The sequence below is a fragment of the Gammaproteobacteria bacterium genome (assembly GCA_015709635.1).
Lineage (GTDB): Bacteria > Pseudomonadota > Gammaproteobacteria > Burkholderiales > Nitrosomonadaceae > Nitrosomonas.
The window spans coordinates 346,027-403,697 of record CP054180.1 but is presented as its reverse complement, the minus strand read 5'-3'; the positions used below and the strand labels follow the sequence as shown (position 1 = coordinate 403,697).

56 protein-coding genes and 1 pseudogene (1 of these 57 running past the window's edge) are annotated in these 57,671 nt (G+C 50.6%); 15 read left to right on the top strand and 42 right to left on the bottom strand.

What is annotated here, in order from left to right:
- Window positions 1–241 precede the first annotated feature (241 nt).
- From HRU78_01860 to HRU78_01845, 4 genes are all read left to right on the top strand, one after another.
- Window positions 242–808, top strand: coding sequence for an aminodeoxychorismate/anthranilate synthase component II (locus HRU78_01860; protein QOJ22543.1), 567 nt, complete (start codon window positions 242–244; stop codon window positions 806–808).
- A gap of 21 nt (window positions 809–829) precedes the next feature.
- Window positions 830–1,855, top strand: a complete 1,026-nt coding sequence (gene trpD / locus HRU78_01855) for an anthranilate phosphoribosyltransferase (GenBank protein ID QOJ22542.1) — start codon at window positions 830–832, stop codon at window positions 1,853–1,855.
- A gap of 7 nt (window positions 1,856–1,862) precedes the next feature.
- Entirely contained in the window at window positions 1,863–2,723 is an 861-nt protein-coding gene (gene trpC / locus HRU78_01850; GenBank protein QOJ22541.1) for an indole-3-glycerol phosphate synthase TrpC, read from the top strand.
- A gap of 142 nt (window positions 2,724–2,865) precedes the next feature.
- Window positions 2,866–3,732 carry an HDOD domain-containing protein gene (locus tag HRU78_01845; GenBank protein QOJ22540.1) on the top strand — a complete coding sequence of 289 codons (867 nt, stop codon included), beginning with the start codon at window positions 2,866–2,868 and terminating at the stop codon, window positions 3,730–3,732.
- Window positions 3,733–3,759: 27 nt separating this feature from the next.
- Here the strand turns inward: HRU78_01845 and HRU78_01840 are convergent, their stop codons facing one another.
- Complete coding sequence (locus HRU78_01840; protein ID QOJ22539.1) at window positions 3,760–4,182, bottom strand: acyl-CoA thioesterase; 423 nt, start codon at window positions 4,180–4,182, stop codon at window positions 3,760–3,762.
- A 137-nt stretch (window positions 4,183–4,319) separates the two neighbouring features.
- Here HRU78_01840 and HRU78_01835 point away from each other — a divergent pair, with 137 nt between their 5' ends.
- Window positions 4,320–5,150: a ferritin-like domain-containing protein gene (locus tag HRU78_01835; protein ID QOJ22538.1), complete on the top strand. Its 831-nt coding sequence runs from the start codon at window positions 4,320–4,322 to the stop codon at window positions 5,148–5,150.
- Window positions 5,151–5,183: 33 nt separating this feature from the next.
- Here HRU78_01835 and metW read toward each other — a convergent pair whose 3' ends face one another.
- From metW to HRU78_01810, 5 genes are all read right to left on the bottom strand, one after another.
- Window positions 5,184–5,801 carry a methionine biosynthesis protein MetW gene (gene metW / locus HRU78_01830; protein QOJ22537.1) on the bottom strand — a complete coding sequence of 206 codons (618 nt, stop codon included), beginning with the start codon at window positions 5,799–5,801 and terminating at the stop codon, window positions 5,184–5,186.
- 8 nt (window positions 5,802–5,809) lie between these two features.
- Window positions 5,810–6,937: a homoserine O-acetyltransferase gene (locus tag HRU78_01825; GenBank protein ID QOJ22536.1), complete on the bottom strand. Its 1,128-nt coding sequence runs from the start codon at window positions 6,935–6,937 to the stop codon at window positions 5,810–5,812.
- 121 nt (window positions 6,938–7,058) lie between these two features.
- Window positions 7,059–8,786: a phosphoenolpyruvate--protein phosphotransferase gene (gene ptsP / locus HRU78_01820; protein ID QOJ22535.1), complete on the bottom strand. Its 1,728-nt coding sequence runs from the start codon at window positions 8,784–8,786 to the stop codon at window positions 7,059–7,061.
- A complete protein-coding gene (locus tag HRU78_01815) occupies window positions 8,783–9,052 on the bottom strand; it encodes an HPr family phosphocarrier protein (GenBank protein QOJ22534.1) in 270 nt (89 codons plus the stop codon). Before HRU78_01815 ends, ptsP begins: the two co-directional genes overlap by 4 nt.
- On the bottom strand, window positions 9,042–9,446 hold the full coding sequence (locus HRU78_01810) for a PTS fructose transporter subunit IIA (GenBank protein ID QOJ22533.1): 405 nt from the start codon (window positions 9,444–9,446) through the stop codon (window positions 9,042–9,044). The genes HRU78_01815 and HRU78_01810 overlap by 11 nt, the downstream gene beginning before the upstream one ends.
- A gap of 266 nt (window positions 9,447–9,712) precedes the next feature.
- Between HRU78_01810 and HRU78_01805 the strand changes: the two genes are divergently transcribed.
- The 3 genes from HRU78_01805 to HRU78_01795 all read left to right on the top strand — a co-directional run bounded on the left by HRU78_01805 (window position 9,713) and on the right by HRU78_01795 (window position 13,487).
- The gene (locus HRU78_01805; GenBank protein QOJ22532.1) at window positions 9,713–10,918 is read left to right on the top strand and encodes a diguanylate cyclase; all 1,206 of its coding nucleotides are present in this window, start codon (window positions 9,713–9,715) and stop codon (window positions 10,916–10,918) included.
- A 135-nt stretch (window positions 10,919–11,053) separates the two neighbouring features.
- Entirely contained in the window at window positions 11,054–12,562 is a 1,509-nt protein-coding gene (lysS, locus tag HRU78_01800; protein ID QOJ22531.1) for a lysine--tRNA ligase, read from the top strand.
- Between the two features lie 241 nt (window positions 12,563–12,803).
- Window positions 12,804–13,487 (top strand): SAM-dependent methyltransferase, encoded by a 684-nt coding sequence (locus HRU78_01795; protein ID QOJ22530.1) that lies wholly within the window; start codon window positions 12,804–12,806, stop codon window positions 13,485–13,487.
- A gap of 159 nt (window positions 13,488–13,646) precedes the next feature.
- On the opposite strand, the gene HRU78_01790 is transcribed toward HRU78_01795, so the two are convergent.
- From HRU78_01790 to HRU78_01750, 9 genes are all read right to left on the bottom strand, one after another.
- Entirely contained in the window at window positions 13,647–13,901 is a 255-nt protein-coding gene (locus tag HRU78_01790; protein QOJ22529.1) for a helix-turn-helix transcriptional regulator, read from the bottom strand.
- Window positions 13,902–14,027: 126 nt separating this feature from the next.
- A complete protein-coding gene (locus HRU78_01785; protein ID QOJ22528.1) occupies window positions 14,028–15,296 on the bottom strand; it encodes a type II toxin-antitoxin system HipA family toxin in 1,269 nt (422 codons plus the stop codon).
- Complete coding sequence (locus HRU78_01780) at window positions 15,286–15,540, bottom strand: helix-turn-helix transcriptional regulator (protein ID QOJ24868.1); 255 nt, start codon at window positions 15,538–15,540, stop codon at window positions 15,286–15,288. The genes HRU78_01785 and HRU78_01780 overlap by 11 nt, the downstream gene beginning before the upstream one ends.
- Before the next feature lie 141 nt (window positions 15,541–15,681).
- Complete coding sequence (locus tag HRU78_01775; GenBank protein QOJ22527.1) at window positions 15,682–16,344, bottom strand: HAD family hydrolase; 663 nt, start codon at window positions 16,342–16,344, stop codon at window positions 15,682–15,684.
- Complete coding sequence (gene hda / locus HRU78_01770) at window positions 16,341–17,018, bottom strand: DnaA regulatory inactivator Hda (protein QOJ24867.1); 678 nt, start codon at window positions 17,016–17,018, stop codon at window positions 16,341–16,343. The genes HRU78_01775 and hda overlap by 4 nt, the downstream gene beginning before the upstream one ends.
- Window positions 17,019–17,061: 43 nt before the next feature.
- The gene (locus HRU78_01765; GenBank protein QOJ22526.1) at window positions 17,062–18,126 is read right to left on the bottom strand and encodes an AI-2E family transporter; all 1,065 of its coding nucleotides are present in this window, start codon (window positions 18,124–18,126) and stop codon (window positions 17,062–17,064) included.
- An 8-nt stretch (window positions 18,127–18,134) separates the two neighbouring features.
- Window positions 18,135–19,529 (bottom strand): aspartate aminotransferase family protein, encoded by a 1,395-nt coding sequence (locus HRU78_01760; protein QOJ22525.1) that lies wholly within the window; start codon window positions 19,527–19,529, stop codon window positions 18,135–18,137.
- A 392-nt stretch (window positions 19,530–19,921) separates the two neighbouring features.
- Window positions 19,922–20,776, bottom strand: a complete 855-nt coding sequence (locus HRU78_01755) for a cysteine protease (GenBank protein QOJ22524.1) — start codon at window positions 20,774–20,776, stop codon at window positions 19,922–19,924.
- Window positions 20,777–20,803: 27 nt separating this feature from the next.
- Complete coding sequence (locus tag HRU78_01750; GenBank protein QOJ22523.1) at window positions 20,804–20,965, bottom strand: hypothetical protein; 162 nt, start codon at window positions 20,963–20,965, stop codon at window positions 20,804–20,806.
- A 73-nt stretch (window positions 20,966–21,038) separates the two neighbouring features.
- On the opposite strand from HRU78_01750, the gene purM reads away from it, so the two are divergent.
- The 4 genes from purM to HRU78_01730 all read left to right on the top strand — a co-directional run bounded on the left by purM (window position 21,039) and on the right by HRU78_01730 (window position 24,829).
- Entirely contained in the window at window positions 21,039–22,100 is a 1,062-nt protein-coding gene (gene purM, locus HRU78_01745; protein ID QOJ22522.1) for a phosphoribosylformylglycinamidine cyclo-ligase, read from the top strand.
- 24 nt (window positions 22,101–22,124) lie between these two features.
- Window positions 22,125–22,763 carry a phosphoribosylglycinamide formyltransferase gene (locus HRU78_01740; GenBank protein QOJ22521.1) on the top strand — a complete coding sequence of 213 codons (639 nt, stop codon included), beginning with the start codon at window positions 22,125–22,127 and terminating at the stop codon, window positions 22,761–22,763.
- The gene (locus tag HRU78_01735) at window positions 22,760–23,479 is read left to right on the top strand and encodes a DUF3108 domain-containing protein (protein ID QOJ22520.1); all 720 of its coding nucleotides are present in this window, start codon (window positions 22,760–22,762) and stop codon (window positions 23,477–23,479) included. The genes HRU78_01740 and HRU78_01735 overlap by 4 nt, the downstream gene beginning before the upstream one ends.
- 75 nt (window positions 23,480–23,554) lie before the next feature.
- On the top strand, window positions 23,555–24,829 hold the full coding sequence (locus HRU78_01730; protein ID QOJ22519.1) for an RsmB/NOP family class I SAM-dependent RNA methyltransferase: 1,275 nt from the start codon (window positions 23,555–23,557) through the stop codon (window positions 24,827–24,829).
- 8 nt (window positions 24,830–24,837) lie between these two features.
- Here the strand turns inward: HRU78_01730 and HRU78_01725 are convergent, their stop codons facing one another.
- The 23 genes and pseudogenes from HRU78_01725 to fliF form a co-directional block, all read right to left on the bottom strand.
- Complete coding sequence (locus HRU78_01725; GenBank protein QOJ24866.1) at window positions 24,838–25,431, bottom strand: HpnM family protein; 594 nt, start codon at window positions 25,429–25,431, stop codon at window positions 24,838–24,840.
- Window positions 25,432–25,450: 19 nt separating this feature from the next.
- Window positions 25,451–26,578 carry a glycosyltransferase gene (locus HRU78_01720; protein QOJ24865.1) on the bottom strand — a complete coding sequence of 376 codons (1,128 nt, stop codon included), beginning with the start codon at window positions 26,576–26,578 and terminating at the stop codon, window positions 25,451–25,453.
- A 52-nt stretch (window positions 26,579–26,630) separates the two neighbouring features.
- A complete protein-coding gene (gene hpnH / locus HRU78_01715; protein QOJ22518.1) occupies window positions 26,631–27,749 on the bottom strand; it encodes an adenosyl-hopene transferase HpnH in 1,119 nt (372 codons plus the stop codon).
- A 457-nt stretch (window positions 27,750–28,206) separates the two neighbouring features.
- Window positions 28,207–28,731, bottom strand: a complete 525-nt coding sequence (locus HRU78_01710) for a peptidoglycan-binding protein (GenBank protein ID QOJ22517.1) — start codon at window positions 28,729–28,731, stop codon at window positions 28,207–28,209.
- Between the two features lie 334 nt (window positions 28,732–29,065).
- Window positions 29,066–29,722: a hypothetical protein gene (locus tag HRU78_01705; GenBank protein ID QOJ22516.1), complete on the bottom strand. Its 657-nt coding sequence runs from the start codon at window positions 29,720–29,722 to the stop codon at window positions 29,066–29,068.
- 120 nt (window positions 29,723–29,842) lie between these two features.
- Window positions 29,843–31,036, bottom strand: coding sequence for an aminotransferase class I/II-fold pyridoxal phosphate-dependent enzyme (locus HRU78_01700; GenBank protein ID QOJ22515.1), 1,194 nt, complete (start codon window positions 31,034–31,036; stop codon window positions 29,843–29,845).
- Window positions 31,036–31,290, bottom strand: coding sequence for an acyl carrier protein (locus tag HRU78_01695; protein ID QOJ22514.1), 255 nt, complete (start codon window positions 31,288–31,290; stop codon window positions 31,036–31,038). Before HRU78_01695 ends, HRU78_01700 begins: the two co-directional genes overlap by 1 nt.
- Window positions 31,291–31,321: 31 nt before the next feature.
- Entirely contained in the window at window positions 31,322–32,251 is a 930-nt protein-coding gene (locus HRU78_01690; GenBank protein QOJ22513.1) for an NAD(P)-dependent oxidoreductase, read from the bottom strand.
- Window positions 32,241–34,064: a fatty acyl-AMP ligase gene (locus HRU78_01685; protein QOJ22512.1), complete on the bottom strand. Its 1,824-nt coding sequence runs from the start codon at window positions 34,062–34,064 to the stop codon at window positions 32,241–32,243. Before HRU78_01685 ends, HRU78_01690 begins: the two co-directional genes overlap by 11 nt.
- Window positions 34,065–34,544: 480 nt before the next feature.
- Window positions 34,545–36,389 (bottom strand): annotated as a pseudogene (locus HRU78_01680) (hypothetical protein).
- 211 nt (window positions 36,390–36,600) lie between these two features.
- Window positions 36,601–37,398, bottom strand: coding sequence for a flagellar biosynthetic protein FliR (gene fliR, locus HRU78_01675; GenBank protein ID QOJ22511.1), 798 nt, complete (start codon window positions 37,396–37,398; stop codon window positions 36,601–36,603).
- Between the two features lie 67 nt (window positions 37,399–37,465).
- The gene (fliQ, locus tag HRU78_01670; GenBank protein QOJ22510.1) at window positions 37,466–37,738 is read right to left on the bottom strand and encodes a flagellar biosynthesis protein FliQ; all 273 of its coding nucleotides are present in this window, start codon (window positions 37,736–37,738) and stop codon (window positions 37,466–37,468) included.
- Between the two features lie 13 nt (window positions 37,739–37,751).
- Entirely contained in the window at window positions 37,752–38,504 is a 753-nt protein-coding gene (fliP, locus tag HRU78_01665; GenBank protein ID QOJ24864.1) for a flagellar type III secretion system pore protein FliP, read from the bottom strand.
- A gap of 76 nt (window positions 38,505–38,580) precedes the next feature.
- The gene (gene fliO, locus HRU78_01660) at window positions 38,581–39,018 is read right to left on the bottom strand and encodes a flagellar biosynthetic protein FliO (GenBank protein QOJ22509.1); all 438 of its coding nucleotides are present in this window, start codon (window positions 39,016–39,018) and stop codon (window positions 38,581–38,583) included.
- Window positions 39,019–39,026: 8 nt separating this feature from the next.
- Window positions 39,027–39,545: a flagellar motor switch protein FliN gene (fliN, locus tag HRU78_01655; protein QOJ22508.1), complete on the bottom strand. Its 519-nt coding sequence runs from the start codon at window positions 39,543–39,545 to the stop codon at window positions 39,027–39,029.
- 19 nt (window positions 39,546–39,564) lie between these two features.
- Window positions 39,565–40,542 carry a flagellar motor switch protein FliM gene (fliM, locus tag HRU78_01650; protein ID QOJ22507.1) on the bottom strand — a complete coding sequence of 326 codons (978 nt, stop codon included), beginning with the start codon at window positions 40,540–40,542 and terminating at the stop codon, window positions 39,565–39,567.
- Between the two features lie 6 nt (window positions 40,543–40,548).
- Complete coding sequence (gene fliL, locus HRU78_01645) at window positions 40,549–41,037, bottom strand: flagellar basal body-associated protein FliL (GenBank protein QOJ22506.1); 489 nt, start codon at window positions 41,035–41,037, stop codon at window positions 40,549–40,551.
- A gap of 339 nt (window positions 41,038–41,376) precedes the next feature.
- Window positions 41,377–42,636 (bottom strand): flagellar hook-length control protein FliK, encoded by a 1,260-nt coding sequence (locus HRU78_01640; protein ID QOJ22505.1) that lies wholly within the window; start codon window positions 42,634–42,636, stop codon window positions 41,377–41,379.
- A gap of 15 nt (window positions 42,637–42,651) precedes the next feature.
- Complete coding sequence (gene fliJ, locus HRU78_01635) at window positions 42,652–43,095, bottom strand: flagellar export protein FliJ (GenBank protein QOJ22504.1); 444 nt, start codon at window positions 43,093–43,095, stop codon at window positions 42,652–42,654.
- A gap of 5 nt (window positions 43,096–43,100) precedes the next feature.
- Window positions 43,101–44,507, bottom strand: coding sequence for a flagellar protein export ATPase FliI (gene fliI, locus HRU78_01630; protein ID QOJ22503.1), 1,407 nt, complete (start codon window positions 44,505–44,507; stop codon window positions 43,101–43,103).
- A gap of 1 nt (window position 44,508) precedes the next feature.
- Window positions 44,509–45,228 (bottom strand): flagellar assembly protein FliH, encoded by a 720-nt coding sequence (locus HRU78_01625; protein QOJ22502.1) that lies wholly within the window; start codon window positions 45,226–45,228, stop codon window positions 44,509–44,511.
- 66 nt (window positions 45,229–45,294) lie between these two features.
- On the bottom strand, window positions 45,295–46,290 hold the full coding sequence (gene fliG / locus HRU78_01620) for a flagellar motor switch protein FliG (protein ID QOJ22501.1): 996 nt from the start codon (window positions 46,288–46,290) through the stop codon (window positions 45,295–45,297).
- A complete protein-coding gene (gene fliF / locus HRU78_01615) occupies window positions 46,283–47,950 on the bottom strand; it encodes a flagellar M-ring protein FliF (GenBank protein QOJ22500.1) in 1,668 nt (555 codons plus the stop codon). Before fliF ends, fliG begins: the two co-directional genes overlap by 8 nt.
- 310 nt (window positions 47,951–48,260) lie before the next feature.
- On the opposite strand from fliF, the gene HRU78_01610 reads away from it, so the two are divergent.
- The 3 genes from HRU78_01610 to fliE all read left to right on the top strand — a co-directional run bounded on the left by HRU78_01610 (window position 48,261) and on the right by fliE (window position 51,198).
- Window positions 48,261–49,457 carry a PAS domain-containing protein gene (locus tag HRU78_01610; GenBank protein QOJ22499.1) on the top strand — a complete coding sequence of 399 codons (1,197 nt, stop codon included), beginning with the start codon at window positions 48,261–48,263 and terminating at the stop codon, window positions 49,455–49,457.
- The gene (locus HRU78_01605; GenBank protein ID QOJ22498.1) at window positions 49,454–50,776 is read left to right on the top strand and encodes a sigma-54-dependent Fis family transcriptional regulator; all 1,323 of its coding nucleotides are present in this window, start codon (window positions 49,454–49,456) and stop codon (window positions 50,774–50,776) included. The genes HRU78_01610 and HRU78_01605 overlap by 4 nt, the downstream gene beginning before the upstream one ends.
- A gap of 98 nt (window positions 50,777–50,874) precedes the next feature.
- Window positions 50,875–51,198, top strand: coding sequence for a flagellar hook-basal body complex protein FliE (gene fliE / locus HRU78_01600; protein ID QOJ22497.1), 324 nt, complete (start codon window positions 50,875–50,877; stop codon window positions 51,196–51,198).
- Between the two features lie 32 nt (window positions 51,199–51,230).
- On the opposite strand, the gene HRU78_01595 is transcribed toward fliE, so the two are convergent.
- The 4 genes from HRU78_01595 to HRU78_01580 form a co-directional block, all read right to left on the bottom strand.
- Entirely contained in the window at window positions 51,231–53,084 is a 1,854-nt protein-coding gene (locus HRU78_01595; protein ID QOJ22496.1) for an ATP-binding cassette domain-containing protein, read from the bottom strand.
- 511 nt (window positions 53,085–53,595) lie between these two features.
- A complete protein-coding gene (locus HRU78_01590) occupies window positions 53,596–54,669 on the bottom strand; it encodes an HlyD family efflux transporter periplasmic adaptor subunit (protein ID QOJ22495.1) in 1,074 nt (357 codons plus the stop codon).
- Window positions 54,653–56,782, bottom strand: a complete 2,130-nt coding sequence (locus HRU78_01585) for a TolC family protein (protein ID QOJ24863.1) — start codon at window positions 56,780–56,782, stop codon at window positions 54,653–54,655. Before HRU78_01585 ends, HRU78_01590 begins: the two co-directional genes overlap by 17 nt.
- 40 nt (window positions 56,783–56,822) lie before the next feature.
- Window positions 56,823–57,671, bottom strand: partial view of a glycosyltransferase family 2 protein gene (locus HRU78_01580; protein QOJ22494.1) — the 3' portion only. Its footprint extends 477 nt past the window's final position; the window shows 849 of its 1,326 coding nt (coding positions 478–1,326); the start codon falls outside the window, past its right edge; it ends in the stop codon at window positions 56,823–56,825.

The following is a 57,671-nucleotide window of genomic DNA, read 5'->3' as shown; positions in this document are numbered from 1 at the left end:
CTCCCATCATTTCCATGTTTCCATGTTTCCATGTTTCCATGTGGTGAGACAAGGTTGAAAAGCCGGTAATTTTAATGAATTATTAAGGCAATAGCAATTACCTTTCAGATAATTGCGATTCTGTTATTCGCCTCGCGGCCGAGCTGGTAAAATTCACCAGCTGCGCGCAGACATTCATCATTTGCTATAATCTCTCCCGCAATAATTAAACGATAGTAAATACAAACAAAGAGTTAAAACTATGTTGCTGATGATCGACAACTACGATTCCTTCACTTACAACTTGGTGCAATATTTCTCCGAGTTGGGCGAAAGAGTCGTTGTATACCGTAACGATGAAATCACCCTGGATAAAATCGCCCAATTGAATCCCGAGCGAATCGTGATTTCTCCCGGACCCTGCACTCCCAACGAAGCGGGCGTATCGCTGCCGGTTATCAAGCAATTCAGTGAGAATATTCCGGTTCTGGGCGTGTGTCTGGGGCATCAAAGCATTGGGCAAGCATTCGGCGGACGGGTTATTCATGCCAAACAATTGATGCACGGTAAAACATCGCCCATTTTTCATCACAACACCGGCGTTTTCCGCGGCCTGCCCAGTCCGTTCACCGCTACCCGTTATCATTCCCTTGTCGTTGAACGTTCCACGCTGCCGGATTGCCTTGAAATTACCGCATGGACTGAAGACGGCGAAATCATGGGCATCCGCCATAGGACACTGGCAATCGAAGGCATTCAATTTCATCCCGAATCCATTCTGAGCGAGCATGGGCATCAAATGCTCGAGAACTTTCTTTCCCGGCAATAAGCCGGACAAACAAGGGCAATCATGACGCCACAAGAAGCGCTTCATCGCATTACTGCGCATCAGGAAATAATGCATGAGGACATGGTTTCCGTGATGCGTCAGATGATGCAAGGCGATATTTCCCCTGTGCTCATCGCCGCGCTCATTATCGGTCTGCGGGTAAAAAAGGAAACTATCGGAGAAATCGCGGCCGCTGCACAGGTGATGCGCGAATTTGCCGCCCAAGTCGATGTATCCGATAACACTTATCTGGTGGATACTTGCGGCACGGGTGGCGATTCCTTGCACACCTTCAATATCTCAACGGCATCGGCGTTTGTCGCCGCAGCAGCCGGTGCGCGTGTCGCCAAACATGGTGGACGGTCGGTTTCCAGCAAATCGGGCAGCGCGGATGTACTGGAAGCACTGGGCGTTAATCTCAACCAAACACCGCAGCAGGTTGCGCAAAGCATTAATGAAATCGGCGCCGGCTTCATGTTCGCCCCCAATTACCACGCCGCCATGAAACACGCCGCACCGGTGCGGCGCGAACTCGGCATCAAGACCTTATTCAATATTCTCGGTCCGCTGACCAATCCCGCCAGCGCCAAAAGGCAAGTTTTAGGTGTGTTTAATACCGATCTGGTGACAACCCTGGCGCATGTATTGCAGCGCTTGGGCAGTGAGCATGTTTTGATCGTGCACGGCGAAGATGGATTGGATGAAATTACCATCAGCGGAAAAACCAATATCGGCGAATTGAAAAACGGCCAAGTCAACATTTATACCATCAGGCCGGAAGATTTCGGTTTAAAAACATCCTCAATCGATGCCATTCAAGTTGCTGACAGCGCGCATGCCAAAACAATGCTGCTATCGGTATTGGAAAATGCCGCCGGGCCGGCCCGCGATATCGTACTGATGAATGCCGGCGCAGCGATTTATACCGCCGGAATCGCTGACACCTTCGAGCTGGGAGTCAAAGCCGCGCTGCGCGCCATCGAAAGCGGTGCTGCGTTGAAGAAGCTCCATGACCTGGTTGAGTTCACCCACAGAAATTCAATTTAGTATCGCAATGTCCGACATTTTAAAAAAAATCCTTACCGTCAAAAAACAAGAAGTCAGTGCCGCCAAAGCATTGAAACCTTATGATCAATTGCTTAGGGAAGCGCAATCCACACCTCCCGCGCGTGATTTCGCGGCCGCGATCACGGCAAAAATAAACGCAGGGCAATCGGCAGTCATCGCCGAAATCAAACAAGCCAGCCCCAGCAAGGGAGTGCTGCGCGGACGCTCGGGCAGTGACAACGGCAGTGCATTTGAATTTCTACCGGCAGAAATAGCCGGAACCTACGCGCAGCATGGAGCAGCCTGCCTGTCGGTATTGACGGACAGACAGTTTTTCATGGGCAGCCCGGACTATCTGCAAGCAGCGCGCGCCGCATGCGCACTGCCGGTCTTACGTAAGGATTTTATTCTGGATGAATATCAAATCGCCGAAGCACGCGCCATGAGCGCCGACTGCATTTTATTGATCGTCAGCGCATTCGTCATGGAATCCAATGATCCATCGAGCACGGCAATCGTTGATCCTCTGCAGCACATGCGCATGCTGGAGCAATTATCCCATGCGCTAGGAATGGCTGTTCTGGTCGAAGTGCACGACGCAGCCGAACTGGAAATGGCACTGCAACTCGATACGCCGCTGGTCGGTATCAATAACCGCAATCTACGGACTTTTGAGACATCGCTTAATACGACATTAGAATTGTTAAAGCAAATTCCGCCCGGCAAAATTGTTGTCACGGAAAGCGGCATTCATTCTCCTGCTGATGTTGCGCTCATGCGCGCTCATCATGTTAACGCCTTCCTTGTCGGCGAAGCCTTCATGCGGGCGGAAGATCCGGGTATCGAACTAGCGCGATTATTTTCCTGAATCGTTTTTGTCCTCGATGCAAAACTTCCATCAATAACGTGCTGCCGCAATTGCTATAAAAGCAGGGTAGTCCTTTGTTTCCTCAAGATTTATAGATAAATGTCGTAGAAAACTCCTGACGAATCAAATTCAGGAGTTCAAAATGCTACAACAAAATCAAAGAAAATTATCTGATTGGGTTAATTTTCTTACCACAGCAGAAATTCCTGTTCTCAAGCAGACTGCACGCAATCTGGCGCTTCTCCAGCAGGATGAACAACACCTCACTGCACGCAGCCTTGCTCAAGTCGTGAAAAATGATCCGCTCATGACGGTGAAGCTGTTGCGCTACATGCAGCAACACAAGCATCGGACTCAAGCACACGATGTGATGGAAGTCGAACAAATCACATTGATGCTCGGCCTTGACAATACGCTGAAGAAAATACCCGCCAAACCTTTGGTCGAAGAGGTTCTGGGGCGCGGCAATATGAGCGCGCTGGTCTATCTGCTAAAAACCACGCACCGCGCAAATCTCGCTTCCACTTACGCTTTTGACTGGGCAGTCCGTTTGCACGATTTGCATTTCGCGGAAATCCGGCTGGCTGCGTTATTGCACGATATCGCCGAAATGCTTATGTGGTGCTTCTCACCTGCCGAGATGTTAAAAATTAACCAATTGCAAAAACAGGACAAAACACTTCGTAGCACCATCGCGCAAGAAAAAGTGCTCGGTTTCTCCTTATATCAACTGCAACTGGAGCTCGCGACCAAATGGAGATTGCCGGAATTATTAATCATGCTCATGGATGATAACAACTCAAATTTGCAAAGGGTACGCAATGTCATACTGGCTGTAAATTTAGCGCGGCATTCCGCAAACGGCTGGGATAATGCGGCATTACCGGACGATTATGAAAATATAGCCAAACTTCTGCATATGCAGGCCTGCGATATCATGACCATCGTCGGCGCCAATAAGCAACCCGAAGCTGCTCAAAACCCGGCGCTTTCTTTACATGCTTGTTGAGATGCTGAAATCACTCATCAGCCCCCATTATTCCTCCCCCACCGCCCGCGGCCGCCGGTTGCTGTCAATCGCTACATAAGTCAGCACCGCTTCGGTCACTTTGATACAGACTTCCTTGCAACCTTCGCGCGCACCGCGCTGCGCGTAGACCGAGACATTGACGGTGATCGAGGTGCGCCCTGTTTTGACGATGTTGGCGTAAAAACTGACGAGGTCGCCGACGAATACCGGTTGTTTGAATACAAAGGAATTCACCGCCACGGTCACGACTCGGCCGCGGGCACGGCGGATGGCGGGAATGCTGCCTGCCATGTCGACTTGCGACATGATCCAGCCGCCGAAAATATCGCCGGCATAATTGGTATTTGCCGGCATCGGCACGGTGCGTAAGACCGGTTGTCCTTCCGGTAATGCAACATGCAATGAAGGATCGTAAGGAATATCGGGCATAATTGTTTTCGCTCGTATGAGTTTTATCGGGAGTGTGCGCATACATTCACGCACCCGGCAAAGATATAATAACGTTTTTGATTAAAACCCGACCTTCTTTTTCTCAGACAGCTTTCGAAGAACCGAAATAAACCGGTATGCAATCCTTGTTCGACACCGCCAAACGCTGTCTTGCGGCTTGTGAAGTTGAAGAAAAACTGCGCTTGACCGGACAAACCGCACAAGCCTGGAAAAATGGATTATTAGCATTGGAATCCGAAGACCAGCCTAAACCGATTGCAGAACCCGGTCGCCCTGCCAAACCGGTGTTGGTGGCGCCCGGCGATGTGCCGAAACGCCGCTTGGACACGAAAGACGGATTAGCCGCTTTGATTCATGCGGTGACACATATCGAATTCAACGCCATCAATCTGGCATGGGATGCGGTGTATCGTTTTCGTAACCTGCCACGGCAATTCTATGAGGACTGGATCAGAGTCGCCGCTGAGGAAGCACATCACTTTCAATTGCTGCGTCAACGGTTGAACGGGCTCGGCAGCGATTACGGCGACTTCCCGGCGCACAACGGTTTGTGGGATATGGCGGTGCGCACGGCGTTTGATCCGTTGGTACGCATGGCATTGGTGCCGCGCGTGTTGGAAGCCAGAGGACTGGACGTGACGCCCGGCATGATCCGGCGATTGCGCCAAGCGGGCGATGAGGAGACGGTGGCAGCGCTGGAAATCATCTGGCGCGACGAGATCGGGCATGTCGCCATCGGCTCGCATTGGTTCCGGTATTTATGCCAGCAACGCGGACTCGATGCCACGCAGACATTCCGCGAACTGATCGGACAACACTTTCCCGGACAGATTTGCGGTCCTTTCCATTACGAAGCGAGACAACAAGCAGGTTTTTCCGCGACAGAACTCAAAGCATTGGAACAAATGGGAATCAGCAAAGCGCATGGCGGAAACACAGCACCGTGAATGACGGTAACCAACCGCCAAGAAAATCAAAAATTACATTCGCCGTTCAAAGCGATAAAACGCCAGCATGCCGCGCAGATTCGGCAAAAAATTTACCGGACGATAATGATTGCTCATCACCTTGCGCTCCAGAATGCGCGCGTTGCATTGCTGGCACAGTTCTTCAAAATCATTCAGGGTGCAAAGATGAATATTCGGCGTATCGTACCAGCGGTACGGCAGTGTTTCCGACACCGGCATATGACCGGAAATGACTTGCATGCGGTTTTTCCAGTTACCGAAATTGGGAAATGAGACGATACCTTCCTTACCGACGCGCAGCATTTCCTCAATGATGCCCTCGGTGTGCCGCATGGCCTGCAGCGTTTGCGACAAAATCACATAATCGAACGAGTCCGATTCGAAACCGGATAATCCGGCCTCCAGATCATTCTGAATGACGTTGATGCCGTTGCGGAAACAACTGAGCAGATTGGCGTCGTCGATTTCCACGCCGTACCCGAACACATTGCGCGTGTCGCGCAAATAGCGCAGTAATGAACCGTCGCCGCAGCCCAAATCGAGTATTTTCGCACCGGGCTTGATCCACTCGGCGATAGCGGCGAAATCCGGGCGTAATGCAAGGGTGGAAGGTGTCGAGTTATCCATCATATTTCTACTTAGATTGCAATATTGTCCATATACGCCCGCACCAGTTGATGGTAACAGGACGGCTCCATCAGGAACGAGTCGTGGCCATGACTGGAGTTGATTTCCGCGTAACTCACGTTGAGTTCGTTGTCCAACAGCGCTTTGACGATTTCCTGCGAGCGCTGCGGCGCGAAACGCCAATCCGAGGTAAATGAAATCACCAGGAAATTCGCTTTGGCGGCCCGGAATGCCGCACTCAGATCACCATTGTACGCCGCGGCGGGATCAAAATAATCCAGCGCCTTGGTCATCAGCAGATAACTGTTGGCGTCGAACAAATCGGCGAATTTGTCGCCTTGGTAGCGCAAATACGATTCGATTTCAAACTCCACGTCGAAGCCGAAAGACAGCTCGCCTTTGCGCAAACTGCGGCCGAATTTCGCCGCCATTGAATCATCGGACAAATAGGTGATATGCCCGAGCATGCGCGCCAGCCGCAGGCCGCGTCGCGGTAACGTGTCGTAAGCATAAAAATTGCCGCCGTAAAACTCCTGATCGGTCATGATCGCCTGACGCGCCACATCGTTGAACGCGATATTCTGCGCGGTCAATCTGGGCGCTGCCGCGATCACCAGCGCATGACGCACTTTTTCCGGATAATCGAGCGTCCACTGCATCGCCTGCATACCGCCCAAGCTGCCGCCGACGATTGCAGCAAATTGTTCGATCCCCAAATGCTCGGCCAATTGCGCCTGTGCTTCGACCCAATCCTCCACCGTCACCACGGGAAAATTCGCGCCATACTGCTTGCCGGTGCGCGGATCGATGCTGGCCGGGCCGGTGGAGCCATGACACCCGCCGAGATTGTTCACGCCGATGACAAAAAAACGGTTGGTATCGATCGGCTTGCCGGGACCGACCATATTGTCCCACCAGCCGATGCTCTTTTCATTCTCGGCATACACACCGGCCACATGGTGGTTGCCGGAAAGCGCATGGCAAATCAGGATCGCATTGGAGCGCGCGGCGTTCAACTGCCCGTAGGTCTCAAACACCAGGTGATAACTCTCCAGCGACATTCCGCTCTTCAATTGCAACGGCTTATCGATTTGCACGTACTGCGGTGTTACCGCACCGACTGATTTTGAATCTTGCATGTATAGAGATTAGAAGAATCCGGATGAAATAACGCAATATATCGGCTTCATTATATCGCCAAAAAAACCGCGTACACTAGCAGGCTATTGAAAAACTCCGATTCGACACGCCCGAGAATTTTCAATCGTTCAACTTTGCCAGCAACGCGACGATCTTTTCCGGTTGCTCCGCTTTGATGATTTTTTGCGCCAGCGGAATAATGTCAGGCAAATGGCTTTTCAAAATCTGGTTTTTCACCGTCAGCAACTGTGCCGGATACATGGAAAACTGCTGCAAACCGAAGCCCAACAACAGCCGCGTGAACTGCTTGTCACCCGCCATTTCCCCGCAAATCGACACCGGCACCTTGGCGCGTTTGGCGCTCAAAATAATGTGCGACACCAGCCATAATACGGCGGGATGGAAAGGATCGTACAAATGCGCCACGGTATCGTCGATGCGATCAACCGCGAGCGTGTACTGAATCAGATCGTTGGTGCCGATCGACAGAAAATCCAGTTTGCGCATGAACATATCCAGACTCAACGCCGCCGCCGGAATCTCGATCATGCCGCCGACTTTGATGTGCTCGTCAAAATCAATTTTGTCATCGCGCAACGACTGCTTGGCATATTCAATATGAATCAGCGTTTGCTCGATTTCCGCGATATTGCACAGCATCGGCACCAGAATGCGCACGTCGCCGTACTTGGAAGCGCGCAAAATCGCACGCAACTGCGTGTGGAACATTTTCGGTTCGGCCAGACTCAGGCGGATCGCGCGCAACCCCAGCGCCGGGTTAGCCGCCACTTGTTCGCTGCCTTTCAGGTTTTTGTCCGCACCCAGATCGAAGGTACGGATGGTCACCGGCTGCTTGTGCATTTTGACGGCAACGGTGCGGTACGCCTCGAATTGCTCGTCCTCGCCCGGCAAGTCGTCGCGATTCAGAAACAAGAATTCGCTGCGGAACAATCCGATGCCGGTCGCACCGCTTTCTTTGACTTGCACGATATCTTCCGGCAGTTCGATGTTGGCGTGCAAATCGATCAGCGTGCCGTCCAGCGTCATGGCCGCAATGCTCTTGATGCGTTGCAGCTTTTTCCTTTCCAGTTCGAGCTGGCTTTGCCGCAAGCGATACTCATCGAGAACGTACTTGTCCGGATTGACGATGATGATGCCATGCGTGCCGTCGACGATCAGGCAGTCGTTCTCCAGAATCAATTGGTGCGCGTGATGCAACGCCACGATCGAAGGAATGTTGAGACTGCGCGCCACAATCGCGGTATGCGACGTCTGGCTGCCCAGGTCGGTCAGAAAGGCGGTGAATTGATGCTGCTTATACTGCATCACGTCGGCGGGACTCAAGTCATGCGCCACCAGAATGCTGTCGCCGGTCAGCCGCGATGCCACCGGCAAATAGCCGGGATGTCCCAGCATTGCCTTGAGCACACGCTCGACCACCTGGATGACATCGGCTTTGCGTTCGCGCAGATAGGCATCCTCGATTTCCTCAAACTGTGCCAGCAGCACTTGCATTTGCTGTGTCAGCGCCCATTCCGCGTTACACAATGTCTGCGCAATCATGCTGTGGGTCGCTTCCGATAGCGTCGGATCGTCCAGGATCATCAAATGCAAATCCAGGAATGCGCTGAACTCGGCGCGCGCATGCCCGTCGGCGACCGACTTCTGCAATGTTTCAAACTCTTTGCGCACAACGCCGAAAGCGCTATCGAGCCGGGCAATTTCTTTTTCCACCTGATGCTTCGGGATCAGGTAATGCATCACCTCCAACGCGGCCGGCGCGGCCAGATGGGCATGCCCGATGGCGATGCCTTCCGATACGCCGATGCCTTGCAGAATAAAGCTCATTCGCCCTCGCCAAAAAAATCTTCGACTAACGCCACCAGCGCCGCCATCGCATCAATCTCGTCGTCACCGGTGGTTTCGAGCTGGATGCGCGAGCCTTTGTTGGCCGCCAGCGTCATTACCCCCATGATGCTTTTCGCATTGACGCGGCGGTTATTGCGCGTCGCCCAGACTTCGCATTTGAATTGACTGGCCAGTTTGGTCAGCTTGGCAGAAGCACGCGCGTGCAATCCCAGCTTGTTGACAATTTCGACTTCTTTAATTTGCATGAGAAGATCCCGCATTGATTTGCATCACCCCGTGCTGACCGCCGCTCATTCCTTTCTCGACCACGACCGATAACGGCTCGTTGCGATAAGTCAACACCCGCACCAGCATGGGCAAGTTGGCACCCGCCAGACATTCGATCTTGCCCGGCTGCGCCAGACGGCAGGCGATATTGCACGGCGTCGCGCCGAACATATCGCTCAATACCAGCACCCCGTCGCCGCTGTCCAGTTGCCGGATCATGTCGCGCGCCTTGACCAGCAGCGCATCGGGATCATCCTGGACAAAAACGCCCAATGCCATCAACTGCGGCGGTTTCATGCCGACCACATGGCTAGCGCAGCGGATCAGATGCTCGCCCAGGTCTTCATGCGTGAGAACTAAAATTCCAATCATGCTGCGATCACTTTGTAGTTTGATTTTAAAAATATTCAGCCGGGGATTTTAGCATTGACTGTGCCTTCCATATCCCGTATTGCCGGGAATTACCGGAAAAATTTTTCCCGTTGATGATATCCAACTATTCGATCGCTGAATACGTTATATTATTTCCTGAATTAATACCCTGCGAATCACTCAAAGCCGGGTGTAATGGGTTACGGAAACGGATATCCGGATAGAGTGGCCTGAGATGCGTCACGATTTTAGCGGGTTTGGAAAAAATGAAAAAAAACGACCGGATCCTGGCTTTGCGTAAAGCGGCTGAAGCGATGGCCCGCGGTGATTTTGTGCCGGATATTCCGGTCGGGGACGACGATATCGGCCACTTGGGAAAATCGCTCAAAGAACTATCTTCGTACCTGCAAAAACAAGCGGAAAGAAACCAGTCTTTGTACCAAATCATGGTCGAGTGCAACCTCAACCTGCAACTGATCGATGTACTGAATCACATTTATGAATCTTTCCAGGAACATTTGCCTTACGACCGGATCAGCCTGGCTCTGCTCGAAAATGACGGCAGCAAGCTTAAATTGCACTGGTCGCGCGCCAGTTACGACAAGCTGGAATTAGTCACCGGCCTGTCGATTCCGTTATCCGACCGCAGTTTGCATGCACTCATCGACCTCAACCAAATGCAGATCATCGATGATTTAACCGTTCATTTGCAAAAACATACCGAATCCAGGCTGGCGCAAGCGATTTTCCGGGAAGGTATCCGCTCCTGCCTGATTTGCCCTTTGATTGCCGCCGGCAAACCGATCGGCTTTATTTTCTTTTCCTGCCGCAAAAAAAACTCGTACAAAAACTTGCACAAGGACTTATCGCTGCAAATCGCCAGCCAATTGGCCGTCATCGTTGAAAAAACGCAGCTCTACAAAGGCATCAAACTCAACAAGCAGCTTATCGCGCAAAAGAAATCACTGGAACAGCGCGTCACGCACGATGCGTTGACCGGCTTGCTCAACCGCCCCGCCATCTTCGATATCCTGCGTAAACAAATTTTGCGCGCCAAACGCGGCGGATTCGGCATTGCCGTGATTATGATCGACATCGATCGCTTCAAAACCATCAACGATACCTGCGGCCATCTCATCGGCGATGCCGTGCTATGTGAAATCGCCTATCGCCTGACGCAATCGGCCCGCTCGCGTGAATACATCGGACGCTACGGCGGCGAAGAGTTTCTGGCGATTATCTCGCCGTATAATCAGGAAGGCGCAATCAAAGCCGCGGAAAGATTCCGTGCTGCCATTGCCAGCGAAGCAATCAACGCCGGGCAAACATCAGTCCCGGTAACCATCAGCCTGGGCGTGGCTATCGCCACAAACGAAGCGGAATTGGATGAGAATTCGCTTTTACGACGTGCCGACGAGGCGCTTTACCAAGCCAAGCATAAAGGCCGCAACCGGGTCGAAATCGCGCAGTAATAGTGAGTACCGTTTGCTCTCGTCCGCGCAGTCAGGAAAACACGGCATCACGAAATTTCCGCTTGCGGCGTATAATGAGCGCCCAAATGACAAATCAACCGATTAACTCGATCCCACACCTTCGTAAACAAGAACATGACCCAGGAAAATCAATCGACCGCTCCTCAGGATGAAAACCAGATCATTGCCGAACGCCGTGCCAAATTGTCCGAACTGCGTCAGACAGGCAATGCTTTCCCGAACACCTTCCGGCGTGAACATGTCGCGGCGGAACTGCATCAGCACTACGATGCGTTATCGAAGGAACAACTGGAAGAAGCGCCGGTTGCAGTTAAAGTAGCGGGGCGGATGATGCTGAAGCGCGTCATGGGCAAAGCCAGTTTCGCCACGATCCAGGACATGAGCGGACGCATTCAGTTGTACATATCGGACGATCACACCGGCGCAGCCGTGCACGCAGCGTTTAAGCACCATGACTTGGGCGATATTTTCGGTGCGCAAGGCACGTTGTTCAAAACTAAAACCGGCGAGCTGTCGATCCGCGTCACGGATTTGCAGTTACTGACCAAATCGCTGCGCCCGCTGCCGGAAAAATTTCACGGTTTGGCCGATCAGGAACAAAAATACCGCCAGCGTTACCTCGATTTGATCACCAATGAAGACACACGCAAGGTGTTCACGGCGCGCTCGAAAATTATCCAAGCCATGCGTGAATTTTTCGTAGCACGCGGCTACCTGGAAGTCGAAACCCCGATGATGCACCCGATTCCCGGCGGCGCCACGGCAAGACCGTTCTCCACGCATCATAATGCGCTGGATATGGCACTGTATTTGCGCATCGCGCCCGAGCTTTACCTGAAACGGCTGGTGGTCGGCGGTATGGAAAAGGTGTTTGAAATCAACCGCAACTTCCGCAACGAAGGCATCTCCACCCGGCATAATCCGGAATTCACCATGGTGGAGTTCTATGAGGCTTACCAGGATTTCACTTACCTGATGGACTTCACCGAGAAAATGCTGGCGGAAATCGCGTACAAAGTACTGGGCACGACCGAAGTCACGTATCAGGGCAAAACCATGGATCTGGCGCAACCGTTCGCCCGGCTCACCATCACCGCAGCAATCCGGAAGTTCCACCCGGAATACACCGACGCGCAATTAAATGACCGCAATTTCCTGATCAACAAACTGCAAGCACTCAGCATTCATCACAACCCGCACGACGGCATCGGCGGCTTGCAGCTTTCACTGTTCGACGAAACTACCGAGCATTTGCTGTTCGAGCCCACATTTATTGTCGACTATCCGACGGAAGTCTCACCGCTGGCGCGGCGCAACGACCACAACACCGTAATCACCGACCGCTTTGAGCTGTACATCGCCGGACGCGAAATCGCCAACGGCTTCTCGGAACTGAACGATCCGGAAGATCAAGCGGCGCGCTTTCTGGAACAAGCCAAAGCCAAGGATGCCGGCGATAACGAAGCCATGCACTACGACGCGGATTATATCCGCGCATTGGAATACGGCCTGCCGCCGACCGCCGGGGAAGGCATCGGCATCGACCGGCTGGTCATGCTGTTGACCGACAGCCCGAGCATCCGCGACGTGATTCTGTTTCCGCAGTTGCGGCGGGAGGATTAGGAAAATGCTGAATTATTCGCATTTGAGGTTAAGTTCTATAGGGCTTGACTAGGAATTTTATTATCGTAGAGGATACGGAAAACTGACTGAAGTATGATCCGTGAAATTTTAGGTAGTGGTAAAAAGATTAGCCGGTTTAGTGGATTGGTTTTTAATGAACCATATGAAGATGAACAGTTTTATGAAGATTTTGCTTTCTTAGTTATCTGACTAATTGTAGTTAGACATTCTCTGATCGCTCATGGGATTCGCACTCGACCGAATCGTCCCTTGGGGGCGCTCTTACTGTGAATATATGGCCATGTTCGGCCTGACCGAGGCCGACCAACAATTACGGATTCTTGGCTGCGGCGACGGTCCCGCTGCATTCAATGCAGAGTTTACGAGGCGCACAGGAACCATCGTTTCAATCGATCCCATATACGCCTTCGACACAAACCAAATTCAGAATCGCATCGCCGAAACCTATGAAACGGTGATGACTCAGATGCGAAAGAATCATGCTGACTATGTATGGACCTCTATTTCGTCTATCGAAGAACTCGGCTACGTCCGCATGTCTGCCATGAGTTCCTTCCTGTCAGACTACGAAGTCGGAAAGACGCAAGGTCGCTACATCGCAGGAGAATTGCCCTTATTACCATTTGAAGACAGTACCTTCGATCTCGCCTTGTCGTCCCACTTCCTGTTTCTGTACAGCGTACAGTTACAGCTCGGCTTCCACCTCCAAGCCCTTACCGAAATGCTGCGTGTGGCTCACGAAGTCAGAATTTTTCCGTTACTCACGCTTGACGGCAAAAGATCTCCCTATCTGGAAGCCGTCATTCAATCCTTCAACAATCAGGGCTTCGTAACCGAAGTGCGCCGTGTCCCTTATGAATTTCAGCGGGATGGTAATGAAATGCTACTCATCCGCCATGTCTAACAATCCGATCCAACGGACAGTTGGCCAGCTGCGCTATCCGCCTGCCTCCGACCTTCATCGTTAGCATCACGAATGGAGGTTCACTGTGTGGCGATGAATGAAAAACCAGCGCGGTTGGGCTGCCGAAGAAAGCCCAACATCACCCACTGTGCAGGAGCGTTATGCAGCGGCTTCAATATCCCACCCAGGGAAAACCAGTACCGCAGGGTGGCATTTGAGGGCTTTAGCCAATATTTTGGCGCGCTCAATTCCCAAGTTGATTTTGTCATGCTCGATGACAGAGAGGGTCGACCGCGGAATGCTGGTGAGTACAGCCAGTTCGTTTTGGCTTAATCCTTGGAGCTCGCGGATAATTTTTACCGATTCGCCGACTGACACGTCGCATGTTTTTTTTGCCAGTTGATATTCGTTCATTTTTTCCTCCGGTAATCGTGCGGTGAGATTTGCTCAACGAGAACATAAACTTCATCGTTGTTGATTTTATAAATAACCCGGTACTGTTGGTTTAGCCGCGAAGACCGGTAGCCATTCTATCCATTGCTATGCCTCTCCTTGCGGCTCGGTCAGCCGATGCACCGTCAGCGCAGCTCGTTGCTCTATCAATGCAATAATGTGCTCGACCAAGGGGGAGTCAGCGAATCCAAGTTCCTTTTGCGATTGAAGCTGGCGAGCGGTCTTCGGCAGGCTCTGTGCCAGCTCCATAATGCGCTTGCGGGTTTGGGCTCGGCCTAAGCCAGCGTTCTCTGCGAACTGATCCCAGTGACGGACCTGCACCTCGCTGAACTTGTATTTGCTGCCGATCTTCATCGCCATCTTGGGCGTGAGGGTCTGGTATACCGCCGTCGATAGCGTGTCGTACAGCGGCGCCAGTACCGGAAACTTGGCGGTATAAAGCAAGGAGAAATTCTTGGTATGCGCGTCATGATTGCCGATCAAGGCGTTGAACGCCACGTAATCGAGCAGACTCAGCACCTGCGGTGCGTTAGGCCGGGTAACATGGCGCAACAGGCTGAAGCATGCGGCAAGATCGGGGCCCCCTTCGTTTTGATATTTCGTCTCGGGCGCCACGCCCAGCGCCTGACAAAAATCCTCCTGATGCAGGCGTGCTACGCGGCCTTGCGTGCCGTCTTGCCGGTCATAACGCGCCACCAGCAGAAAGCGGCGGCCAGCGATGGTTCGGATCTGCGCTTGAGCCGCTTGCAGCTTCATGGCACGGGCCAGAGTCAGGCAGAAGCCTTCATTGGTAACGCTATCTTCCACACCATGAATGGGTGGCTTCAGGATATGGGTGCTGGGTTGCCCTCCTTGCGGCAGGCCAATGCGTTGCCCGTCAAAAACAACCGGCAGTTTATCTTGCACACCGGCCAATGATAGCCGCAAGCCATTCTTGCCAGCCATCATCGGGCGGCGAGGCAATTCATCAAGGATGGCAACCAGCTCACCATCGTCCAGCCACTGAACGTAATCATCCCCGAGCAGTAACGGGGCTGTTCCGGGCGGCAGAAACGTAATGGCTCCGGCACACTCTCCGCCGATGTGATCGAGCAAGGCAAAGTCGTTCTGACCCGATACCTGAAATTGCTGCGCGATCAAGCGGCGCAGATGACCCTCAGGAAGCAGGCCGGCAAAGAATGGGCGCGCATGGATGTCGTCGAATGCATCCAATTGCAAGGGGAGCGAGCAAGACAGCGCGACGGCTTCCGGACGATTGAGCCAGTTTTCACGGTAGCGGAAACTGAGCCGCCCCTCCTGTAGCGACAAGGTGCCAACATGATCGGCAAACAGCCAGACCTCGAGTTCATGCACCATCGCTGTCTATCTTTATCACCGCAGATTGTTCCGGCAGGCCCGTAAGAACGATTTCACCGCCTAAGGCATCAATGACCCGCAGAACCTGTTCAAGTCTCAACGTGGGCTTTCCCGCTTCGAGATCGACTATGAAACGTAGCCCGACACCGGCTGCCAAAGCCAGTTGGGATTGCGTCAGGCCAAGCTGCTTGCGTGCCGTGCGCAAAGCGGGCCCGAGCGATTGAGTGCTGTGGATGCGGATCATGAATTTCGCTTTGTCTATTTTTCCCGTTCGGGAAATTATGAAACAAAGAGTGCATTTGAGCAAGTTAATTTTCCTGATCGGGAAAAATTATGCTTCAACTCATCTGTATCTCCCTAAACCATCAATTGCCAACTCACTCCATCAACGCAAACTAATAATCGGCCAGTTGTTTCTCTCAGCATGGCTTTTCAATGTCGGATCGGGGTCGACGGCGACCGGGTGCGTGACTTTGCTGAGCAACGGCAGATCATTGAGCGAGTCGCTGTAAAACCAGCTGCGCAGGAACGACAGCCAGGTCAGATTGTGCGCATCGAGCCATTTCTCCAGCCGTTCGATTTTGCCTTCGCGGAACGATGGTGTGCCGAACACCTTACCGGTAAACTCGCCGTCTTTCTCTTCCGGCTCGGTCGCGATCAAATGCTCGATGCCGAGCGCTTGTGCGATCGGCGCGGTGACAAAACTGTTGGTGGCGGTAATGATAATGCACAGATCGTTATCCAGCCTGTGCCGTTCGATTAATTCGCGCGTGCCGGGTGCGATCAGCGGGGCGATCTTTTTTGTCATGAATTCCTTGCGCCAGGTTTCGAGCTGCGCGCGCGAGTGGCGTGCCAGCGGCTTGAGCTGAAAATCCAAAAACTCGTGAATATCCAGCGTACCTGCTTTGTATTGCTCGTAAAACTCGATATTTTTCGCTTCGTGCAATTCCCGGTCCAAGGCTTTTTTCTCGATCAAAAATTGCGCCCATTGAAAATCGCTGTCACCCGCAATCAGCGTGTTATCCAGATCAAATAATGCTAAATTCATGAGGTCACCTGTAATAATTCTCGTAATAAAGGAATGGTGATCGGACGCTGCTGGGCCAGCGAATAACGGTCCAATGTGTCCAGCGTCATCATCAGCGACGGTAAATCGCGCCGCCCGTGCCGTAACAGATAAAAACAAACCTCCTGTGAGATGTCAAAACCGCGATCCGCGGCATGCGTTTTCATCGCCTGAATCTTTTCCTCTTCGGTTAATTCATGCACCTGGAACACCAGCCCCCATCCCAGGCGCGTCACCAGATCCTGGCGCAAATTCAAATACATCGGCGCGACTGCCCCGCTCAGCAACAAGAAGGTCTGGCCATCGTCGCGCAACTGATTATACAAATTGAACAAGGCGATCTGCCCCGCCGGATCCAGACGATCGACATCGTCGATTGCAATGCAATCCATGCCGTTATCGAAAACAAATTCACTGCCATTTTGGACGCAGCAATATACCGCTTTCCGGTTGCTTTGGGTATAAGCGGCAACACTGGCTTGCAGCAAATGGCTTTTACCGCTGCCCGGACTGCCCCACAAATAAACGAAACGATCCTGTTCCCGTCCTGACACAATGCCGGTCAGCATATGCAGCAACTCGATGTTCCTCCCGGGCTGGAAATTTTCCAGCGTGGGCAGCGGCGACGGCAGAATGTCGAGCAGCAATTGTTGCATCATCGGGATTCAAGGTAATCGCCGGACTCTAAACCGGCAGCGGCTATGATTTGTAGAAATTGCTGACCAGATAATGCTGATGCAGATGACGCAACCACACCAGCAACACGGCGCTCACCGGCAGCGCCAGCAGGATGCCGAAGAAACCGAATAATTGACCGAACGCCATTAAGGCGAAGATCACCATGACCGGATGCAAACCGATACGGTCTCCCACCAGCCAAGGGGTAAAGAGCATGCCTTCGAGCAATTGACCGGCGCCGAATACGATCCACACCGGAATGATTCCGCTCCAGTCCTGGAATTGCATCACAGCAGCCAATGTCGCCAGCGTCAAACCGACAATCATGCCCAGGTACGGTACGAAAACCAGAATACCGGCGACCAAGCCGATCGGCAATGCAAACTCCAGTCCCGCCAGCCACAGCCCGGTGATGTAACAGATGCTCATCAGCACGATGACGGACAACTGGCCGCGCAGGAATTCCGCGAGAATTTGATCCGTTTCGCGCGCCAGTACCGAAATTTGCTGATGCCAGTACCGCGGAATCATTTCATCGATCAGTTGGATCAACATATCCCAATCACGCAGCAGGTAAAACAGCACCACCGGCACCAGCAACATATTGACCAGAAACTCGACAATCGCCATGCCACCGCTGGTCAGTGATGGCAGCACTTTTGCCGCCACTCCGCCGGCGCTTTGCCAGTGTTCCGATATCGCCTGTTTCAGCACATTCATATCGGGCTGCAGGCTGATGTTAAATCGCGCTTCCAGCCACGGCATCACGTGATTCTTCAGTACATCCAGATACACCGGCATTTTATCCATCAGCCGCCTGGCTTCTTCCTCAAACAGCGGTACCATGATAAAAATCAATGCCACAAACATACCGGACAACAACAGCATCACCAGTATCGCGCCGACGGTGCGCGACAGTCTGTGGCTTGCCATGCGTGTCACGATCGGGTTGCAAATATACGCAATCACCGCAGCCAGTAAAAAAGGCGTCAGAATCGGACTCAGCAGATAAAGCACTCCGCCCGACACGCACACCAGCGCCAGCCACCACAGATAATGCAAGCCGTCGGAACGTTCCGTATTCATGCGTAACCTCAACTTTGCCCGGCCTTCGTTTTTAATGCGTGACTGGCGAGGTTCTTACCGAGCTCCCAGATCGAACCCGGCACTTGATGCGTATCGGCGATGGTTTTGGTCAGCGCGCCGACGATGCGGTCGCAATCTTTCTGCGACAGAATCAATGGCGGCAACAACTTGATGACATTCATGCCATGTCCGGCCACTTGCGTCAGGATGCGGTGTTCCTTGAACAATGGAATCGTGATCATCTGGCAAAACAGTCCTTTGTTGGCGGCTTCCAGCATCATCCACGCGGCTTTCAGTGAGAAACTGCTGGGCGATTTGAATTCCACCGCAATCATCGATCCTTTGCCGCGCGCTTCCTTGAGGAACTCATATTGACCGGTCATGGCATTAATCCGTCCGATGATGTCCGCGCCGACTCGCGCGCTGTTGTCGACCAGCTTCTCGGCTTTGATGACTTCCAGACTGGCCAGACCCGCCGCCATCGCCATATTGTTTTTCGAGAACGTGGAGCCGTGCACCACCGCGCGATCCATGCGGTTGAACACGCTTTCCATGATCGGTTGCGTCATCGCCACCGCACCGACCGGAACGAACCCGCCGGACAACGCCTTGGCCATGCAAATCATATCGGGCTTCACGCCCCAATGCTCAACCGCCCAGAATTTACCGGTGCGCCCCAAGCCGGTTTGAATTTCGTCGGCGACGAACAGCGTGCCGTATTTCCTGCACAACCGCTCAACCTCAGGCAGATAGTTATCATCCGGAATGTTGACGCCCTTGCCCTGAATCGGTTCGACCACAAACGCCGCGACGTTACGGCCGCTGAGCGCTTGCTCCAAAGCGGCCAGATCGTTGAAGGGCACCGAACCGCAATCCTGCAGCAACGGCCCGAAACCATCCTTGAAAATCTGCTCGCCGTTCAGCGACAATGCCCCCATCGTCAGTCCGTGATAGGCGTGATCGCAGCAGATGATGCGGTTACGCTTGGTAAAATAACGCGCAAACTTGATCGCCGCTTCCACCGCCTCGGTACCGGAATTGCAAAAAAACGCACGCTCCAGGTTATCCGGCGTCGTAGCCAGAATCTCCTTGGCCAGCAAACCGCTCAGAATCGACACGTCCATCTGCACCAGATCGGGCATCTCCAGCGACAACACTTCTTTCAATGCATTGACGATGACCGGATGATTGCGGCCAAACGCATAAACCCCGAAGCCGCTCAGCAAGTCGAGGTACTCGTTACCCTGATCATCGTACAAATATTGCCCTTGCGCGCGCTGATAATTGCGGTCATAGCCGATCGTTTTCAGCACCCTGACCATTTGCGCATTCAGATAATGGTCGTGTAAATCGAATTTGTCGGTGCGATGTTGCGATAACAAATCGGCAATACTGAAAGACATGAATGGCCTCTGCGTCAAAAAAAGCCACCAGCTGAACTGGTGGTTAGCATCTACGGGTTCCCTGAAAGAAAAAAAACGACATCACTCTGCGTCGATATCACTGCAAATAAAATAAGCGCAGATCATACCACTCCGCCGCTTTTTTTTGCTGCCAAAAATGCACAATGCGTTATTTATCATTATTGTGAGGCATTATGGTGACATTGACAGCGGAGCAGGATTTTGCCGGGAAGACAATTGAAATTTAACCGGCGCGTGAAGCTTGTTCAGAATCACCGGCTGCATAACACAGAATCAAACCGGGTTGATTGGGATATGGTGATCAAGCGAGGAAGCATGCAGGTCTTCGCGGTAGCCCGCCCATGAAAACCAATGGGCGGGCGCGGACAAAACTATTTAAACAAATCGCTATCGACAAACTCCGCCTTGACCAGCGACCAGAAATCATCCGCCAGGCCATTCTCGATATACGCATACGGCAGCCAGCCGTAACCATGATCACCCCAGCCGGTTCCCCACGAATTGCGGATCAGGAGCGCGCCTTTGGTAGGGCCGATTTTCTTCTGATCGTCATAACCGACCGCGAGCACGGCGTGGCCGCCTTCCAGGGTATCGCCGCTGGATGGATAGGGAATTTCTCCTTTGCCGTCACCGCCGGGCGGCATCGAGCTATAGACGGAAAAACCGAACATCGCGGGAAGATTTCCTGCCAGGCTTGTTTTGACGTTTTTCAACACGGTCGCTGTCGGGGTATTGGGCGGATCCAGGCGGTAATATTTAATCGCTTGATAATTTTGCGCGTATGAAAAGCAAAAACCGGAAGGATCGTCATTGAAACGGGCGATATCGTAGGGCCAGTATTTTTCCGGTGGAACACCAAACAGTACCAGCGCTTTCATGGTATCTCTCAGATAAGCGCCGTCATCGCCGGTAAAACCCAGCAGCTGCCGCGTGACTTTATATAAAAACAACCGCGATGCATCGACATGTTTGCCAAACGCACGGCGTTCAAAGTATTCGACCATGCCCACACCGGCATTCGCGGTACACGAACCGAGCTGCCCTTGATCTTCGATCGGCGAACAGTATTTGCGCAGATCGACCGATGCCGGCAAAGCCTTCACCGCTTTCTTCAAGGCTGATGATTTTGCCAGAACTTTCGCAATCGCTTCTGTCGATTGGGTATGATCCCGCATATCGGGCAAGTCTCTATGCCAACCAAGGCCACGACCATGAATTGTTTTCATCTTCATTCTCCCATAAAAGTACGTTGATCAATCTACTTTTGCAAAACCGTATACTGAATGAACTTCTTTTACTTCAAACGCCTTTTGAGTATAAGTGAAATCGGTGGAATAGCAAAATACAGAGCCGCTTCGAGCAATTCCCAAGTAAATTACAATTACAAAACGGAGATTTTTATCGGTGCGCAGCATGCGCTTCTCTCATTTGCGGTAAAATCGCACTCTTTGTGAACTGCGCTCATTTTTAACCGCAAGAGAATCCAACTTGACCTCATCCAAATCCGATCATTCGCACACAACAACGCCACTCTCATACCGGGATGCCGGGGTCGACATCGACGCGGGAGACCGGCTGGTTGACAATATCAAGCCGTTGGCCAAGCGCACGCTGCGGCCCGAGGTGCTCACCGGAATCGGCGGTTTTGGCGCTTTGTTTGAAATTTCCAAGAAATACCAAAACCCGGTGCTGGTGTCCGGCACCGATGGCGTAGGCACCAAGCTGAAGCTGGCTTTCCAGCTCAAGCGGCACGACACCATCGGCATCGATCTGGTGGCGATGAGTGTCAACGATATCCTGGTGCAAGGCGCGGAACCGCTGTTTTTCCTGGATTACTTCGCTTGCGGCAAATTGCATGTAGAGACGGCAACTCAGGTGGTAGGCGGCATCGCCGCGGGTTGCGAGCAAGCCGGTTGCGCGTTGATCGGCGGGGAGACGGCGGAAATGCCGGGTATGTACCCGCATGACGAATACGATTTGGCCGGGTTTGCCGTAGGTGTGGTCGAGAAAGACCGGATTATCAGCGGCGCCACGATACAAGCGGGCGATATTGTGCTGGGGCTCGCCTCCAGCGGCGCGCATTCCAACGGTTATTCGCTGATCCGCAAGATTATTGAACATAGTCACGCCGACTTGTCCACCAGTTTTCACGGCCAACCGCTCGCCGATATCATCATGGCGCCGACGCACATTTACGTCAAACCGCTGCTGGCGCTGATCAATCAATTACCAGTCAAGGGCCTGGCGCACATCACCGGTGGCGGTTTGGTGGAAAATGTGCCGCGCATTTTACCCGATCAGCTTACGGCGGTTTTATACCGGGATGCCTGGGAAATGCCACCGTTGTTCCATTGGTTGCAGCAACAAGGTAATGTCGCCGATCATGAAATGGCGCGCGTGTTTAATTGCGGCGTCGGCATGGTTGTCGTGGTCGCACCCGAGCACGCGGAAAGTGCGCTGTGCAGTTTGCGCACAGCGGGAGAAACTGTCTGGCGGATTGGTGAAATCAAGCCGCGCGCGGCCGATCAAGCCGCGACGGTTCTGGTTTAAGCCGCTATTTTCCGGCTATAACCCATGGAGTCTTTGGTCATTCTGATTTCCGGCCGCGGCAGCAATATGCAGGCGCTGCTGGAAGCAAAATTGCCGGTGGAACGCATCGCCGTCATCAGCAACAACGCGAATGCATCGGGGCTGGAGATCGCGCGGCAACATGGCATCGAAACCATCGTTCTCGACCATCGCGCTTTCCCGGACCGGCAAAGCTTCGATGTGGCATTAGCGGAAAAAATTGACGCTTGCCAGCCGAAACTGATTGCACTGGCGGGCTTCATGCGTATACTAAGCGATCGCTTCGTACAACGCTATCAAGGCCGGTTAATGAATATCCACCCTTCCTTATTGCCCGCATTCCCCGGATTGGGAACACATGCGCGAGCACTGCAAGAAGGCATCAAAATTCATGGCTGCACAGTCCATTTTGTCACGATGCAATTGGATCACGGTCCGATTGTCATTCAAGCCGCCATCCCGGTATTACCCGGCGATACCGAAGAAACACTGGCTGCCCGCGTGTTGGCGCAGGAACATCGCATTTACCCACAAGCGGTGCGCTGGTTCATGGAGGATCGCATCCGGTTGAGCGGAAATCAGATTGAAGTGATCGGCTCCAGCGTCAGCGATGCTGCACTTTATTCGCCAGGGTTAGCGGAATGAAATTTGCACCATTCTTTCTCCTGTTAGGGTTGTTCATCAGCACCGGGGTGATGGCAACGGATCTGCCGTCGCGCATCGAAATCAAGTACGCCGTGACGACCGATATCGGCGAAGGCGAAATCGATGAGGTCATAGTGATCAAACACATCGAGGGCAAAGCGCATTATTCGATCAACAGCAAAGCGCAAGCCACCGGCGTATTTAAGCTCATTGAACCCAACAGCATCATACGCCACAGTGAAGGGCTCATCACCCAGAAGGGATTGCGGCCGGCGCGCGCTTACGAAAAACGCGGCCAGAAGAAACCCAGTGTGGCCGAATTCGACTGGAAGAATCATGTCATTACACTCCATCATAAAGGACATCAGACAAAGGAAATAATGCCGGACGGCACGCTGGATCGTCTCAGCATGTCGTACAATTTCATGTTCACCGCACTCCCCAAACATCATGTAGAGCGCCATATCATCAATGGCGATACCCTGCAGTTATCGCGCTACACCATTACGAAAGAAACGCTCGATACACCGATCGGGAAAATGGAAACGGTGGTGCTAACCCGGCAGGAAGAAAAGCACTCCAAGCTCAAGCGGAAATTATGGCTGGCATTGAACAACCACATGTTGCCCGTGCGCATCGTCTCGGTAGAAGATAATGGTCGCGAAATCGAGAAAATGGTAACCGAAGTCAATATCAGCTATAAAACCGAACATTAAGGAAGCGCCGAACATTTCAGAGCGGTCTTAATTAATCCCGTCACTGACATCACATATCACTTACACCGGAATTCAATGCATTTAACACACCCTCAACTGGATGCAGCCGTTGCCGCCATGCGTACCGTGCTGCCGCTGGAATATCCTGCCGACACCATCTTGCGGCATTTTTTCCGGGACAATCCCATGCTTGGCGCACAAGACCGAGCCTTCATCGCCGAAACCGTTTTTGGTATTTTACGCCACCGCTTTTTCCTTGAAAGCCTGATAAAACTATTAACACCGCGCGCTTTGGTGCTCGCTTACCTGGTCAAATTTCAAGGAATGAATTTGCGTGAATTGACGCCGCTGATCAGCGAAACCGAAGTCAAGTGGCTGGCGGAAATCAAAGCCAGTAAACCGGACACGCAACCATTGGCTATCCGCGCCGAATTCCCTCAATGGCTGGTGGAAAAATTGCAACCGGGTATGCCGGATAGCGATATCCTCGAGTTGGGGCTTTCCCTGCAACAGCCTGCACCGCTGGATCTGCGAGTTAATACCATTCTTGCCAAGCGCAATGAAATTCTCGAAATATTCCAGCAAGAAGGTATTACGGCACAAGCAACACCCTATTCTCCATGCGGTATCCGCTTGAGCGGAAAACCTGCCATCAATCGCCATACGCTTTTTTTATCGGGAAAAATAGAAGTGCAGGATGAAGGCAGCCAATTACTTGGCTACTTGCTAGCGCCGAAACGCGGGGAAATGGTTGTCGATTTCTGTGCCGGAGCCGGCGGCAAGTCGCTGTTATTGGGCGCCTTGATGAATTCAAAAGGGCGTCTTTATGCTTTTGATGTTTCGGAAAAAAGGCTAAACAATCTAAAACCCCGTTTCAAACGTTCCGGCTTGTCGAATTTGCATGCGCAGCGCATCGCCAATGAGAATGACAGCAAAGTCAAAAGATTATCCGGAAAAATAGATCGCGTATTGGTGGATGCGCCCTGCAGCGGCCTCGGCACTTTACGGCGCAATCCCGATTTGAAATGGCGTCAATCCCCGCACAGCATCGAAGAACTCAAAACAAAACAAGCGGCTATTCTTTCTGCCGCCGCCGGCTTGCTCAAACCCGGAGGACGGTTAGTCTATGCGACGTGCAGTCTTCTGCCGGAAGAAAACCAAGCCATTATCAGCGATTTTCTGGCTACGCACCCGCAATTTATCCTGCTGAATTGCTCGGAATTATTGGCGCAACAAAAAATACCACTGGACACCGGAGAATTTCTGCAACTATTGCCGCAACGGCATCAGACAGACGGTTTCTTTGCAGCTGCATTGACTCGCACCGAGAAAGAAAAATTGGAAAAATAATCTCGTTATTAACTATGCTGCTGGGCCAGCGTTATCTTTTCTTTCAGCAATTCGATCAATGCAGGAAAACCATCTCGTTGCAGAACAGCACGATATTCCCCGCGCTTTATGGCCAGATCGCTCACGCCGTCAAACAGGATATTGGCAATTCGCCAGCGCCCTTCCACTTGATGCAATACATAATCGAAATTAACAGCACCACCGTCGGACTTCGTTAATTGACTGCGCACCAGCGTTTGCTCGCGCGGTAACGGTCGTTGTTCCACGATCTTGAATTGTTCTCCCTCAAAATGGGTAAAGCGTCCGGCATAAGTGGCAATACTGAGTTGACGGAAAGTAGCGGTAATCAAGTCTTGCTGCGCTTTATCCATTTGCGACCAGTAGGTTGCGCCTAATATCGTCTTGATAATCAGATCAATATCATGTGACTGATCAATGACCGGTTCGAGAAATTTGTAACGCCCCTCGTAACCCAATTTTTCCCCTTCCTGCATGACTTGCAGTAACGAGGATTGTAAGTGGCCGATCACCTGTTCAGGGGTTTCGGATCCCGGATCGGGTGCACTGAATCCCGCTGAGATGGGTAATAGTAGTGCCAGCATCAAGCACCAGGCGATCAAGTTAATAGTTTGCTTTACTTTCATAGTGACGATCTTTCCAGCGAGCGCGTTCCCCGCGCCAATAGCGCAATGCCGATGTCCATGTCATGGCAAGGTACAGCGTACCGGTAACAGGCAGTGCCAGACACCAGAGCGGCGAACGGTGATAATACATCAAAGTTGGCAGATAGGTAAAAAACATAGCAAGCCACGCCACTACACTAATCATGTAAGCTTCCTGGGCCGATGACAGCAAAAAGACAAGCGGCGCCGCCCAAAACATGGCTGTCATAATCAAGGTGCAGATGATCAGTAAAAAGGGAGAGTATTTTAATTGTGTAAACGCGGTCCGCGCCACCATTTCCCAAATCGGCTTTAATGTTTGATAACCGCGATGACTTCGCGCTGCGTGACTGAGTCCGATAAACGTACGAAAGCCCGCATGTTTGATATGGGCGGCTAACGTACAATCGTCTATCAGCGCATTGCGCAAGCTGGCAAAAGCACCGGTTGAATGCAGTGCTTGCGTCTCCACCAAAATACAGCCGCCCGCCGCCGCCGCAATACGCGATTGTGATTTGTTTGCCAAACCAAAAGGATACAGCAGCTTAAAGAAAAATATAAACGCCGGCATCAGCAGGCGTTCTATTAGGTTCTCCATCGGCGGTTCGGCCATCAATGACACCAGCGTTAGATTTTCATTTTGCGCTTTGCGCTGTAGCTCAGAAACAATCCCCGGAGCCAGTTCGATGTCAGCATCCAGCAACAATGTATAGGGCGTTTTAACTTCTCGCAATCCCTGTTCCAGCGCCCATAGTTTTCCGCTCCATTCTGCCGGTGGCGCGGTACCGAATAATACCTGCACACCGCAACGGCTTGCCTGCAGAGCGGTATCATCGCTGGATTGATCATCGACCACGATAATGCGCATATCGATGCCTTGCGCCTTGATACCGTTGAGCGTATGGCCGATATAAGGGCCTTCGTTGCGCGCCGGAATGAGCACGGTAATGGCACTCAGATCTTCAACGGATCGCGATGCCGGTGCTTCTATTTTCTCGCGCGTGCTCCATGGACGCCACGGGAGTAGTGCCAATGATCCCCAGCAAACAGCACCAAAAACAGATAGATATAATACAAATTCCATTATTATTTCAAACAGATTCTAAAACTTGTATCAATACTCTGGTTCTGCTATTTGTTTACTTGTTAATCAGCGTTACCGATATATCAGAAAGCTTCTTGGGCGTTTTGTTTTCTTCGGCCGCCCAGTTCGGCGTAGGCTCAGCAACCATAGGACCCGTAGTTCTTGGTCCTCGCAGCGAGGTCACCAACGCTTTCCATGGGCGTTGCAATGTATCTTCCACTGCGGTTGCTTCATAGCCACAATGAGCCATACACTGCGCACATTTCGGATTATTGGCGGTGCCGTATTTTTCCCACGGCGTATCTTCGAGAAGCTCTTTGAAGGTCTTTGCATAACCTTCATCTGATAGTAAGTAGCAAGGTTTTTGCCAGCCAAAGACATTACGCGTCGGATTGCCCCATGGCGTACATTTATAATCCTGATTGCCTGCCAGGTAATCCAAGTACAACGCGGAATGATTCAGGCGCCACTTACGCTTCAGTTTTTTACCCAACTCAAAAATGCCACGGAACAATTTTTTTGTATCCTGACTTTTGATGAAAACATCTTGCTTCGGTGCTTTTTCGTAACTAAATCCCGGTGCGATTGTTGCTGCTTCAACACCAAGCTCCATCGCATAATCGAGAAACTCAGCGACATCTTCCGGTGTTTCACCTTGAAAAAGCGTGCAGTTCACTGTTACCCGGAATCCCTTATCCAAGGCTATTTTGATTGCTTCAACCGCACGATCAAAAACACCGTCCTGGCAAACTGAAGCATCGTGACGCTCTTTCATACCATCTAAGTGAATGGAGAAGGTCAAATAAGGAGATGGAGTATAGTCATCGATTCGTTTCTTTAGCAACAGCGCATTGGTACACAGATAAACATACTTCTTCCGTTGAATAATACCTGCGACAATCTGCGGCATTTCCTTGTGCAGTAATGGTTCACCACCCGGGATCGACACCATCGGCGCGCCACATTCATCGACCGCCTGCATACACTCATCATATGAAAGACGTTGATCGAGCACATCTTCCGGATGCGCAATTTTCCCGCACCCGGCACATGCCAGATTGCAGCGAAACAGAGGCTCCAGCATCAGCACCAAAGGATATTTCTTAACCCCTTTTAATTTCTGTTTGATTAGATAAGTGCCAACCGCAATCTGTTGACGTAAAGGAACTCCCATGAGCAAAACCTCCAAAAATACTTCAAAAACAAATTAATGACTAATGCCACCAAGCAAATTTAACAAAGCCAATCGCACAATCAATCCCAATTCAATTTAATCCGGAAGATACTGTCATGTATGCAATTCGGCCTTATACTGCGAAACCCATCTTTATTGAGGAATTTAAGCATTAAAGCAGACATTCGTAACAAACGATTATCGATATTATCCATATCACAATATCGATAATTACCTGAAAAATCTATAAAACCGGATTTCAAGCTTAACTATAGAACATGGCACTTTCTATAGCAAATATTTTTAAATCAACTAAGGAAATTAAGCGCCAGTGTCAAAATACGAAGTGAAACAAATAACCTGATTATCAGAAATTTTTAACGGGTAAATAAGCACCAAAAATCAATCATGATTCTTGGTGCTTTAAAAAATTACAAACCGGAATGACTACGACTACTTAGAAATCCACGCCCAATGCACGTAGCGTTCTTTTGGTCACTTTACCAACCGGAATATTATTTTGTTTCTGAAAACTTTCGATAGCTGCAACCGTTTTAGCACCACTAACGCCATCAACCGCTCCGGGCTTAAACCCTGCATCTACGAGCGCTTGTTGCACTTTACGCATGATCGTTGGTGTCACTTTTACCACATCATCGCCATCATCCGGTTGAGCTGCTGCGGTAGGCTGCGCTTGAGCTGAGGCTGCTGATTCTATGCTTTGTATACTTTGCACATCTTCAACTTTGGCTGCTGGCTCAGCTGGCGCTGCAGCGGGTGCCGGTGCTGCTGAGGCTGGGGCTGCTGGGGCCGGTGCTGCTGGTGCAGGCGCTGCTGGAGCTGCAGCAGGTGCTGCCGCTGCATCTTTGTTCTCTTTAGGAAGCGGCTTCTTTTCAAAAATCGGCTTACAGCCAATCAACAATCCGACTGATAACAAAAGAATAGTATAAGCCACTAATTTACTGATCTTACTAAATTTCATTGCTACCCTCCATTGTAAATATTGTATAACTGAAAAATCATTAAACTTGCACCAAGTGTAAATCTAATGAAAAACTCGTTCAACTTCAGCGCCTTAATTCATTAGTCCTGCGAAGCTATAGCAACATATTTAATTTTATTTATAGTTATACGGACTAACTCATAATGTTGCGATGTGAACTATCACACTTTTCTGATCATAACGCAATCCGAATAAGTTAATTAAGATAGATAGGTTGCGATCCATGGTAAATTGCCGGTAGTTATGACTGCGCTTAAATTACAATCGACTTTGAATCCCGGCTCGATTTACCGGGTCGTATCGCTGAAAAAAATTATTTTTCCAATCTATAGTTAATCGTAGCAAGCGGGATCAGAATCATTGGTTTGTCTCGCGCTTCCTTATTGAACGATGGTAAAACCGTTTCAAGAAACGGCGTTATTGAATTTGTCGAACCGGTGGTTTGAGTAAACCCCCGGTTACGAAACAGTTTTGTTAGGGTAAACGAAGATGTTGTAGGATTAAACTTGAAGATCAATGTGTTGGTAAAAGTAAATATCAGACTTGTATTGAACGATGAAAATGGATTCCTTCTCGCGCTCAAATCGGTATAGATTGAACTGACAACAACGATCAGTTCCTGACCGTTAAAATAAGCTGTCGCATCGATTGAGTCTAATGGCTGCGGCAAGCCATCAACTTCCGGAATTCCGGAATAGCCGATCGCTGTCGCTTTATCGATACACACCGTATGATCATTATTAACGAAACGGGGAATACCACCGGTCAGACTCAAGCGATAAACTCCTCCTCCTGAGTCTTCTGTGACTTCAAATCTGCTCTGTATTGACGTTCCGCTAGCAGGCGTAGGATCTTCGGTATCGATAGCGCTCTGACATTCAAATCCTTCGTACGCAATGCTGAGTGCGAAAACGTTACCCTGCAATAAGAATGACAACAGTACTAACAGCCATACCTGCGCTATTTTCATAAAGACACCCTGAAAAATAAACAAGCCTGAATCAGCTATCTACTCGGAAGTTCGTTGCTCAACAGGAATCTCTAGATTGGTGAATACACAACCGCAGTCACTGAGCAAAACTTCAAAAACTTATGAATGCGAGCTTATCACGTTGTGTAGCTTGGCAAAAACATCACCGACATAGCGAATCTGGTCTTCAGTATGGGCAGCGTTTACGCTGCATCGCACCAGTGACTTGCCCTCAGGTGCTGCAGGCGGCAAAATCAAATTTACATAAATATTATGTTCGAGTAACTGCTGCCATAAAAACAGCGCTTGTTGCGGCGTATCCACAACGGCAGCAATGACTGGTCCCGGATCCGGACCGAGAATATAACCGGCTGCTTTGAGCGCTGCATACAGTTGCGTGCAGTTATTCCATAATTGTTTGCGCAAGTGGCTGCCCTTGCGCAGCAATTCTAGCGCCGCGCGAGTAGAAGCAATCGTTGCGGGCGACGGTGATGCCGTAAAAATATAAGGGTGACTGATGTAGCGCAATTGCTCAAGCTGCGGATGATTGCTGACACAATACCCGCCAATACTGCACAAGCTTTTGCTGAAAGTACCGGTAATGAAATCGACTTCCCGCAACAAGCCGGTCTTCTCGACAAGACCTTGGCCGGTTTCTCCCAACACCCCCAGCGAATGCGCTTCATCAAGGAGCAAAATACAACCATACTGATTCTTTAATTTAACGATCTCGACCAAAGGTGCTTGATCGCCCAGCATGCTATAAATTCCTTCGGCGATGATCAATGTAGTTTCAACGCGATCGCCTAAGCGGCGTAGGCGCTTTTCCATGTCAACCGGATCATTGTGTTTGAAGCGAATGATGTCCGCGCCACTGAGAATGCAGCCATCATAGATACTGGCATGCGAATCGCCATCGATTAGAACCGTATCCCCCGGGCCGACCAAACCGGAAATCGTACCCAGATTCGCTTGATATCCGGTCGTAAATACGATGCTGGAGCTGCATTGATAAAAATCGGCAAATTCCTTTTCTAACGCGCGATGACCGAAATAACTGCCGTTAGCCATTCGCGAACCTGTGGTTCCCGTACCTTCCTTGTCAATGGCTTCATGCGCTGCCTGAATGCACTCAGGGGCGAAAGTCAAGCCCAGATAGTTATTCGTACCCAGCAGAAGTACGCGGCGATCTCCGATTCTGGCTTCGGTCGCAGAATAAACTTCTTCGATCGGAATACCGAAGGCACCGACACCATTGGGCAAAAGCGCCTTTCTCGCCGCTGCGGCTGCATCAATTTTCTCTAATAAATTCATTATGATGCTGTTTTAATTTTATGCACCAAGTCGACCAATTCACGAACTGTCTGCACATCCGCTAGCGCATTAATAGGAATTGAGATATCAAAAGTATCTTCCACTTCCATAATCAGATTAAGCAGTTTGATGGAATCAATCGATAATTGACTGATTAGATTTGTTTCGGGGGAAATCTGGGTATCAGAATTGGTTAAACTACTTAGGCGATCACAGAGTAGCCGCATGATCTCGTCGTAATTACTGTCAGTCATAGATTAAATTCAGCGTGATTAAATTTTGAAGTTAGATTACTTCAGATAATACATCTTGTAAACGAATACTCGGATGCCATCCGGGCAGCGCATGAATCAAGGGCGCATTATCACATACCCAATTAGGATGTTGTAGTTCATTCACTTTTCCTGGGGTCAGCATAGGGGAATAATGAAATAATCGGGCAAGCCAGAGATTTGCCGAGGCCACATTGCGAATTAGCAAATCCGGTATCGTCACACAATGAATCGGGCGCTTCCATACTTGTTGCGCTAATTCTACCAACCCCTGATAACTGTATCCGCTCGGTGTGCCATCATCCAGCTCAAAAATTCCCTTGATGTCTTGCTCCGTTCTCAACCATGCTTCGATTGCAGCAACCAAATCATAAACATGAATTAACCCGAACCGATTATGAACTTTCCCGACAACGGGGAATATGCCGCGACGCATCGCCTTAAAAAGCGGCCTTATTTCTTTATCACCGGGGCCGTAAACAGCTGTTGGCCGGAATACCGTCCATCGCAATTGTTCTGAATTCTCAATGAGCAATTGTTCGGATGAACATTTACTTTGGGCATACCACGACAACTCCGGCTGACGCGCAGCTAACGATGAGACTAATAAAAAGCGGGGGGATCGTTTTCTTTGAGCTATGGCACATAAAAGATTTTTAGTGCCTTTAATGTTGGTATTTGCAAACTCCTGAAAAGAGCTTCCTCTAACGGTTGCAGCACAGTGAACAACAAACGCTGCATCACCAACTAACTGATGCAGCGCAGTTACATTATCTAAATCACCTTGAATCCACCGAAGAGATTCACTATCTGATGAGCGGTTAATTCGAGTCAATGCACGAACTATCCATCCACTTTGAATCAGTTTCTGTACTAACACATGACCAATAAAGCCAGTAGCACCTGTTATGGCTACTATTTTGGCATGCGCACTATCTGTCACCCGATTCTACAAAAGATAATTGACCTGCCAAATTTGTTCTCTGAATATAGCCTTGTCTAGCTGCAAAGCGAGAAAGCTTTCCAGATGAGGTCCGCGGCAGTGTATGAGGTGGAACCAACTCGACTACGCAATTGACTCCAAATGCCATATAAACAAGTTGCTGCAGCCTGATAATTAACGATTGACGTTCTGCTACAGAAGTAAGCCTGCATTCAATAACCAGCACAATTGTTGTAGTACCATCTTCATCATTAATTCCAAATGCAGAAGCTTCACGCGATCTAACTTCCGGTTGCTGTTCTGCTAGCTCTTCGATATCTTGTGCCCGAATATTCCGACCATTTACGATGATAACGTCAGTACGACGCCCAGTAATAAATAAGTCACCTTCAAACAAAAAACCAATATCACCGGTATCCAACCAATTACCAGACTTCAGTGCTTTGTTAGTTTCTTCTGGATTATTGTAGTAACCAGTCATTACACTATTACCATGCACTAAAACACTGCCGACCATCATTTCGGATAATTGCTGACCATCCTCATCGACTATCTTTACGATGTGTCCAGGTAATGGGCGACCGCAATTTACAAATTCATTTTGTTTACGCCCACTAGCTTGCAATCGAGCAGCCATTCTCTTATCAATCAGTGTCTTGCTATCGACTTGTATACTCTTGCACCCTTCACCGATCTTTGAAAAAGTGACTGCCAATGTTGATTCCGCAAGACCATAGCAAGGTAAAAAAGCATTCTCATCAAAACCTGCTGATGCAAATTTTTCTGCAAAATTTCTCAATGTCTCAGGTCGAATCATTTCTGCACCGATACCGGCTGCCCGCCAACAACTCAAGTCCAGCTCCTTGAGATCAGACTCTCTCACGCGAAGAGTACAAAGCTTAAGACCAAAAGGTTGACTAAATGCAACGGTGCAACGATTACGGCTAATTAAGCGTAGCCACTGCAGCGGTCGAATTGCAAAATCACGTGTTGCCAGATAGTCAACTGAGATTTGCGTAACCATCGGCGCCAACACCAATCCCACCAACCCCATATCATGATAAAAAGGCAACCATGATGCTGAGCGATCATCCGGCTTTATTTCCAAGCCATTACGCACTATACCTTGCAAATTACACATCAGTGCCCGCTCGGTAATAATCACACCTCTTGGTGTTCGCGTACTACCCGAAGTAAACTGTAAATATGCTGTTTCGTTAGGGTGATTGGGCTGCAATTCTACATCTAGCGCTGGCAACTCGCTCAGCTTCGCGGGAGTTCCTACCCACGCTATGTTAGACACTCCTGCAGCAGCCTCTTCCAAAAAACCAACATAATCGATATTCGCCAGCGCGATACTCGCCTGACTACTCTCAAGCATACCCCTCAACTGTTGAACATATATCGCATGACTGCCAAGATTGACAGGAATCGGCATTGCAAACGGCACCAAACCAGCATAACGGCAGGCAAAAAACAACTCGACAAACTCTGGTGAAGTATCGGCAACAATTGCCACTCTACTGCCGCGAGGCAAATCAAACCCCGACAAGCGTTGAGCTATAATACGAGAATTCTGCCGAAGCAAACTATAAGGCAAAATTGAACGTAAATTACCCCTCGCGTCATAAAAGTTATACCCGGTTACTCCTTCCGCTGCATATTCCAGAGCACTTGTCAGAGTATCAAAACCCGCCAACTGCTGCGTTAGTGTATTGAGCGTCGGTGTCGGTATTAACTGCAACTCGCTTGAAGGCTGAAAATCAAACGCTTGCGTTAGCGGAGCGTTCAACTTGGTTATTGTCGAACTCAAGATCTTCCCCTCGAAGTTATAGTACTTGTCATCTTGCTTCTATCAGCAAGAAATTTTGGTTGAGCGCACCAGCTCTTATTTTTAATCCTAAATAATGCATTTTTTGCTGGCTGGAAAATTCTCATTCAAACGCTTACCGCTGACATTGCTTAATAAAATAAGTGTGTCATATTTGACCAATCCGCAGCTTATATAAGGTGCTTTTTCCTGTCAAGGCAATATTAAGCGGATGTTGCACCAAAACAACAATCCGCTTAATTCATGATTTTTTCTGTGCTATCCCGTATTTTTCACACTATAGGGAATCGCTCATTTTGAGGATACTCATAGAGAATTAACAGCTTCTGCAAGAAGCCAGTGTGAGTATCCGAGTGAGAAAAACGCCTTAATGCAGCATCACACTCAATGCTTTTAGCGTTTTGATCGATAGAAAGATGGATTTTCCACTGCCACTTTCGATAGCAGAATATCCGATTGCTGATTTCTGGCGACAGAAGCCGTTCTGTTGCGGGAGTGCTCCGCAGCAGCGATTTCCGCCCGAATCCTTGCGGTAGCAGCCGCAGTTGCTTCCTTATCCGCTTGTGAGCGCACAAACAGAGCTTCTTTCGCCATTATTTCAACCGCCTCCCGTGCCGTTGCCGCTTCTAATGCTTTAGATTCCAACGCAATGCGCTCTTGCATAGCAACAAGAGCGGCTGATTCTTTTCTGGCTTTTTCCAACGCCATTCGCGTTGCACTTTTTTCCGCCTCGAGTTGTGCCCTAGCTTTATTGGCCGCAATAATCTTCGCTTGCGCTCTGCTAATGGCAAGTCCTGTAATTTTTTGCTCAATCTCCAGCCGTTCGGCCACCGCCTGCTTTGCATCGACCATCGTTTTAGCGCGTATTTCCGCATCCTCCAGCAAGCGTTGCTCCAAATCAGCCTTCTTATTCATTTCTTCGGCCGCAAGAATATCCATTTGCGCTTTTGCCTCTGCCGCAGTTTTTAACCGCAACTCAGCCGCTAAGCGACTTTTGGCGGCATCGCGCGCCGCTTTCTCAATCTCCATGCGCGCTTCGGCTGCTTTCATTGCTTCTTCATCGGACCTCATGTGTTTCTGATGCTCTCGGACGGCGGCAGCTTCAGCTTTCTTTTTCTCGCTGGCAATCGCTTTAGCCTCTTTTTCAGCATGCAGAGCAGTCTCCGCTTCAGCCAGTGCATCCGCTGCAATTTGCATCCGCTGATCAGCCTCTTCCAGCAATCCGGATTCGGCAGCCAGGCGGGCCTTTATAGCATCGGCAGCCGCATTCTCCTTTGCCAGAATCGATTCGGCCAGTTCGGCAGCCACTTTTTCCGCATCGGCTCTATCACGAGCGGCAATTGTGGCTTGTGAGTCCAGCTCGGCTCTTTTCCTGGCTTGTTCAGCCGCGGCGGCTTCCGCTTCAGCTTTCTCTTGCGCCGCTTGCATCGCAGCGCTCTCCGCTTGCAGTCTTTCTTCCTCCATTTCCCGCGCTTTTTTCTCGGCTTCCAAACGCCGAGTGATTTGCGCTAATGTTTGCGCTTCCAGCCGCGAGCGGATCCGTATTTCTTCAATCGCCTGCTTTTCCGCCTCTTCTTGCGCCCTGGCCAATGCCATCGCTCTCTGTGCTTCCTGAATCCTCGCCTTTGCCAACGCCGCTGCACAAGTTTCCGCTTCGATCGCGGCTTGTGCAGCCAGATGCGCTTCCTCCGATACTTTGACTCGCTGCAAAGCAGCCACGGCAACCTCGTTTTCCTTTAATGCCGTTGCATGCGCCTTATCCAAAACAGCCGCTTCCTGTTCGACACGCCGCTGCATCTTTTCAACGATGGATGCTTCCGCTTTGATTTTGGCTTCCAATAATGCATTCAAAGCTTTTTCAGCCTTGATTTTTTCTTCCGCCAGTAACTTTGCCTTCATCTCCAATTCCCGGCGGGCATTGGCTTCCCGGATGGCTAGCGCTTCAACTTTGGCTCTAGCCCGGGCTTGGTCGGTAGCAATTGCTTCAGACTGAATTCTTGCCTCAGCCGCGATTCTGGCGTTGGCTTCGGCCCGGGCACGCGCTTCGGCAGCTACTTTCGCAATATTTTCCGCTTCAATGCGCTTATGCGCTTCCCTAATCGCTTGATCCTCGGCATTTAGCCGGTCGTGAAAAGTAGAAGCAAGCAGCCGTTTAATCTCATCGGCCGATGCAAATTGCTGATCGGAGTCAGACGCGCCGTTTAACTGCAACTCACTGTCAGACGCGGCAGCCTCTTCACCTTGGTGAGATTCCGGTGAAGTAGAAAGCTTACGTAGCGAACTGAATAGACGCATCTTAAATGTCATAAATGATTAATCAAACCAGCAATTGTCAGGGCTTTGCCGATATGAATCATCAGCAATTTTCCCGGTGAATGGATAGTCACTGTAGCAGCTTTGTATCAATGATCTGTGTTGGAAAAGAAGGGAAAAATTGTCTGTTTATGCATTGAGAATCAAAAGGTCTGTTTCCTTAGACACCTAGCCGAATTTGCTCCGGCAAAAACCGGAGAAACAACTATGGCATATTGATTTTATTGACATTCAGTATCCCCATCATCAGATTCAAACCGTCATGTACCAAATGCTCCAGAATCGGTGCATAAAAAGGCATGCTCAGCGCCAGCACAAGCAGACCGATGGACAGGGTTAAGGGAAAACCTACTGCAAAAATATTCAACTGCGGCGCCACGCGCGTCAGCACCCCCAAGGCCAGGTTAGTGATCAGCAACGCCGTCAGGACAGGAAGCGATAATTGCAAGCCCGACTTAAAAATTTCACTGCCCCAATTGGCAAGTGTCGTAAATGTTGCATCCGTGGTTCCCTCCACACCCACCGGCAGGGTGCTAAAGCTTTGCGAAATCAAGGCAATCATCATCAAGTGCCCATCGATGGCAAGAAATGCCAGACTGGCGATTACCCCCAGGAAACGGCCGACAATATCAATCTGCCCGGAATTGTGCGGATCAAAGAAAATTGCAAAACCAAGCCCCATCTGCAAACCGATTAATTCACCCGCCATCTCCACGGCAACAAAAACAATCCGCATGACAAATCCGATGGCAATACCAATGAGCGCTTGCTGCAGCAAAATAATCAAACCGACACCCGAAGCCGGATCAATTTGCGGTAACGATTTCTCCACCAGCGGCATCACCAAAATGGTGATGGCAATCGCCAATCCCAGTTTCACTCTGATTGGAGTACTTGTATTTCCTAAGATGGGAGCGGTCGCCAACAACGCCAGAATTCTGCTGAGCGGCCAGAGAAAAGCCGCCAGCAGCGTATTCAACTCAGCCGTGGTTATACTGAGCATGTTTTCGAATCACCCATTCGATTAATCAATCCAATCACCAGCAGGGTTAATAATGGTGCCTGCGGGATTAACCAAGCGCCAGCCACGGAATGCTGGTAAAGAGGCGCTGCATGTAATCGGTCATGAGCGTGATCATCCAAGGTCCGGCCAATACAATGACCAGGAACATCACCAGCAATTTCGGTATGAACGACAACGTCATTTCATTGATCTGTGTCGCCGCCTGGAAGATACTGACCAGCAAACCGGTCGCCAGCGCCGAAAGTAATAGCGGTGCGGAAATCATGAAGGTGATTTCCAGCGCTTGGCGACCGATCGTCATTGCACTTTCTGGGGTCATAATGAATTTCCTTTCAGGTGTAGAAACTTTGCGTCAATGAACCGATAATCAGATGCCAACCATCGACAAGCACAAACAGCATTAATTTGAACGGCAGTGAAATGATCATCGGCGACAGCATCATCATACCCATCGCCATCAGTACACTCGACACCACCAAATCGATAATCAGAAAGGGAATGAAAATCACGAAACCGATCTGAAATGCGGTTTTCAGCTCACTGGTGATATAAGCCGGCACCAGTATCTTCAGCGGCACTTTATCGCGGCTTTCGATTTCCTCACTATCGGAAATTTGCACAAACAGCGCCAAATCCGTTTCCCGGGTCTGATGCAGCATGAACGATTTCAGCGGCACACTGGCTCTATCGGCCGCCTCCATGATATTGATCTTGTCTTGTGAAAACGGCAAATACGCTTCATTGTAAACGCGATCAATAACCGGCGACATGATGAAGAAAGTCAGAAACAGCGCCAATCCGAGCAGCACCTGATTGGGCGGCGAAGATTGCGTACCCAGCGCCATCCGCAGCAACGACAGCACGATGATGATGCGCGTAAAACTCGACATCATCAGCACCACCGCAGGCAAAAACGTCAGCGACGTCAATAAAATCAGCGTTTGCAAGCTGAGCGAGTAGGTTGCGCTGCCGTCCGCGTTGGGTGAGCTGGTGAATGCCGGAAAGCCGGATTTCTGCGCGAACGCGGGAATAGCGATAAAGCCGGCCAAAAGCAACGCCACTCGAAGTACGTTGCGCGTCTTCAGACTGTGCGAACGGTAGTCAAAAACTGTTCTGAGGTCAGCATATTGAACAAATGAACGCGAGAAGGATTTCAATCGATTATGCATTGTCTTTTTCCATACTCTGATTGAGTTGCGTGGCGAATTCCCCCACTGGCGGATGTTCCGGTATAGCGCCGGCCGTATCGGTTGCAGGTTTGCTCAGAACATGCAGCTTGTTGACGCGTCCCGGTGCGACGCCAAGCACCAGCCACGTACGATCAATTTCAACCACGACCACCCGCTCCCTCTGACCCACACCGGTTGCCGCGACCACTTTGACCACACCCGACGCGACCGTGGGCAGTAAAGCAAAACGCTTCAATAACCAAGTGCCGCCCACGATAACCGCCAATACCAGCAATAACGCGCCGATCATCTGCAGCGTACTTTCCGTGGATATCACCGGAGCGGGCGGTACATAACCTGACTTTGCGGTTTCCGCAGCGGCCGAATAAGGCGTCGCCAGTAGCAAAAAAATCAAAAATCGAATTTGCATGTAGGCACCTAGCGGTTAAGTTTGCGAATGCGTTCACTGGGCGTGATGATGTCGGTCAGCCGAATACCGAACTTGTCATTCACCACCACAACTTCACCTTGTGCGATCAAGCAACCGTTCACCAGCACATCCATCGGTTCACCGGCCATGCCGTCCAACTCCACCACCGAACCCTGAGCCAACTGCAGCAAGTTCTTGATCGCAATCTTGGTACGCCCCAGTTCAACCGTCATCTGTACGGGAATATCGAGAATCAGGTCGATATCATGGCGGGTATTATTCGCCATGCCGTCTTTTGAGAATTCCTGAAAAACCGAGGCGGATGATGCCTGCGCCCCCATCAGGGGATTACTATTTTTCTCCACGGACGGACTCTGATCGGCCGCCGCTTGTTCCGCCATCGCAGCAGCCCAGTCGTCTACTTCCGATTCTTGTCCTGCAGAGGCATTTTGCGAGGCTGCCTGTTCCGCCATTGCAGCAGCCCAGTCGTCAGTCTCGGTTTGATTGTTTGCTATAGGCTCCGACATGTCACCACTCTCCAATAAATTATTCAGACTCTGACGGCGAGATCATGTTGTTGACTCTCAGCGCATAGCGCCCATTCATGGTGCCGTAGCGGCAATCCATAACCGGCACTCCGTCGATGTGCGCAGTAATGGATTTGGATATCTCCAGCGGGATGATATCTCCGGCTTGCATGCTGAGAATTTGTTCAAAAGTCACTTTCGTCTGCCCAAGATTGGCAACCAGTTCCACTTCAGCGCCTTGCACTTGCTGTGACAGCAACTTGATCCAGCGTTTGTCGACTTCCAGATGATCGCCTTGCAACGCGCTGTACAACGTATCGCGAATGGGTTCGATCATCGAATAAGGAATGCAGACATGGAATTCGCCGCCTTGATTACCCATATCGATATCAAAAGTGACAGTAACGACCACCTCGTTCGGTGTCGCGATCGTGGCAAACTGCGGATTCATTTCCGACCGGATATATTCAAATTTAACCGGATACACCGATTTCCACGATTTCTCATAATCTTCAAACACCACCTCAAGCAAACGATGGATGATGCGCTGCTCGGTCTGGGTAAAATCCCTTCCTTCCACACGCGTGTGATACCGGCCGTCGCCACCGAACAAATTATCCACAATCAGGAAAATCAAATTCGGATCAAAAACCATTAAAGCCGTGCCGCGCAGCGGTTTCATATGAACCATGTTAAGGTTGGTCGGCACCACCAGATTACGCACGAACTCACTGAACTTGATCACCTTGACCGGACCGACCGCGATATCCACCGTACGGCGCATGAAATTAAACAAGCCGATGCGGAAAAAGCGTGCAAAACGTTCGTTGATGATCTCGTAGGTCGGCATCCGGCCACGGACAATGCGCTCCTGCGTCGCGATATTGTAGGGCCGGACACCCCCGCGATCCTCTTCCTCCTGCACTTCATCGCTCTCGCCCGTAGCGCCTTTGAGAAGTGCATCGACCTCGTCTTGTGAAAGAAAATCTTCAGCCATGGATGGTTACTGGATTACAAATGAGGTAAATAACACTTCCCGGATATCATCCTGCAGTTCTTCCGAGCCCAGCGATTGCCTGATTTCATCCACGATCTGTTGACTCAGCAATTGCTTTCCTTGAATACCCGCAATCTCGACCGCTTTCTTGCTGGAAAGCAACATCAGAATCCGGTTGCGGATGTCCGGCATTTGTTTGGTAATCTCTTGAATTACCTCGGTCTCTCTGGCTTTTATCGTTAATCCGACTTGCAGATATTGATTGTTTTCCTCCGGTTGCAAATTAACAGTAAAAATATCCAAATCAACAAATTTCGTTGGCTTCGGTTTGGGTTGTGCCGGCTCGGATTCCTCGCCGCCAGATGTTTTCATGAAATACCATGTGCCACCGGCGCCTGCTCCGATTGCTATGATTGCTATCAAGATAGCGATTATCAATCCCTTCTTGCCTTTTTTACCTTCTGCTGCAGCTGGTGCTTCCATCGTTTTTGCCATTTCGCATAACTCCTCATTGAATGGAGTTCATTATGTGCGACGTGACAATAAACTGATGCCGCAAATAACACTGAAATAATGTCGCTATTTTCAGATACTGGCGCCGATAGAAACGAGCTCCTATCGCCCGGTTTTCAGCTGCTGGAGGAAAGAGCTCTGGTACATTCTAGCCGGTCAATTTGATTTTTCCCGGGCGGGGTTGCAGAAAAAACTAGCAATAAAATGAAACGATGTTATCTAAACTATTCACCGGTCATGCGCTTAAAACTTGCAACATGACCGGCGGCAGATAAGCAATTACTATTAAGAAGCAGGAAACGAGAATAACCCCATCCATCTTCACGCGTAGGTGTTAACGAGACCTTGATGCCGGATGGGCACAGCAGCCGTTTGAATTTGACCGGTTACTTCCTGGGTTGTGTCATTCATATTATCACCCCCTTTTGCAGCATAAAATGCTTGCTGCTGCTTATTCTCCTGTTGAAACGAATCGGCGCCTACCATTACATTTCCCAATTGAATACCATTCTCCGCCATCATTTCCCTTAAGCGCGGCAAAGCTTCCTGAATAGCGTCGCGTACCGCCGAATGAGGAGATACAAATTGCGCCGTCGCCTGATCCTGGGTAATACTCAACATCACTTCAACAGGACCTAAGTGCGCCGGATTCAAACGGATCTCAGCCACCTGATGTTGCTGCGAGCTCAGCCACACAATTTTTTGCGCAAACTCACCGCCCCATTTATGCTGCCCTACAGGCGCATCGACCTTTACGTCCTGTGGCGCTGCGCTCTGCGAAGCGGTGACGGTAGTGTTACTTAAACCGAAAGACTGTGATACCACCGGTTCTTCCTGAGTTTTCAAGATCGGCACAGCATTGTCGAGCTGAGTATCTTCACTCAGCTCTGCAGCAGGAGGGACAAACTTGCCGTAAGCGGCAGAATCTGCCGTTCCCAGAAATTGCCAATAATTATTGGATGAGGAATTCATACTGATCGCATCTGAGTCAGCCTGATTCTGACCTTGCTGCAACAGTTGATTAACAGCCGGAATCACAGCGCTGGTAATTTGTTCGCTATTTTGCGGCAAGGGCATATCGGGAGGTACTGCAGTTGCAGTTTGAGGCAATGCGGATGCTGCGGTCGTTGCATCCGGGCTGGCTGTCGCACCCATCGCCTGTAACGACGGAACCGCTTTAAATGTTGCCGAAGCATCGTTCAGGAGATTCTGAATAAAACTTCTGGTTCCATCCGCCTGAGCATCTGTGGAGGAATCGGTCATATCCTTATCTTTATCCTTATCTTTATCTTTTGATGGAACATTTTTATCCGATCGATCTTGTGCAGCTGCAGTGTCATTTTTCTCTTGCTTATTCGTGGTTTCGGATACTTCCCGGTCTAAAACCTTACCAAAATCTTCTGTAGCAGGATCTTTGGCTCCTGATGATTTGGCTCCTGATGAACCAGAGTTCGCCGCTGCTGCCGGATTGTCTGCGGAAGATAGAATCTGAGGTGCAATCGATATGTTTAACATAAGCTTATGGTCTCGTACGATTAATAATCTAGCTATGAATGAGCAATATCCATACCAATCCGGCAATTGCGGACGATATCGTTAACTGTCCTTGCGATAAATGGAATTCAAGGCAAACTCATCCAGTGCCTTTTGTTCTTGTTGCATTTGTTTCTGATTCTCGGCGTGCTGTTGACGTTGGGATAACGTGTCGTAGGATTTCAGTTTGCGCTGATGGGATAGAAACTCATCGTTGCCTGCCATTCTTTTATTTTGCGCATGCAAGATTGCCTGACGCTGCTCCGTAATCGCTGCATCCAGCTTATCCATGAAGGCCATGAAATTGAGCCATTCGATATGATCCATCCCTGTTTCTGTTGAATTCTGAAAATGAGACTGATAACTGTGGCGGTACTGCAAAAGCAAGTTGAGCTTCTTTTCAGCTTCCCGTTGCTGAAAATTCAATTTGCCGAGATTTTTCGCGGAAGCATCCGCCCGTTGCTGCGCCAATTCCAACAGCAGTTTTAATGACGATGAGGTTGCCATAGTTTTTACCGGATTCCTTCGCTTTCAAATAACTTGGATAATTTCTCCACACTATCGGCAAAGTTATCGTGTTGAAACATAGTTTGCAGTAAAAATTTTTCAAGGGACGGATAAAGTCTGATAGCCCGGTCCAATTCCGCATCCGTGCCGGCAACGTAAGCACCGACGCTGATCAGGTCATGGCTGCGTTGGTACCGTGAATAAAGGCTTTTAAACTGCCGCGCCATGTCAATCTGTTTCTGCGGCACCACGCTGGTCATGACCCGGCTGATCGAAGCTTCGATATCGATGGCCGGATAATGCCCCGATTCAGCCAATCGCCGCGTTAGCACGATGTGGCCATCCAAAATGGCGCGCGCACTGTCGGCGATGGGATCATTTTGATCGTCCCCCTCGGCCAGCACGGTATAAAAGGCGGTAATCGAGCCACTATTCTGATTGCCGTTACCGGCCCGTTCCACCAATTGCGGCAATTTGGCGAATACCGAGGGCGGATAGCCTTTGGTTGCCGGCGGCTCGCCGATGGCCAGAGCGATTTCCCGCTGCGCCATGGCATAGCGCGTCAGCGAATCCATAATCAGCAGCACATGTTTACCGGCATCGCGAAAATATTCGGCGATGGCCGTGGCATAAGCCGCACCCTGTAAGCGCAGTAACGGTGAAGTATCGGCAGGCGCGGCGATAACCACCGAACGGGCGAGTCCTTCTTCTCCCAGAATATTCTCGATGAATTCCTTGACCTCGCGCCCCCGCTCGCCGATCAACCCGACAACGATGACATCGGCTGTGGTGTAGCGTGCCATCATGCCCAACAAAACGCTCTTGCCCACGCCGCTACCGGCAAACAATCCCATGCGCTGCCCGCGCCCAACCGTCAGCAACGTATTGATCGCACGCACCCCGACATCGAGCGGCTCGGTCACCGGAACCCGCTCGAGCGGGTTATACGGCCGGCTATAGAGCGGCACGCTATGCTCGGCGCGGGTTGGTCCGAGACGATCCAACGGCTCACCGACACCGTTCAATACCCGTCCCAGCAACTCCGGTCCGGCGGTCACATGCTTGGCACGATCTGCCGCGCGCCTGCGCGGATGCAGAACACTGCCGAGGCGGGGTAATTCACCGGCAAGCTCGGCAGGAATGACTTTGGCACCGGGAGACAAACCATACACATCACTGGAGGGCATGAGAAACAAGCGTTCCCCGGAAAATCCGACGACTTCGGCCGAAACGCTCAGGCCATTCGATAGGGAAATGGTACAACTGCTCCCGACCGGTAACCGGAGTCCGACTGCCTCCATCACCAATCCGGAAACACGCGTGACGGTTCCGCTTAGCAAGAAAGGGTTTGCGGGATTAATCAGCTGGGTGCAGTTCTTCAGGAAACCGCCCCATTGTTCATGACGCGTCATGTCAATCGGCCTTGTTTAACCATTCGTCAGTCTGGCCGAGGGTTGACAACACCCGTTGCCAGCGCACTTCCAGACTGCCGTTGATTTCACTGCCGCCAGCCTCGATACGGCACCCGCCGCGGATTAACTGCTCATCTTCACGGATGCTCCAATGATCCTGCTCCAGCTGCTCATGCAGATGCGCAAGTACTAGTTTTGCATCCTCGGGATGCAAGAAAAGACGAGGGTGTTGCGTCGCATTGGGCAAGTTACGGATGGCTTCTTGCACAATCGGCACAATCAATTCGGGTTGCAGTTTCAGCGCCTCCGTCACCATTTTTTTCGTCAGTGCGATAGCCAGTTCGAGCAGGCTGGCTGCCACTTGCTGGTCCATTTGCTGCAGATCCTGATCCAGCTTGGTTAACAACGTCTGCATGCGAGCCACTTCGGCTTTAACTTCGCTCTCAGCCAAAGCCCGGCCTTCTGCATATCCGGCTGCATGACCTGCCGTATGACCTTCTTGCAACCCGGCTGCATATCCTTGTTCTTTCGCGCTTCGCAAAACTGCCGCAATTTCCTCTTCGGTCGGCAAGGAAACTTGAGGTTGACTATCAGACTGATCATTCGATTCCTTGCCGGCTTCCTGAGCTTCCTGCGATAACTCAGGCGCTTCAAAGGAATCCATTTCCCAGCGCTGATAGGCGGTGAGTTTTTCCTTGGGAACAAAATTACTTGCAATCATCGATAAACCACCGATTCGGTAATAAACAGGTCACTGCTTACATGGACCGGATGCAAAAACGATCCGTTAAATGAAGCCATCGTCACCTTTTCCACCCAATACGATCTGCCCATCGTCAGCCAATTGACGCACGATTTTAAGAATTTCTTTTTGTTCGGCTTCGACTTCGGATACCCGTACCGGACCTTTGCTTTCAAGATCTTCGCGCAGAGCTTCAGCAGCACGCTGCGACATATTCTTGAAAACTTTCTTACGCAATTCTTCCTGCGCCCCTTTCAACGCAATAATCAAGGATTCCGACTGAACTTCACGCAACAGCAATTGAATACCATGATCATCGATTTCAATCAGATTATCGAATACAAACATTTCATCCATGATCTTTTGCGCCAATTCTTCATCGTACTGTTTGACATTCTCGATGACGCTGGTCTCCTGAGCGGTCGGCACAAAGTTAAGGATCTCCGCAGCAGCCCGGACTCCACCCATCGCCGCTTTGCGGATGTTATTACTGCCGGATAACAATTTGGTCAACACATCGTTGAGTTCGCGCAGCGCGTCGGGCTGAATACTGTCCAGCGTGGCGATGCGCAACAACGTATCGTTACGCAGCCGCTCGGTAAATAGACTTAAAATTTCACTGGCCTGGTCCCGTTCCAAATGAACCAGAATGGTAGCGATAATCTGCGGGTGTTCATTCTTGATCAGCTCCGCCACCGAAGGCGCATCCATCCACTTCAATCCTTCGATCCCACTGGTATCGCCGCCTTGCAAAATCCGATCGATGAGATTTGCCGCCTTTTCATCGCCCAGCGCGCTGGTCAGCACCTTGCGGATATAGTCTGCAGAATCCTGGCCCAGCGTGGTTCTTCCTTCGGCTTCATTGCAAAACTCCGAGAGAATATTGTCAATCTCGCTGCGTGAAATATTCTGCAGCGACGACATCGTCTCACCCAATCTTTGCACTTCCTTGGGTCCCAGTAACTTAATGACCGATGCCGCTTCCTGCTCACCCAGCGACATCAGCAAAATTGCGCTCTTTTTGATTCCATCTTCAGCCATTTTTAGCCATCCAATCTTTTACCACATTGGCAACGATGGCGGGCTCATCGATAGCCAATTGCTTAGCTCGCTTGAGATTTTCCTCAGATATCGATTTTTGAATCGCTTGAATCGCCCCTTCATCCACTTGTCCCGGCAACTGACCTTGTACCGCCCCTTCACCCGGCAATCTCTGCTGATCTACGGTTGGAGGTGGCGGCGTTAAGCTTTTCAGGAAAGGTTTGAGTACTTTGAGTAAGAAAAATAAAACCACAGCCGCGATCAAAAACTGCTTGCCGATGTCCTTGGCCAGCATGATCACCTCAGGATCCTTCCATAGCGGAACATCCAGCACTACTTCGCCGTTATTCGTAAATAGATTGTTGGTGACCGTGAGCGAATCCCCGCGTTTCTCGTTATAACCCATCGCTTCACGCACCAGATTGTTGATTTCCTTAATTTCCTCAGCCGTCAACGGTTCGTGCGTTACTTCACCGTTTTCATCGACTTTCTTGCGGTAATTCACCACCACTGCGGCAGTCAAGCGTTTGATATTGCCGGCCGATTGCTGCACATGCTGTACCGTTTTATCGACTTCGTAATTAATCGTCGATTCTTTTTTCTTATCAGTCGGCACCGTTTTATCGCCGCCTTCTTTCTTCTCGCCGCCCACTTCAATCGGCGCCGTTGCCGGCTCAGGCGGACGATTGGTCAGCGCGCCCGGAATGCCGCCATCCGGCTTAGTGCCCGTGGAAGTTGCTTCGAGTGTTTGCTGGCTGCGGATAGCGGCAGCCTCCGATTCTTTATTATTCGGCCGGTAAATTTCTTCGGCGCGTTCAATCCGGGAAAAATCCACGTCCGCAGTCACTTGAGCGCGCACATTCGCTGCACCGGTAATCGGGGTGAGAATCGCTTCGATACGGCGGATATAGTTCTCTTCGATTTCCTGTATAAACTCCAATTGCTTGGCATCAAACCGGGAATCCTGCTTATCGTTCTGCGTACTCAACAGATTGCCGTTTTGATCCACCACCGTCACATTCTTTACCGGCAAATTAGGCACGCTGCTGGACATCAAATGTACAATCGCGCTGACTTGTTCGACGCTCAAAACTCTACCCGGGTGCAGATGGAGCAATACCGAGACACTCGGTTGCTGTTTTTCTCTTGAAAATACCGAAGGCTTAGCCATCGCCAAATGCACGCGCGCACTTTGCACCGCGGCTAACGACTGAACCGAGCGCGCCAATTCACCTTCCAATGCGCGCTGATAATTAACCTGCTCGAGGAATTGGCTGGCGCCGAATTTTTGATTCTCCATCAACTCGAAACCCGCCAGGCCGCCTTTCGGCAATCCCTGGCCCGCTAGACGCAAGCGCGCTTCATGCACGTGCTTTTCCGGAACCAGAATCGCACCGCCGCTTTCGGAAAACTTGTACGGCACGTTCATTTGCTGTAAAGCGCCGATGATGGCAGCGCCATCCTGATCCGGCACATTGTTGTAGAGCACGCGATATTCCGGCGTCTGACTCCACATCAAAGCACCAACCAGCAGCGCAATCACAGCCGCTGCCGAGAGAATTAATCCCAGTTTTTTTTGATTGGATAGCTGATTGAACTGCGCCAGACTACCGGCTGCAGCGGGTGCGACTGTATTGGATTCACTCGGTACTGTTGCCACGTGCTCTTCTCCTGCTTAAATTCCTGGCCACCAATCAAATAAGATTTGTTATTGAGCTGAAACCGCCGGGCTTGCCAGTCGCAGCCTATATCTGCAGCCTCGCCGTTCAACTTATCCATCGCCATGCCGTAAAAAAACTCACTCCAACAATCGGCATTTGGACTGGATTTTTATTGATGCGATGATTATCGATACATTTATAAAATCCGAATGCTTAAAAAGAATAGATTTGCCCGCCTTATTCGCGTCATTATCGGCACGGGTAACGATGGTAAGCTAACGCCATTCTCACAAACTGTATTCACAACTCGTGCAAACCAAGAACGTCAGTAAAATTAAATCGATACCGGCGGATCAAGAACAGCTCAAGCTGGCATTCGCAGCTTTTAACGAAGCATCGGAACAGCTATCCGGCGTCTATCAGCATTTACAGCGTCAAGTGGCGCAGCTCACCCGTGAACTGGCGCTGGCCAACGGCGAATTGCACAAACAGTTACTGGCGAAAGAAAATCTGTCGCAGCAGTTAAGTCTCTTATTGAATGCACTACCGGGCGGCGTAATCGCATTGGACGCTCAAGAATGCATCGAACAAGTCAATCCGGCCGCTATCGCCATTCTCGGCCAATCCCTGGTCGGATTGAGCTGGCAACAAGTTGTGCAAGAACGTTTATCGCCCACCGCGATCATTGACGAGTGGCTGTTAAAACATGAACACAGCGTGCAACCGCGACGCATCCGCATCGGCAGCAGTGCAACCGATCCGGCCGGCAGACGGATTCTGCTGGTAAACGACATCACGGAAGCCTACGCCATGCAGGAACGGATCCGGCGCAACCAACGCCTGACTGCCATGGGCGAAATGGCGGCCAACCTTGCGCATCAGTTACGCACACCGCTCTCGACCGCGTTGTTGTATGCCAATCACTTGGGAAGCGATGCACTGACTCTCGACGAGCGGCACAAATTCGCAACCAAAACCATTGAACGCTTGCATCATCTGGAACAATTAACCAAGGATATGCTTCGTTTTGTCAAAGGCGAAGCAAGACGGCGCGAGCATGTCGTCGTCAGCGATTTGCTGGCCGAGCTGCACCAGGTTGTCGAACCGCAAATGGCGCAGCGGGATTTGCAGTTCATTGTCGATGACCAAAGCGCGGCAGAAACCATGATTACGGATCATCAAGCTTTATGCGGCGCCATGATCAATCTGCTGGAAAATGCCATGCAAGCATCGGCTCCGGGCGGACAAATTACGCTCGCCAGCCGGTTGGAAGAAAAAAACATCATCTTCACTGTTCATGATGATGGACCCGGTATCGATGCGGCATTGCAAGAAAGATTATTCGAGCCTTTTTTCACCACGCGCGCGGAAGGCACCGGTTTAGGCTTGGCCATTGTCCGCGGTGTCATCGAATCCATGGGTGGCAGCGTGCAGGTGAATTCAGCACTGTGCAAGGGCAGTGAATTTTTGATCCGGCTACCCAAGAGCAAAGGAGATGAATCATGAGAGCACTGCCGATTCTGGTGGTTGAAGACGATGAGGATTTGCTGGAAGCCATTTGCGCCACGATGAAACTGGCCGGATATAAGACTTTGGCGGCCGCAAACGGCAATGATGCCATGGCTGTTCTGCAACAATCATCCATCGGCATGGTGGTCAGCGACGTACAAATGAAACCCGTCGACGGATTTACGTTATTGAAAAGTATCAAGGCGTTCGATCCCGAGCTGCCGGTATTGCTGATGACTGCATACGGTGATGTGGAAAAAGCGGTTGCCGCCATGCAAACCGGCGCTTGCGATTATTTGCTGAAGCCGTTCGATCCGGATAATCTGCTCGCGCATGTCAAACGGCATGTTTTATCCCACCCGGAACAGGATGACAAAGTCGTCGCCAAAGATCCGCGCACGCGGGCATTGCTATCTCTGGCGAAACGCGTCGCACAATCACCCGCCACTGTCATGCTGACGGGAGAAAGCGGTTGCGGCAAGGAAGTCATCGCACGCTATATTCATCAGCATTCGGCGCGTGCCGGAAAATCGTTTGTCGCGATCAATTGCGCGGCTATTCCGGAGAATCTGCTGGAAGCCACATTGTTCGGTTACGAGAAAGGCGCTTTCACCGGCGCAGCGCAAGCACAACCCGGAAAGTTCGAACAAGCGCAGGGCGGCACGCTATTGCTGGACGAAGTTTCGGAAATGCCATTGGAGCTGCAAGCCAAATTGCTACGCGTGCTGCAGGAAAGAGAAGTGGAGCGCGTCGGCGGGCATAAAACGATCAAATTGGACATCCGCGTTCTGGCGACTTCCAACCGCGACATGATGGCGACGGTTAAAAGCGGCCGGTTCCGTGAAGACTTGTATTACCGGCTCAATGTATTTCCGATCGAAATCCCATCATTGCGGGAACGGCCGTTGGACATCGAACCCCTGGCGCAGCGGGTGCTTGCGGAAGCAACCGCCGGTCCCGGTCACGCCGCCTGCACAATGACAAAAGCGGCAATTGACAAGTTAACGCGCTACTCCTGGCCGGGTAACGTCAGGGAACTGGAAAATATCATGCAGCGCGCGATGATTCTGGCGGCGGATGAGCTCATCGATGCGGAACATATTCATTTGCCGCACGCTGATCCCGTCCGGCAAGCGGATGAAGCCAATGAAGCCGATGCGGAGCCATCTTCCGAGGATATCAAGACGCTCGAACGGAAACATATACTGGAAACTTTGGCTGCTGTTAATGGTTCGCGCAAACTGGCCGTAAAGAAACTAGGTATTTCCGAACGAACTTTGCGTTATAAATTGCAACAATACCGCATGACCAGTTAACCACGGATTTCCTATACAACAGATGCGCATGATTTGATAAAATTTTCAAATATTTATAATTTTGCAAGAAACAGCAAAAATTGACAGTGGAGTAAAGCATGGACAAATCCGGGATTGATAGCATTTTGCAGCAATTGCAAGCAACGTCGGCGCTTGCTTCCGGTGTAAAAAAATCAGCGGGCGCGGACGAAGTTGCGGGTGTCGATTTCAGCGAAAAGCTGAAAGCGGCTGTCGATCAAGTCAACACGGCACAAAAAAGTGCGGATAAGCTCAGTGAGCAATTCGTCAGCGACCAGTCAAACGTCGATTTGCATGAAGTGATGATCTCGTTGCAAAAAGCCAATGTGTCCTTTCAATCCATGGTCCAGGTTCGTAATAAACTGGTCACCGCCTATCAGGAAATCATGAACATGCAGGTTTAAAACTCGCGGACCAGCCTCCAACCTCATTCCATTCACTCTTCCATCGTCATTTCCAGTTCCAGCCAGTTTTCCTCGAGTTCGGCCACTTTTTTCTCGAGCGCCGCATGAGTGGTGCTGAGTTGATCAATTTCCTCACGCGAACAGTTTGCGTAAGTAGCCGGATCGGCTAGGCGGCGGTTCGCTTCGGCCAATTCTTTTTGCGCAATCGACAATGCAACTTCGAGTTTAGCTTGCTTGGAAAGCAAAAATTTTTTATTTGGCTTGGCCGGTGTTTTAAGCTGCGGTTTTTGCACCGCCGCTTTTGTTTCCGTGGCTTCTCGGGAACGGCGCGCTTCCAGCCAGTTTTTGTAATCTTCCAGATCACCGTCCAGCAACTGCGCTTGGCCGTCCGCCACCAGCCACAATTCATCCGCCACCGCACGCACCAGGCTGCGATCGTGCGAAACCAGTACCACCGCGCCAGTATAAGCCTCCAATGCCAATGTCAGCGCATCGCGCATGTCCAAGTCCAAATGATTGGTCGGTTCATCCAGTAACAGCAAATGCGGTTTCTGCCAGGCCAATAACGCTAGCGCCAAACGGCTTTTTTCCCCGCCGGAGAAACTGGCGACCGGACGGTTCTCGCCGTCCCCGCCCAAACCGAACCGGCCCAGAAATTTCCGCAGATCCAGCTCGGTTTGCGCCGGTGCCAGTTTCTGCATGTGTTCCAAAGGCGTTGCCGCACTGTCGAGATTTTCCAGCTGATGCTGTGCAAAGTAGCCGATGCGGATATTTTGCGCCCATTCCAATGAACCAGTTGCCGGCTGGATTTCTCCGGTCAGCAGCTTGATCAACGTGGACTTCCCCGCGCCGTTCGGTCCGAGCAGCACAATGCGCGCACCCGCTTGCAATACCAGATTGACACGCTGAAACAACACCCGGTCGTCATAACCAAAGCTCATGTCTTTAACGCGCAGCAATACATCCGGGCTGCGCTCCGGCGCTTCGATCTGCAGTGCGAAATGACCATCCTCACTGTGCACCGGCGCCAAACGGGTCAAGCGCTCCAGTGCCTTGATGCGGCTTTGCGCTTGCTTGGCCTTGGTCGCCTTGGCGCGGAAGCGGCGCACAAAATCTTCCATATGCGCGATTTGTCTTTGCTGCTGCTGCAAGGCTTGCGCATGTTGCAGCAGCCGTTCGGCGCGCGCGCGCTCGAAATCGTCATAATTGCCGCTATAACCGTCAATTTGCCGGTTGTGGATATGCGCGATGCGGTTGACGCATGCATTGAGAAACTCACGATCGTGCGATACCACGATTAAACTGCCCGGATAACGCGCCAGATATTGCTCCAGCCACAGAATCGCTTCCAGATCTAAATGATTGGTCGGTTCATCGAGCAGCAGCAAATCGGCGCGATGCATCAAAGCGCGCGCCAGATTCAAGCGCATCCGCCAGCCGCCGGAAAAATGATTCACCGGCCGTTCCAGCGTGGAACTGGCGAAACCCAATCCATTTAATAGCTGCGCTGCACGCGCCTGCGCTGTATAACCGTCGATCACCTCATAGCGTTGCTGCGCCTCAAACCAGGCATCATTATGCTCGGCCTGCGCCAAAATTTTTTCCAGGCGGCGCAATTCGACATCACCATCCAAAACAAACGCAATGGCGGACTGATCGGAATTGACGATTTCCTGTTCAACGAAGGCAACGGTTTTACCGGACTGCAAACTGACATCCCCGCCATCCGGCTTGATCTCGCCGCGAATCAGCCGGAATAACGTGGACTTACCGCATCCGTTTTTACCGACCAAGCCTACGCGCTGATCGGCAAAAATCGGCAAATTGCAATTTTCCAGTAATGGGATTCCGCCTTGCAGATAAGTCAAAGCCTGTATATTCAGCATAACATCTTGAGAATTTTAGAACACCCGATTGAGCGGCTTAAAAAAAGAAATGTGCGATCATACACGATATGCATGATCATTTATCCAAGTTCGGTGCAAACCCAGTGAGTATGCGTTACCCGACAATCCAATGACTTCACAGAAACCAGACAAAGATATAACCATATGATAGTTAAAACATAATCATAGTGTTAAATTATTAGGCAGATTGAGAATTCTCTTTATGGTTCGTAAAGTTAATGCTCAAATACGAGCTTTATGCACAATGTTATCCACAAAAAATGTGGATAAATGAAAATTGAACAGCATAAAGAAGGCGGTACTTTAAGGAAATGCCGACTAATTCGATGAACGCGATGAAACGCGAGACACGCGGAACGCAGTGATCGAGACATATCATTGAGATGGACGAGGACGCGAATGCTACGCAACAAAACGATTCGCTCGTGCAATCAATTCATCAGCGTTTCCTTAAGAGCTGGAGCCAATTTTTGGATGAAATCTTGCCCGCTCAGTGCAAATAAATCGTAACCGGCATGCCATTGATTAAGCGGTTTTTGACACTTTCAACGAACTCCATTTGCGCCAATATGGCGAATTGCACAGCCTCCAAGGGATTGATTTCAACTGGAGCCGATTTTTGCATGACACCCGGCACGGAAATTATTTTAGCTTTAGCTTTCTCGCCGTTAGGAAATTTGACCGTGACAGTTTGCCCCACCACCGCATAATCCTGATATTTCGGCGGAATATAGGCGTCGATATGCGCTTTGTCAGGAAATATAATTTCCAGCAAAGGCTGGCCGCGCCCCAGAAATTCCCCGGGTTGAGCGAACAGTTCCGTCACCATACCGTTTCCGGCCGGTGCAATGAGATTTAACTGATAAATTTGATCTTGAATCTTGTCGAATTCCAGTTGCAGTTGATTAATCCGGTTTGAGATCAAGCGTATTTCCGGCGACTGGCCATGCTCCTGACTATATACCCTGTCTCGTTCCATACGCTCCGCTCTCTCAAGCGCCGCCAGATTTTCCAGAGCTGAATGATGCTGACTCCGCGCTGATGCAACTTCGGCTTGCGTTGCAGCGCCCTGCTTGAATAGCGATTCGTACTGGCGCAAGCGCTGATAGGAAAAATTTTTCTGTTCCTGGGCAAACTTCATCAACTCTGTTGAACTTGTTCTACCGTGATCAGCCCGTAACAGCATTTTGTGCTTCTCTTGCACCAAGGCATCGAGCTCGACTTGCAGCCGGTCGCGATTGTCGAGTAGTGTGGTATTAACCATTTCAGCCAAGCGCGAGCCTTCGGATGCCGTTTGCAGCGGCTCGACAAATAATTGCTGCACATAACCATCGGCCGCAGCACGCATGGTAAAACTCGGCAACCGGATGCGGCCGTTGGCCTCAATGTTGATCGCATCCCACGCAATGACCCCCAGCAGATAAACGATTGGCAGACTGGATATCGCAATAATCAAATACCAGCGCCACGGCTTGGCGGAACGTTTAGCCGCACTGTATTGAACCCGTAACCCGCGGTCGATGTCCGGTGCTTTACTTTCCGGTTGATTAAAGCGTATTTTCATGAAGATAGCTCTCCAAGTCTTGCCATGATTGAATAACGAGCCCGCTGAAATTGGCTGCCTTGAGCTGATCCTGCAATCGTTTCATCGCATCGATGAAAATGGATTGCGGTTTGTGCGCATAACTGTTTTCCGGACCCAATTCCCGTTCCAGGCTTTGCGCCAGGCTGAATGCCAAATCCGGATGTTGCTGCATGGCTGATTTCAGCACGGTAACAATATTCGCCAGATTCAGCGAGTAGTACATGACGATAATTTCTTTGACTCCTGCCACTTTCAATTCGCATGGCAGACAAATATCGAAAGACGATGCCTTCGTCAGATAACGCGGATGCATGCTGAAGCCTACCGGCCACGGCGAAATGGCGGATACCTGGCGAACCGTTTCGATCAGTTCTTCCAGCCGCGCTTTTCCAGACAATTCCGCCACGAGTTGATCCGGCTCGATATCGAGGTGCAGACCGTCAAAATTGATGTTGCTGAGTTTCTTGACAAATTGCAGCAGCTTGCCGCGCTGCGCGGGCAAAATCCAATCGGGATCACCCAGCAGCAATTCAACCTTTTTCCCCCGCCGGTGCGCATCCGTCAGAAACTTTTTCAACCGCGCGGGATTTTCCGCAATCCTGGAAATTTGCCGTCCGTTCAGAGAAATCAGGAAGCGATCGATTTCGATAGCCTGATTCTTCTTCCACAGGTCCGGTTGGGCAATTAATTGGTCAAAATTCCACACATACGCGGCCAAGCGGCCGGAAGAAACTTGGGTATCCGCTGCGGCCGGTTGATTAACGCGCTTTGCTGATACCCGCTTTTCGCCGCCGGCGAGAAACGATACCGCTTGATGCAGCGGCTCCATCAGTTTGTTTAAGTTGATTTCCGGATGAAGATTCCTTCCTTTGGTTTCCAGCAACGAAATAAATTGCCGCAACCGGATATGCAATTTCCATTGCTCCGATTCCGTTTCGACATTTTCGATCGCAATCCGGTAATAGGTATTGACTGCTTGAAAGTATTTCTCGATGACATCTCCATCCATCACCCGCAGGCGCAAATTCCGTTCGCGAATCAATTCCCGCGCCGCTTCCAGTCGCGTATGCTGAAATTTGATTTGTTGCGCCAGCTGCTGATAGCTGCTGAGCAAGGCGCGGAATTCATGCTGCAACTCCTGATCCCGGTGAGTGTAATCCGCGCGCAGGCTGATCAATTGACTGTTTAACCGGGATTCTTCATTTTTCCGCAGGCTCATAATTTCGAGCGGCATTCTGAAATTAAAACCGACCGATCCGCCATAGCCGAGCTGCATCGATTCGGGCGATGGATGCGGAATGGCCGGACCGCCGAAAGCAGTCGCGTTGACATCGGACTCAATCCCGCGCCAATTTTCCTTTTCTTTGGTATTTTGAGTGTTGTCTATACGGGCCTGCAGTATTTTCAGATCCAGTTGCTCGACATCCATGAGCGTACTGTTTTCAATTTCATGCAGCTCCGGTTTGATCGCCTCAAAGGGGGAAATTCTGGCATTCGTCAAATACCCCAGCCTGATTAACGCTTGATCGCGGTTATTGCTGAATTCTATTTGTGACCGCTCGGCGCGATCGAAGGCTGAAAGAAACTCGAGATAATCCGACATGAACAACAAACCCGCTTCACGGCGTTTATGCAGAATGTCGGCCACACCATCGTCGCGCAGTCGCAGGTAGGCTTCCGTCAAAGCCAGCATCTTTTTTGCGCTCCAATAGGCGGCATAGTTTTCTTCCAGGAAAAGTTTCGCCAGCCGTTTGCTCCAATCCAGCCGGATACCTTCGATTTTCACCTGGGTTGCCGCATCGTCAATCGCCCGCTGCTGCCGCTCGGCACTGCCCAGCAACGGATAACGCACACCGATCCGGCCCAGCGGATCAAAAAAGTGCCCGAAAGGCTCGCGAGCAAACGGGCTTTTTTGATAACCCCCGGACACCCCGCCGAATATTTCCCAGCCCTTCTGCGCTTCCTGCACATGCAATTGCGACTGCTGCGCATCCAAATCCGCTTTCGCTTTCAGTACGGTTGCCGCCTCATCCAGATTCGCGTAAAACTCGGTCAGCGTCCTCACTTCGGCGGCTGCATTGGCCGTCAGCATCAGCACCAGCGCGAGCGCGAGCAGCAAGAAAAAACGCACTTTACTGTTTTCCCTTTTTCAGCACCCACAACGGTGCCATCGCAGAATCCAGATGACCTTTATTGAGTATCTGATTCAAAATCGCAAAAGTGCTCCATACCCGCGAAATAAACTGAAACAGCGGATAAACCGGCAGAATTAACATGGCTTCGCAGTCCTGCCATTTTCTGTCCGAGATAAGCGCAAGATAGAAAATATACTGCAACGTAATCAGACTCAGATAGAACATATAAACCAGCATCATGTTCAACAGAAAAGTATAGATAGGAAGTTTTATCGCCATATAGATGGTATAAATCACGATCGAGAAAGGCATGACGATCTGAAACAAGATCCCGTACCATAGTAGAAATATGAAATTGCTCCACCCCATAGTCGCAGCGGAAATTCCGTACTTGTGCTTATTCGAGTAGATGTACCAAAGATCGCCATCCCAGCGTAAGCGTTGCTTGAGAAAATCCTGAAAACTCTCCGGCACATCGGTATGCGAAACCGCACCGGGTTCAAATTCGATCTGCAAGTGCGGATAACGCCTGTGGTATTGTTTGATACGCAACGTCAGATCAAGATCTTCGGCAGTCCCGGTATTCCATCCGCCGATTTTTTGTATAAAAGATTTTCTGAAAATACCGAAAGCCCCGGGTACGTTGTTAATGACATTCAGCTTTGCGAATCCTAACTTGCCCACCTGCATGGTCAGCATATATTCCAGACTCTGCAACCGGGTGACGAGCGTATTCCGGGCATTACGCACGCGCATCGGGCCGGTAACCGCCACGATGCCAGGATTGCGAAAGTGCGATACTGCAGAATTCACCATTTGATTGTCGAACGACGTATCGCCATCCAA

Coding starts and splice junctions, on each gene's coding strand:
- HRU78_01860 (QOJ22543.1), top strand. CDS start 242: ATGTTGCTGATGATCGACAACTACGATTCCTTCACTTACAACTTGGTG.
- trpD (QOJ22542.1), top strand. CDS start 830: ATGACGCCACAAGAAGCGCTTCATCGCATTACTGCGCATCAGGAAATA.
- trpC (QOJ22541.1), top strand. CDS start 1,863: ATGTCCGACATTTTAAAAAAAATCCTTACCGTCAAAAAACAAGAAGTC.
- HRU78_01845 (QOJ22540.1), top strand. CDS start 2,866: ATGCTACAACAAAATCAAAGAAAATTATCTGATTGGGTTAATTTTCTT.
- HRU78_01840 (QOJ22539.1), bottom strand. CDS start 4,182: ATGCCCGATATTCCTTACGATCCTTCATTGCATGTTGCATTACCGGAA.
- HRU78_01835 (QOJ22538.1), top strand. CDS start 4,320: ATGCAATCCTTGTTCGACACCGCCAAACGCTGTCTTGCGGCTTGTGAA.
- metW (QOJ22537.1), bottom strand. CDS start 5,801: ATGATGGATAACTCGACACCTTCCACCCTTGCATTACGCCCGGATTTC.
- HRU78_01825 (QOJ22536.1), bottom strand. CDS start 6,937: ATGCAAGATTCAAAATCAGTCGGTGCGGTAACACCGCAGTACGTGCAA.
- ptsP (QOJ22535.1), bottom strand. CDS start 8,786: ATGAGCTTTATTCTGCAAGGCATCGGCGTATCGGAAGGCATCGCCATC.
- HRU78_01815 (QOJ22534.1), bottom strand. CDS start 9,052: ATGCAAATTAAAGAAGTCGAAATTGTCAACAAGCTGGGATTGCACGCG.
- HRU78_01810 (QOJ22533.1), bottom strand. CDS start 9,446: ATGATTGGAATTTTAGTTCTCACGCATGAAGACCTGGGCGAGCATCTG.
- HRU78_01805 (QOJ22532.1), top strand. CDS start 9,713: ATGAAAAAAAACGACCGGATCCTGGCTTTGCGTAAAGCGGCTGAAGCG.
- lysS (QOJ22531.1), top strand. CDS start 11,054: ATGACCCAGGAAAATCAATCGACCGCTCCTCAGGATGAAAACCAGATC.
- HRU78_01795 (QOJ22530.1), top strand. CDS start 12,804: ATGGGATTCGCACTCGACCGAATCGTCCCTTGGGGGCGCTCTTACTGT.
- HRU78_01790 (QOJ22529.1), bottom strand. CDS start 13,901: ATGAACGAATATCAACTGGCAAAAAAAACATGCGACGTGTCAGTCGGC.
- HRU78_01785 (QOJ22528.1), bottom strand. CDS start 15,296: ATGGTGCATGAACTCGAGGTCTGGCTGTTTGCCGATCATGTTGGCACC.
- HRU78_01780 (QOJ24868.1), bottom strand. CDS start 15,540: ATGATCCGCATCCACAGCACTCAATCGCTCGGGCCCGCTTTGCGCACG.
- HRU78_01775 (QOJ22527.1), bottom strand. CDS start 16,344: ATGAATTTAGCATTATTTGATCTGGATAACACGCTGATTGCGGGTGAC.
- hda (QOJ24867.1), bottom strand. CDS start 17,018: ATGCAACAATTGCTGCTCGACATTCTGCCGTCGCCGCTGCCCACGCTG.
- HRU78_01765 (QOJ22526.1), bottom strand. CDS start 18,126: ATGAATACGGAACGTTCCGACGGCTTGCATTATCTGTGGTGGCTGGCG.
- HRU78_01760 (QOJ22525.1), bottom strand. CDS start 19,529: ATGTCTTTCAGTATTGCCGATTTGTTATCGCAACATCGCACCGACAAA.
- HRU78_01755 (QOJ22524.1), bottom strand. CDS start 20,776: ATGAAAACAATTCATGGTCGTGGCCTTGGTTGGCATAGAGACTTGCCC.
- HRU78_01750 (QOJ22523.1), bottom strand. CDS start 20,965: ATGCTGCGCACCGATAAAAATCTCCGTTTTGTAATTGTAATTTACTTG.
- HRU78_01740 (QOJ22521.1), top strand. CDS start 22,125: ATGGAGTCTTTGGTCATTCTGATTTCCGGCCGCGGCAGCAATATGCAG.
- HRU78_01735 (QOJ22520.1), top strand. CDS start 22,760: ATGAAATTTGCACCATTCTTTCTCCTGTTAGGGTTGTTCATCAGCACC.
- HRU78_01730 (QOJ22519.1), top strand. CDS start 23,555: ATGCATTTAACACACCCTCAACTGGATGCAGCCGTTGCCGCCATGCGT.
- HRU78_01725 (QOJ24866.1), bottom strand. CDS start 25,431: ATGCTGGCACTACTATTACCCATCTCAGCGGGATTCAGTGCACCCGAT.
- hpnH (QOJ22518.1), bottom strand. CDS start 27,749: ATGGGAGTTCCTTTACGTCAACAGATTGCGGTTGGCACTTATCTAATC.
- HRU78_01710 (QOJ22517.1), bottom strand. CDS start 28,731: ATGAAATTTAGTAAGATCAGTAAATTAGTGGCTTATACTATTCTTTTG.
- HRU78_01705 (QOJ22516.1), bottom strand. CDS start 29,722: ATGAAAATAGCGCAGGTATGGCTGTTAGTACTGTTGTCATTCTTATTG.
- HRU78_01700 (QOJ22515.1), bottom strand. CDS start 31,036: ATGAATTTATTAGAGAAAATTGATGCAGCCGCAGCGGCGAGAAAGGCG.
- HRU78_01695 (QOJ22514.1), bottom strand. CDS start 31,290: ATGACTGACAGTAATTACGACGAGATCATGCGGCTACTCTGTGATCGC.
- fliR (QOJ22511.1), bottom strand. CDS start 37,398: ATGCTCAGTATAACCACGGCTGAGTTGAATACGCTGCTGGCGGCTTTT.
- fliQ (QOJ22510.1), bottom strand. CDS start 37,738: ATGACCCCAGAAAGTGCAATGACGATCGGTCGCCAAGCGCTGGAAATC.
- fliO (QOJ22509.1), bottom strand. CDS start 39,018: ATGCAAATTCGATTTTTGATTTTTTTGCTACTGGCGACGCCTTATTCG.
- fliN (QOJ22508.1), bottom strand. CDS start 39,545: ATGTCGGAGCCTATAGCAAACAATCAAACCGAGACTGACGACTGGGCT.
- fliM (QOJ22507.1), bottom strand. CDS start 40,542: ATGGCTGAAGATTTTCTTTCACAAGACGAGGTCGATGCACTTCTCAAA.
- fliL (QOJ22506.1), bottom strand. CDS start 41,037: ATGGCAAAAACGATGGAAGCACCAGCTGCAGCAGAAGGTAAAAAAGGC.
- fliJ (QOJ22504.1), bottom strand. CDS start 43,095: ATGGCAACCTCATCGTCATTAAAACTGCTGTTGGAATTGGCGCAGCAA.
- fliI (QOJ22503.1), bottom strand. CDS start 44,507: ATGACGCGTCATGAACAATGGGGCGGTTTCCTGAAGAACTGCACCCAG.
- HRU78_01625 (QOJ22502.1), bottom strand. CDS start 45,228: ATGATTGCAAGTAATTTTGTTCCCAAGGAAAAACTCACCGCCTATCAG.
- fliG (QOJ22501.1), bottom strand. CDS start 46,290: ATGGCTGAAGATGGAATCAAAAAGAGCGCAATTTTGCTGATGTCGCTG.
- HRU78_01605 (QOJ22498.1), top strand. CDS start 49,454: ATGAGAGCACTGCCGATTCTGGTGGTTGAAGACGATGAGGATTTGCTG.
- fliE (QOJ22497.1), top strand. CDS start 50,875: ATGGACAAATCCGGGATTGATAGCATTTTGCAGCAATTGCAAGCAACG.
- HRU78_01595 (QOJ22496.1), bottom strand. CDS start 53,084: ATGCTGAATATACAGGCTTTGACTTATCTGCAAGGCGGAATCCCATTA.
- HRU78_01590 (QOJ22495.1), bottom strand. CDS start 54,669: ATGAAAATACGCTTTAATCAACCGGAAAGTAAAGCACCGGACATCGAC.
- HRU78_01585 (QOJ24863.1), bottom strand. CDS start 56,782: ATGCTGACGGCCAATGCAGCCGCCGAAGTGAGGACGCTGACCGAGTTT.